General features: G+C 50.6%; 47 protein-coding genes, 10 pseudogenes and 1 riboswitch (2 of these 58 only partly in view). Of the genes and pseudogenes, 24 read left to right on the top strand and 33 right to left on the bottom strand.

Annotated features, from left to right (window positions below):
- From BJQ97_RS13400 to BJQ97_RS13415, 4 genes are all read left to right on the top strand, one after another.
- Positions 1-29, top strand: partial view of a YajQ family cyclic di-GMP-binding protein gene (locus BJQ97_RS13400; protein WP_013146140.1) — the final stretch only. It extends 463 nt beyond the left edge of the window; only the last 29 of its 492 coding nucleotides appear in the window; its start codon lies off the left edge, out of view; its stop codon occupies positions 27-29.
- A gap of 223 nt (positions 30-252) precedes the next feature.
- Complete coding sequence (locus BJQ97_RS13405; protein WP_160156964.1) at positions 253-411, top strand: GrpB family protein; 159 nt, start codon at positions 253-255, stop codon at positions 409-411.
- On the top strand, positions 408-602 hold the full coding sequence (locus BJQ97_RS13410) for a cupin domain-containing protein (protein WP_160156965.1): 195 nt from the start codon (positions 408-410) through the stop codon (positions 600-602). The genes BJQ97_RS13405 and BJQ97_RS13410 overlap by 4 nt, the downstream gene beginning before the upstream one ends.
- A 185-nt stretch (positions 603-787) precedes the next feature.
- Positions 788-1,291 (top strand): DUF1572 domain-containing protein, encoded by a 504-nt coding sequence (locus BJQ97_RS13415; RefSeq protein WP_160156966.1) that lies wholly within the window; start codon positions 788-790, stop codon positions 1,289-1,291.
- A 123-nt stretch (positions 1,292-1,414) separates the two neighbouring features.
- Here BJQ97_RS13415 and BJQ97_RS13420 read toward each other — a convergent pair whose 3' ends face one another.
- Complete coding sequence (locus BJQ97_RS13420) at positions 1,415-1,735, bottom strand: hypothetical protein (protein ID WP_160156967.1); 321 nt, start codon at positions 1,733-1,735, stop codon at positions 1,415-1,417.
- Between the two features lie 597 nt (positions 1,736-2,332).
- Between BJQ97_RS13420 and adhP the strand changes: the two genes are divergently transcribed.
- On the top strand, positions 2,333-3,343 hold the full coding sequence (gene adhP / locus BJQ97_RS13425) for an alcohol dehydrogenase AdhP (RefSeq protein WP_013146145.1): 1,011 nt from the start codon (positions 2,333-2,335) through the stop codon (positions 3,341-3,343).
- Between the two features lie 303 nt (positions 3,344-3,646).
- The gene (adh, locus tag BJQ97_RS13430; protein ID WP_160156968.1) at positions 3,647-5,164 is read left to right on the top strand and encodes an aldehyde dehydrogenase; all 1,518 of its coding nucleotides are present in this window, start codon (positions 3,647-3,649) and stop codon (positions 5,162-5,164) included.
- Positions 5,165-5,199: 35 nt separating this feature from the next.
- Here adh and BJQ97_RS13435 read toward each other — a convergent pair whose 3' ends face one another.
- The 3 genes from BJQ97_RS13435 to BJQ97_RS13445 are packed head-to-tail and all read right to left on the bottom strand — an operon-like array spanning position 5,200 to position 9,461.
- Positions 5,200-6,654, bottom strand: coding sequence for a sigma-54-dependent transcriptional regulator (locus BJQ97_RS13435; RefSeq protein WP_160156969.1), 1,455 nt, complete (start codon positions 6,652-6,654; stop codon positions 5,200-5,202).
- A gap of 12 nt (positions 6,655-6,666) precedes the next feature.
- Entirely contained in the window at positions 6,667-8,307 is a 1,641-nt protein-coding gene (locus BJQ97_RS13440) for a GAF domain-containing sensor histidine kinase (RefSeq protein ID WP_160156970.1), read from the bottom strand.
- A gap of 5 nt (positions 8,308-8,312) precedes the next feature.
- Entirely contained in the window at positions 8,313-9,461 is a 1,149-nt protein-coding gene (locus BJQ97_RS13445; RefSeq protein ID WP_160156971.1) for an iron-containing alcohol dehydrogenase, read from the bottom strand.
- Positions 9,462-9,818: 357 nt separating this feature from the next.
- Between BJQ97_RS13445 and BJQ97_RS18085 the strand changes: the two are divergent.
- Positions 9,819-9,962 (top strand): annotated as a pseudogene (locus BJQ97_RS18085) (DUF1572 family protein); the annotation flags it as partial.
- Between the two features lie 40 nt (positions 9,963-10,002).
- On the opposite strand, the gene BJQ97_RS13455 reads toward BJQ97_RS18085, so the two are convergent.
- The 4 genes from BJQ97_RS13455 to BJQ97_RS13470 are packed head-to-tail and all read right to left on the bottom strand — an operon-like array spanning position 10,003 to position 13,744.
- Positions 10,003-11,076 (bottom strand): ABC transporter substrate-binding protein, encoded by a 1,074-nt coding sequence (locus BJQ97_RS13455; protein ID WP_160156973.1) that lies wholly within the window; start codon positions 11,074-11,076, stop codon positions 10,003-10,005.
- Positions 11,077-11,880, bottom strand: coding sequence for an ABC transporter permease (locus BJQ97_RS13460; protein ID WP_160156974.1), 804 nt, complete (start codon positions 11,878-11,880; stop codon positions 11,077-11,079).
- Entirely contained in the window at positions 11,877-12,686 is an 810-nt protein-coding gene (locus BJQ97_RS13465) for an ABC transporter permease (RefSeq protein ID WP_201451698.1), read from the bottom strand. The genes BJQ97_RS13460 and BJQ97_RS13465 overlap by 4 nt, the downstream gene beginning before the upstream one ends.
- Positions 12,683-13,744 carry an ABC transporter ATP-binding protein gene (locus tag BJQ97_RS13470; protein WP_160156975.1) on the bottom strand — a complete coding sequence of 354 codons (1,062 nt, stop codon included), beginning with the start codon at positions 13,742-13,744 and terminating at the stop codon, positions 12,683-12,685. Before BJQ97_RS13470 ends, BJQ97_RS13465 begins: the two co-directional genes overlap by 4 nt.
- Positions 13,745-14,033: 289 nt before the next feature.
- On the opposite strand from BJQ97_RS13470, the gene BJQ97_RS13475 reads away from it, so the two are divergent.
- The 4 genes and pseudogenes from BJQ97_RS13475 to BJQ97_RS13490 all read left to right on the top strand — a co-directional run.
- Positions 14,034-14,417 carry a zinc ribbon domain-containing protein gene (locus BJQ97_RS13475; protein ID WP_160156976.1) on the top strand — a complete coding sequence of 128 codons (384 nt, stop codon included), beginning with the start codon at positions 14,034-14,036 and terminating at the stop codon, positions 14,415-14,417.
- A 116-nt stretch (positions 14,418-14,533) separates the two neighbouring features.
- Positions 14,534-14,636, top strand: a riboswitch (SAM riboswitch).
- 69 nt (positions 14,637-14,705) lie between these two features.
- Complete coding sequence (locus BJQ97_RS13480) at positions 14,706-16,556, top strand: bifunctional homocysteine S-methyltransferase/methylenetetrahydrofolate reductase (protein WP_160156977.1); 1,851 nt, start codon at positions 14,706-14,708, stop codon at positions 16,554-16,556.
- Positions 16,549-19,959 carry a methionine synthase gene (metH, locus tag BJQ97_RS13485; protein WP_160156978.1) on the top strand — a complete coding sequence of 1,137 codons (3,411 nt, stop codon included), beginning with the start codon at positions 16,549-16,551 and terminating at the stop codon, positions 19,957-19,959. The genes BJQ97_RS13480 and metH overlap by 8 nt, the downstream gene beginning before the upstream one ends.
- 276 nt (positions 19,960-20,235) lie before the next feature.
- Positions 20,236-20,340 (top strand): annotated as a pseudogene (locus BJQ97_RS13490) (AAA family ATPase); the annotation flags it as partial.
- Between the two features lie 97 nt (positions 20,341-20,437).
- Here the strand turns inward: BJQ97_RS13490 and BJQ97_RS13495 are convergent.
- Together BJQ97_RS13495 and BJQ97_RS13500 are read right to left on the bottom strand one after the other, a co-directional pair.
- A complete protein-coding gene (locus BJQ97_RS13495; protein WP_160156979.1) occupies positions 20,438-21,076 on the bottom strand; it encodes a LysE family translocator in 639 nt (212 codons plus the stop codon).
- 3 nt (positions 21,077-21,079) lie between these two features.
- Complete coding sequence (locus BJQ97_RS13500) at positions 21,080-21,832, bottom strand: YqcI/YcgG family protein (protein WP_160156980.1); 753 nt, start codon at positions 21,830-21,832, stop codon at positions 21,080-21,082.
- Positions 21,833-22,151: 319 nt separating this feature from the next.
- Between BJQ97_RS13500 and BJQ97_RS13510 the strand changes: the two genes are divergently transcribed.
- Complete coding sequence (locus BJQ97_RS13510; RefSeq protein WP_160156982.1) at positions 22,152-22,421, top strand: hypothetical protein; 270 nt, start codon at positions 22,152-22,154, stop codon at positions 22,419-22,421.
- Here BJQ97_RS13510 and BJQ97_RS13515 read toward each other — a convergent pair.
- Both BJQ97_RS13515 and BJQ97_RS13520 read right to left on the bottom strand, forming a co-directional pair.
- On the bottom strand, positions 22,379-22,870 hold the full coding sequence (locus BJQ97_RS13515) for a hypothetical protein (protein ID WP_160156983.1): 492 nt from the start codon (positions 22,868-22,870) through the stop codon (positions 22,379-22,381). The two genes, BJQ97_RS13510 and BJQ97_RS13515, sit on opposite strands and share 43 nt — an antisense overlap.
- 190 nt (positions 22,871-23,060) lie before the next feature.
- A pseudogene (locus BJQ97_RS13520) lies at positions 23,061-23,234 on the bottom strand (IS256 family transposase); the annotation flags it as partial.
- 215 nt (positions 23,235-23,449) lie between these two features.
- Here BJQ97_RS13520 and BJQ97_RS13525 point away from each other — a divergent pair.
- Positions 23,450-24,314: pseudogene (locus BJQ97_RS13525) on the top strand (SDR family oxidoreductase).
- A gap of 190 nt (positions 24,315-24,504) precedes the next feature.
- Here the strand turns inward: BJQ97_RS13525 and BJQ97_RS13530 are convergent.
- The 9 genes and pseudogenes from BJQ97_RS13530 to BJQ97_RS13565 form a co-directional block, all read right to left on the bottom strand.
- A pseudogene (locus tag BJQ97_RS13530) lies at positions 24,505-24,768 on the bottom strand (2-oxo acid dehydrogenase subunit E2); the annotation flags it as partial.
- Between the two features lie 23 nt (positions 24,769-24,791).
- Positions 24,792-24,914 (bottom strand): annotated as a pseudogene (locus BJQ97_RS18180) (sigma 54-interacting transcriptional regulator); the annotation flags it as partial.
- Positions 24,915-25,239: 325 nt separating this feature from the next.
- Positions 25,240-25,833 (bottom strand): annotated as a pseudogene (locus BJQ97_RS13535) (RNA-guided endonuclease TnpB family protein); the annotation flags it as partial.
- Positions 25,834-26,133: pseudogene (locus BJQ97_RS13540) on the bottom strand (sigma-54-dependent Fis family transcriptional regulator); the annotation flags it as partial.
- Between the two features lie 113 nt (positions 26,134-26,246).
- The gene (locus BJQ97_RS13545) at positions 26,247-27,287 is read right to left on the bottom strand and encodes a LacI family DNA-binding transcriptional regulator (protein ID WP_160156984.1); all 1,041 of its coding nucleotides are present in this window, start codon (positions 27,285-27,287) and stop codon (positions 26,247-26,249) included.
- Positions 27,288-28,823, bottom strand: a complete 1,536-nt coding sequence (locus tag BJQ97_RS13550) for an alpha-amylase family glycosyl hydrolase (RefSeq protein WP_160156985.1) — start codon at positions 28,821-28,823, stop codon at positions 27,288-27,290.
- Between the two features lie 72 nt (positions 28,824-28,895).
- Entirely contained in the window at positions 28,896-29,738 is an 843-nt protein-coding gene (locus BJQ97_RS13555; protein ID WP_160156986.1) for a sugar ABC transporter permease, read from the bottom strand.
- The gene (locus BJQ97_RS13560) at positions 29,738-31,018 is read right to left on the bottom strand and encodes a carbohydrate ABC transporter permease (RefSeq protein WP_160156987.1); all 1,281 of its coding nucleotides are present in this window, start codon (positions 31,016-31,018) and stop codon (positions 29,738-29,740) included. The genes BJQ97_RS13555 and BJQ97_RS13560 overlap by 1 nt, the downstream gene beginning before the upstream one ends.
- A 68-nt stretch (positions 31,019-31,086) precedes the next feature.
- Entirely contained in the window at positions 31,087-32,361 is a 1,275-nt protein-coding gene (locus BJQ97_RS13565; RefSeq protein ID WP_160156988.1) for a sugar ABC transporter substrate-binding protein, read from the bottom strand.
- A 245-nt stretch (positions 32,362-32,606) separates the two neighbouring features.
- On the opposite strand from BJQ97_RS13565, the gene BJQ97_RS13570 reads away from it, so the two are divergent.
- A complete protein-coding gene (locus BJQ97_RS13570) occupies positions 32,607-34,382 on the top strand; it encodes an alpha-glycosidase (RefSeq protein ID WP_160156989.1) in 1,776 nt (591 codons plus the stop codon).
- A 108-nt stretch (positions 34,383-34,490) separates the two neighbouring features.
- Here the strand turns inward: BJQ97_RS13570 and BJQ97_RS13575 are convergent.
- Positions 34,491-35,207: pseudogene (locus BJQ97_RS13575) on the bottom strand (helix-turn-helix transcriptional regulator); the annotation flags it as partial.
- On the opposite strand from BJQ97_RS13575, the pseudogene BJQ97_RS13580 reads away from it, so the two are divergent.
- Positions 35,200-35,406: pseudogene (locus tag BJQ97_RS13580) on the top strand (MATE family efflux transporter); the annotation flags it as partial. The pseudogenes BJQ97_RS13575 and BJQ97_RS13580 overlap by 8 nt on opposite strands.
- Positions 35,407-35,446: 40 nt before the next feature.
- On the opposite strand, the gene asnB reads toward BJQ97_RS13580, so the two are convergent.
- Entirely contained in the window at positions 35,447-37,294 is a 1,848-nt protein-coding gene (asnB, locus tag BJQ97_RS13585) for an asparagine synthase (glutamine-hydrolyzing) (RefSeq protein WP_160156990.1), read from the bottom strand.
- Between the two features lie 243 nt (positions 37,295-37,537).
- Here asnB and BJQ97_RS13590 point away from each other — a divergent pair, with 243 nt between their 5' ends.
- Positions 37,538-38,086, top strand: a complete 549-nt coding sequence (locus BJQ97_RS13590; protein ID WP_160156991.1) for a DUF2777 domain-containing protein — start codon at positions 37,538-37,540, stop codon at positions 38,084-38,086.
- Between the two features lie 126 nt (positions 38,087-38,212).
- On the opposite strand, the gene BJQ97_RS13595 is transcribed toward BJQ97_RS13590, so the two are convergent.
- The 3 genes from BJQ97_RS13595 to BJQ97_RS13605 form a co-directional block, all read right to left on the bottom strand.
- Complete coding sequence (locus tag BJQ97_RS13595; protein WP_160156992.1) at positions 38,213-41,053, bottom strand: EAL domain-containing protein; 2,841 nt, start codon at positions 41,051-41,053, stop codon at positions 38,213-38,215.
- A 124-nt stretch (positions 41,054-41,177) separates the two neighbouring features.
- Positions 41,178-41,531: a YisL family protein gene (locus tag BJQ97_RS13600; protein ID WP_160157622.1), complete on the bottom strand. Its 354-nt coding sequence runs from the start codon at positions 41,529-41,531 to the stop codon at positions 41,178-41,180.
- 143 nt (positions 41,532-41,674) lie between these two features.
- Positions 41,675-42,577 (bottom strand): fumarylacetoacetate hydrolase family protein, encoded by a 903-nt coding sequence (locus BJQ97_RS13605; RefSeq protein ID WP_160156993.1) that lies wholly within the window; start codon positions 42,575-42,577, stop codon positions 41,675-41,677.
- 314 nt (positions 42,578-42,891) lie between these two features.
- Between BJQ97_RS13605 and BJQ97_RS13610 the strand changes: the two genes are divergently transcribed.
- Entirely contained in the window at positions 42,892-43,062 is a 171-nt protein-coding gene (locus BJQ97_RS13610; protein WP_160156994.1) for a Spo0E family sporulation regulatory protein-aspartic acid phosphatase, read from the top strand.
- A gap of 10 nt (positions 43,063-43,072) precedes the next feature.
- Here the strand turns inward: BJQ97_RS13610 and BJQ97_RS13615 are convergent, their stop codons facing one another.
- The 3 genes from BJQ97_RS13615 to BJQ97_RS13625 form a co-directional block, all read right to left on the bottom strand.
- Positions 43,073-44,239 (bottom strand): DUF418 domain-containing protein, encoded by a 1,167-nt coding sequence (locus BJQ97_RS13615; protein WP_160156995.1) that lies wholly within the window; start codon positions 44,237-44,239, stop codon positions 43,073-43,075.
- Between the two features lie 137 nt (positions 44,240-44,376).
- On the bottom strand, positions 44,377-45,972 hold the full coding sequence (locus BJQ97_RS13620; protein ID WP_160156996.1) for a fatty acid--CoA ligase: 1,596 nt from the start codon (positions 45,970-45,972) through the stop codon (positions 44,377-44,379).
- A 216-nt stretch (positions 45,973-46,188) separates the two neighbouring features.
- Positions 46,189-46,413 (bottom strand): spore germination protein, encoded by a 225-nt coding sequence (locus BJQ97_RS13625; protein WP_013523085.1) that lies wholly within the window; start codon positions 46,411-46,413, stop codon positions 46,189-46,191.
- 150 nt (positions 46,414-46,563) lie between these two features.
- On the opposite strand from BJQ97_RS13625, the gene BJQ97_RS13630 reads away from it, so the two are divergent.
- The 7 genes from BJQ97_RS13630 to BJQ97_RS13660 all read left to right on the top strand — a co-directional run bounded on the left by BJQ97_RS13630 (position 46,564) and on the right by BJQ97_RS13660 (position 48,797).
- Positions 46,564-46,788 (top strand): spore germination protein, encoded by a 225-nt coding sequence (locus BJQ97_RS13630; RefSeq protein WP_044732168.1) that lies wholly within the window; start codon positions 46,564-46,566, stop codon positions 46,786-46,788.
- 69 nt (positions 46,789-46,857) lie between these two features.
- The gene (locus tag BJQ97_RS13635) at positions 46,858-47,079 is read left to right on the top strand and encodes a spore germination protein (protein ID WP_011230193.1); all 222 of its coding nucleotides are present in this window, start codon (positions 46,858-46,860) and stop codon (positions 47,077-47,079) included.
- 15 nt (positions 47,080-47,094) lie between these two features.
- On the top strand, positions 47,095-47,307 hold the full coding sequence (locus BJQ97_RS13640) for a spore germination protein GerPB (protein ID WP_160156997.1): 213 nt from the start codon (positions 47,095-47,097) through the stop codon (positions 47,305-47,307).
- An 83-nt stretch (positions 47,308-47,390) separates the two neighbouring features.
- Positions 47,391-47,993 (top strand): spore germination protein GerPC, encoded by a 603-nt coding sequence (gene gerPC / locus BJQ97_RS13645; RefSeq protein WP_160156998.1) that lies wholly within the window; start codon positions 47,391-47,393, stop codon positions 47,991-47,993.
- Positions 47,990-48,181, top strand: a complete 192-nt coding sequence (locus tag BJQ97_RS13650; protein ID WP_013146202.1) for a hypothetical protein — start codon at positions 47,990-47,992, stop codon at positions 48,179-48,181. The genes gerPC and BJQ97_RS13650 overlap by 4 nt, the downstream gene beginning before the upstream one ends.
- On the top strand, positions 48,178-48,576 hold the full coding sequence (locus BJQ97_RS13655; protein ID WP_160156999.1) for a spore germination protein GerPE: 399 nt from the start codon (positions 48,178-48,180) through the stop codon (positions 48,574-48,576). The genes BJQ97_RS13650 and BJQ97_RS13655 overlap by 4 nt, the downstream gene beginning before the upstream one ends.
- A complete protein-coding gene (locus BJQ97_RS13660; protein ID WP_160157000.1) occupies positions 48,576-48,797 on the top strand; it encodes a spore germination protein in 222 nt (73 codons plus the stop codon). Before BJQ97_RS13655 ends, BJQ97_RS13660 begins: the two co-directional genes overlap by 1 nt.
- A 227-nt stretch (positions 48,798-49,024) precedes the next feature.
- Here the strand turns inward: BJQ97_RS13660 and BJQ97_RS13665 are convergent, their stop codons facing one another.
- The 4 genes in view from BJQ97_RS13665 to addB are tightly spaced (at most 17 nt apart) and all read right to left on the bottom strand, a layout consistent with a single transcriptional unit that may run on beyond the window.
- On the bottom strand, positions 49,025-52,369 hold the full coding sequence (locus BJQ97_RS13665; RefSeq protein ID WP_160157001.1) for an AAA family ATPase: 3,345 nt from the start codon (positions 52,367-52,369) through the stop codon (positions 49,025-49,027).
- The gene (locus tag BJQ97_RS13670) at positions 52,366-53,544 is read right to left on the bottom strand and encodes an exonuclease SbcCD subunit D (RefSeq protein ID WP_160157002.1); all 1,179 of its coding nucleotides are present in this window, start codon (positions 53,542-53,544) and stop codon (positions 52,366-52,368) included. The genes BJQ97_RS13665 and BJQ97_RS13670 overlap by 4 nt, the downstream gene beginning before the upstream one ends.
- Before the next feature lie 17 nt (positions 53,545-53,561).
- Positions 53,562-57,290 (bottom strand): helicase-exonuclease AddAB subunit AddA, encoded by a 3,729-nt coding sequence (addA, locus tag BJQ97_RS13675; protein WP_160157623.1) that lies wholly within the window; start codon positions 57,288-57,290, stop codon positions 53,562-53,564.
- Positions 57,290-57,671, bottom strand: partial view of a helicase-exonuclease AddAB subunit AddB gene (gene addB, locus BJQ97_RS13680; RefSeq protein ID WP_328718655.1) — the final stretch only. It continues 3,122 nt past the right edge of the window; 382 of the gene's 3,504 nt are visible here — the last part of the coding sequence; its start codon lies off the right edge, out of view; its stop codon occupies positions 57,290-57,292. The genes addA and addB overlap by 1 nt, the downstream gene beginning before the upstream one ends.

The following is a 57,671-nucleotide window of genomic DNA, read 5'->3' on the forward strand; positions in this document are numbered from 1 at the left end:
TTGACGTGCAGTTTGTGAACTATCGCTAAGCGGATGGGGCAAATCCCATCCACTTTTCTTGTTGTTTAGTGATGAAACATTTACCTCACCGTTATTATACTGACAGGTTCATGGTTTGCTTCTTCAATATTTTACCGTTTCTAACCGAGAAACCCCGTTTCCACGCGATCAGTTTAGGTGAGGAAATTGGCGTCTTCCGTGAAGGATGTTCCCCTTGCCCTGCCCGACAAGAACAAATAAGGAGTGCTCTACATGAGAAAAGTGGAGGTGATACCATACCAATTGCAATGGGTAGCATTATTTGAACAAGAAGCGGAGCGATACGGAAATTTGAAAGAAAAACTAGCTTCTCAATTTCCTTACGACATCGATTCGTATATCAAAGGAAAAGAGCCACTCGTCTTGGAATGAGAGCGAAAAGCCATGGCATGGCGCCGATCACGGAACTGAACGAATCAAACAGCCGCTACATGCGCCGCCCTTCCGATCAGCACACCAAACTTACCGTCGCCAGCGGAACATTGCGCGTCGTGCTGGGGGAGCGTCACTATGATTTGCTTGAAGGAGACGCTCTCTATTACGATGCCGCCTGCGAACATTAATTTATCAACACGGGCAAAGAAGAGTGCCGCTATTATCTGATGATTCACTCGCCCGCTTCGAAAACATGACTCGGAATCATGTCCGCCCAAAGCGTTGCTTTTTTGGTTTGTGCCGTCACATGGCAAGAAATCACAGCATCGACGGCGAATAAAAGAGATGACATTTCTTTGACGGAGGTGTATGAATGAACATCGGCCAAGAATATTTGCGAGTAGTGCGCGCACGCTTTCTCGACATGAAAAAGACCGCCGAACGGGCTATGGATCAATGTTCGGAGGAACAACTGTTCCATTGCTTTAACGAAGAAACAAACAGCATTGCCATCATTGTCAAACATATGAGCGGAAATATGGTGTCGCGCTGGACGGACTTTTTTTCGTCGGACGGGGAAAAACCAGACCGAAACCGCGATGATGAGTTTATCAACGACTTCCATACGCGCGAAGAAGTCATGGCTTGCTGGGAAAAAGGGTGGTCTGCTTTCTTTCAGACGCTGAACGAACTGCAAGAAACAGATTTGTTGCGGACGGTCACGATCCGCAGCGAACCCCATTCCGTCATCGAAGCAATTGAACGGCAAATGTACCACTATTCGTATCATATCGGGCAAATCGTCTATATCGCCAAACAACTGAACGCAAACAAATGGAAAACACTAACCATACCACGAAATCGAAAAACAACATAGGCAGCTCCCTATTCAAATGATCATGCAAACGCCATCCGCCCCTCGGAACCGTCAACCGATCAAGGTGGATGGCTTTTTTTGTGGCTTGGCGTTTCTGTACAATCATATGGATCGGGATCGCCGTCATCGTGTGGAAAGCTTCACAATGCCGGCCAACAAACAAACCATCCCCACTCCCCACGCCAGCCCCGCCTTGCCGAGAAGAAGGGAGATTTCTTCGGATGCCTGTGTATGGGTAAGATCAAAGGAAATGGCTCTTAACGCAAAGTAGGCGGCAATAGAGAGCAGCAGAAAATGAGCAAAAATCCAATGGAATGCCAAACGACGCGTACGATTCTTCCGCCAAAGGGAAACGACCGTCATGGTGGCGATCAACATCACGACGGAAAAAACGCCAATGAGTAAATCCATCACTTCCTCTTCCATCGGCAAATGTTTATGCATGTTTACAGCCCCTTTCATCAAGGTAAGGTGATATTTCTTCTATACTTCTCTTTCCATTCCTCCTCTTCCTTCTTTAATATTGGCTCTTCACCACAAAATGCACTTGACAAAGAAAGATGTTCATAATAAAGAAAATCAAAATAACAATTTTCCTTTTTATACCATTTGCCTCATTTGAGCAATATTACTTTCTTTTTTCACATATAAAGCAACCGCCATGTTTCATATCCTAACGTACAATATTGTTCTGCAACAAAGAAGCAAGTCATCAAGACTTTGTGAAAACTTTCTCATCAAAATATGACAATTTTTTGAACAAACTTGCCGAACATTCGGAGAAAATGGACGAAATCTTGGCACATTTCCCCTATAAAATCTCTTTAGGCGCTGGCGAAACACATTTTATTTCTTCTCAACCGCTTATTCGCCAATCCTAAAGAAGACGGCGGCCGTATTGCTTTTCAAACTCAGACATTTGCTTGCTTGAAAAGTTCTTTCACTTTATCACCGGTTCCTTTTCCCTGTTACTATTGCTTGGCACGATTTTTGCGTTTCATAGCAGGCGAAACAAAAAATTTTATAAAGGAGATGGTGAGAATGAAAGCCGCCGTTGTTCACAAATTCAAACAAAAACTTCAAATTGAAGAAGTGGAGAAACCAAAACTAGGGTATGGCGAAGTACTTGTGAAAATTGAAGCTTGTGGCGTCTGCCATACCGATTTGCATGCGGCCCATGGAGATTGGCCGGTCAAACCGAAACTTCCGCTTATTCCTGGTCATGAAGGAGTAGGAATCGTTGTTGAGGTCGGCGAGGGAGTGAAATCAATCAAAATTGGCGACCGTGTTGGCATTCCATGGTTATACTCGGCATGCGGTGAATGTGAATATTGTTTAAGCGGTCAAGAAACACTTTGTCCACATCAATTAAATGGTGGATACTCTGTCGATGGCAGTTATGCAGAATATTGCAAAGCCCCGGCCGATTATGTCGCACGAATTCCTAAAAATCTCGATCCTGTACAAGTTGCTCCTATTCTTTGTGCTGGAGTCACAACGTATAAAGCATTAAAAGTTTCAAATGCCAAGCCTGGTGAATGGGTCGCTATTTATGGAATCGGGGGATTGGGCCATATTGCTCTTCAATATGCCAAAGCAATGGGATTAAATGTCGTTGCTGTTGATATCAGTGATGAAAAGGCAGAGCTTGCAGCAAAGTTAGGAGCTGATATTACAATCAATGGCCTGCGTGAAGACCCCGTAGCAACAATTCGTGAAAAAGTAGGCGGAGTGCATGCAGCTATTAGCGTTGCTGTAACGAAAAAAGCTTTCGAACAAGCCTATCAATCCGTTCGACGCGGTGGTTGCCTTGTCATCGTTGGACTGCCTCACGATGAACTACCGATCCCTATTTTTGACACTGTATTAAATGGCGTTACAATAAAAGGTTCGATCGTCGGTACACGAAAAGATATGCAAGAAGCTTTAGATTTCGCCGCACGCGGAAAAGTTCGCCCCATTGTGGAAGCGGTACCATTAGAAAAAATTAACGAAGTATTTGAACGGATGGAAAAAGGCCAAATCAATGGCCGCATTGTTTTAACAATGTAACACAAAGCGGCAGAAGAACAATCCTAAATTTTCTAGGGGAACGGGGAAAAATGGCGATTTTTTCAGCATTGCCTGTTTTTAGTTTAGGCACAGATCGATATCATAAAGTTTATCATTTTGAGAAATCGACCGGTTCAACCACCAGTGCCTAGTAAATCACCTGCTTTCTAGTATTACGAAAAGTGCTATCCGATTATGTCAAACTCTTAGGGGAAGATTCCCCTTCCCCTAAGAGCATATCTGAATGGAAAATAGCTTAATTTAAACATCTTTCTGAAACCTTATTACACAAGGAGGATGCAAATGATTTACAGCAAACCAGGCGAAAGAGACGCAAAAGTTCAATTCAAAGCAAGATACGATAACTATATTAACGGAGAATGGGTGCCGCCTATTTCAGGCCAATATTTCAAAAATATCACGCCCATAACAGGAGAAGTGTTTTGTGAAGCAGCACGCTCGCAGGCTGAGGATATTGAATTGGCATTAGATGCCGCGCACGCGGCAAAAGAAGCTTGGGGAAAAACATCCCCGGCTGACAGAGCGTTGATTTTAAATAAAATCGCTGATCGAATGGAAGAAAACTTGGAAATGTTAGCGGTTGCCGAAACATGGGATAACGGCAAACCGATCCGTGAAACGTTAAACGCCGACCTGCCCCTAGCCATCGATCATTTTCGTTATTTCGCTGGAGCCATACGCGCCCAAGAAGGAACAATCAGCCAAATTGATGACGATACGATCGCGTACCATTTTTATGAACCACTCGGCGTTGTCGGGCAAATTATCCCATGGAATTTTCCATTATTGATGGCAGCATGGAAAATTGCTCCTGCGCTTGCTGCCGGAAACTGCATTGTGCTAAAACCAGCTGAACAAACTCCGGCATCGATTATGGTGCTTATGGAGCTGATTGGCGATCTGTTGCCTCCTGGAGTGCTCAACGTTGTCAATGGGTTCGGATTAGAAGCTGGCAAACCATTAGCTTCTAGTTCACGTATCGCCAAAATCGCGTTTACCGGTGAAACAACGACAGGGCGGCTGATTATGCAATACGCTTCACAAAATATTATTCCTGTTACACTGGAATTGGGCGGCAAATCCCCAAACATCTTCTTTCCTGATGTAATGGAAAAAGACGATGACTTTTTAGATAAAGCGATTGAAGGATTTGTCATGTTCGCTTTAAACCAAGGCGAGGTTTGTACGTGCCCTTCTCGTGCTCTCATCCATGAGTCCATTTATGACGAATTTATGGAGCGCGCTCTTGAACGCGTGAAAAAGATTCGAACAGGAAATCCGCTTGATACAAGCACAATGATGGGAGCGCAAGCTTCAGCAGAACAAATGGAAAAAATTCTTGCATACATTGATATTGGAAAACAAGAGGGCGCCGAATGCCTAATCGGCGGCGAAAAAAACATAATTCCTGGATTCGAAAACGGGTATTATATCAAGCCAACCGTATTTAAAGGACATAATAAAATGCGCATTTTCCAAGAAGAAATTTTCGGTCCAGTAGTCTCAGTAACAACGTTTAAAGATGAACAGGAGGCTTTGGAGATCGCTAATGATACGTTGTACGGCCTTGGTGCCGGGGTATGGACGAGAAACATCAACTTGGCTTACCGTTTCGGAAGAGGCATTCAGGCAGGAAGAGTTTGGACAAATTGCTATCATGCTTATCCGGCCCATGCTGCTTTTGGAGGATATAAACAATCTGGGATCGGCCGTGAAACCCATCATATGATGTTAGCGCACTATCAACAAACGAAAAATTTACTCGTTAGCTACAATCCAAAACCATTAGGATTTTTCTGATCAATCAAGCAACAAAAAGCTGATCCGAAAGCCATTTACGCTTTTGGATCAGCTCCTTTTTCTTTTAATAAATATCTTAATGTTCGTACGGTGATATTTAACCGTTCTGCTGCTTCTTTACGATTTCCTAACGTTTCTTTTAACATTTTCAGTACAAAAGATCGGCCGATTTTCGTTTCTAGTTCTTTCACTGAAGATAATACATGTTCAAGATCTAACCGATCACTGTTTCTCCATAGTGCTAGCACACCATTCATCCATTCTTGCAAATAGGCTTCTAAGTCTTCTACTCCATCTTTTGGACTTCGCACGCTATTCGATACTTGCCCTAAATGCAACAGAATCTTAAGCTTCTCCGGCAAATAGTCAAGGGTGATCACCTCTGTTTCTCCTTCCGCTAAAGTTACCGCCCTTTTAACAACATTAAACAATTCTCTCACATTCCCCGGCCAATGATACTGTTTCATCTGGGAAATACAGTCCTCTGAAAACGATAGAGGTGTATTAAGTTTTTTTAAAAAATAATCAATCAAAATTGGAAGATCTTCGAGCCGCTCTCGAAGCGGAGGAATGGTAAGTTTCACAACATCTAATCTGTATAATAAATCCTCTCTAAACGTCTTCTCCTCGACTGCTTTTGCCAGATTGACATGCGAAGCAGCAATAATGCGTGTATTCGTTTTGCGGATCGTTTCACCCCCGACGCGAATATACTCCCCTGTTTCCAGCACTCTTAACAGTTTTACTTGCGTTGCAAGAGACGCTTCTCCAATTTCATCTAAAAATAACGTGCCACGGTTAGCAATTTCAAAAATCCCCTTTTTTTCTTTTACCGCTCCTGTGAACGCCCCTTTTTCATGTCCGAACAATTCGCTTTCTAACAGTGTTTCCGAAACAGCGCCACAATTCACCCCAATAAAAGGCTGATCATAGCGCATGCTCGCGTTGTGGATAAAATGAGCGAGCACTTCTTTTCCAGTCCCAGTCTCTCCTTCAATCAACACATTCACATTTTTTTTCGCAATTTTATAAGCTAATTTAAGCAAATCATTCATCTCTTTATTTGTTCCAACGATGAAACCGAGCGTCTCAGCCAACTTATACATATCATCTTGGGATGAAAGAGGACCATCACTTAATAATTCATCGATTAATCGCTCTAACTGTTCAATATCGTCAAACGGTTTTTCAATATAGTCGTTTGCTCCATGTTTAATCGCTTCAACTGCTGTCTTTATTGTGCTATAGCCTGTCATTACAACCGCTTTACAAGAAGGATATGAGCGTTTTAACTGTTTTAATAAATTTAAACCGTTTGCATCTGGAAGTTTCACATCGATGAAAGCAAGATCAAACTTGTATTGTTGAATCAACTGAAAAAAATCTTTCCCGCTAAATCCAAGCTTGACCTTGTTCCCTTTCCCTTCTAATAAATGTTGAAAAAACGTTCCAACTTCCCTTTCGTCATCAATAACTAAAATATTCCCCACTCATCTCCCCCCTTATTTCTTTTTTGGAAGTTTTAATATAAACTCACTTCCTTTACCAAGTTCGCTGACCACCTGAATCGTTCCACCGTGCGCCTCAGCAATCCCTAAACTAACAGACAGCCCAAGCCCGGTTCCCTTACCTGGCCTCTTCGTTGTAAAAAATGGATTAAAAATTTCCTGCAAATGTTGTTCTTCTATTCCTTTTCCGTTGTCACGGACCGATAGAACAACCCAATGTTCTCCGGCTTCAACGATCGACTTTGTTTCTATAACAATGATTTTCTCTGGAATATCCATCTCTTCAAGTGCATCTTTAGCGTTTATTAATAAATTTAAAATAACCTGGCTTATCTGTTGAAGGTTTCCTTCAATCAATTCAATGGAAGCGTCTAATCTTTTTTGAATACTAATATTTTGTTTGCAAATTTGATCACCAATTAACCCTAATACTTGTTCAACGGCATCATTTATAGAACAATCTTCAAACCTATATTCATCTTGTCTTGAAAATGTCAATAAATTTTGAATAATGGTTTTGCAGCGTTTCCCGCATGAATAAATATCAAATAGCAGTTTATATATACGATCATCTTTTGAAAAAGACCTCAACAACAGCTGGGCATTGCCAAGAATGGCGGTGAGAGGGTTATTCAATTCGTGCGCAATTCCAGCAGCCATTTCCCCAATTGCAACTAACTTTCCTGATTGAACAAGTTGGGCTTCAATCTGCAATTTTTCAGTAATGTCATTGAGATACATAATCACAGCGTACATATTTTGTTTTTCATTCAAGACGGGATAAGAACGCAATTCACATATCCTCTGCTGGATATGAATACGCCGATGAACGGATTTTTTTGTTTCTAAAATTTCCACGATCGGGCTTTCCTTTGGATTAATTGATAACAATTTACATATATCTTTTTTATACAAGTCAACTTGAAAAAACTCGTTAGCTGCATCATTATACCGTAAAATATTCCCTTCTAGGTCGACGAGGAATATCATTTCTGAAACAGCTCGGAATGTCTCTTCCCATTCTTTTTTACTGGTAAGTACCTCATTATAAAGACGGACATTTTCAATACAAACCGCCAGTTGGTCGCAAAATTGCTGAAAAAAGGACAGATCATCTTCATCATACACCACTTTTTCCTTGCTTCCTATACTCAGTACCCCGATCACCTTTCCTTTGCTAATAAGTGGGATCAATAATACACTGCGAACTCCTAAGGCGTTATATACAGCTGCTTCAACATACAAATCTTCGTCTTCTTCTATTTGATAAAAAATTTTTTCGAGCGATTGTACGACTTTCCAATAGAGCGACCTCTCTTTTGGCAAAACAAAACCAATAGGAAAATACAAAGAGTGAGCGGGATATACATTTGTTAACACTAATTTATGATTTTCACATAACGATAAGCTGATTCGTTCCACTGGAAAAATTGTTTTCAATTTGTCCATACTATTTTTTATCATTTCATCCATTGATATATCAATATTGAAGCTTTTTGTAATATCATTAATAATCTCCAACTGCATATTTTTCTTTTTTAACTCTGTGACCATCTTTTTTAATTCTGTGTAATAACTTTTTTTCGAAGATTGAACTCCTGTTAAAAGGCTAATGAGTTGTTGCCGGTCATTCATTTTGTTTACCACGCCTTTCTGAATATTCCCTCAATTTCTTCTACAGTGATATCACGAGGGTTGGTGATCATACATGCGTCATGAAAGGCGACCAAACTCATTTTCCGTATTTCTTCTTGTTTCACTCCTATATCAGATAATCGCTGCGGCACCCCAATATCCTCTGCCAATTGTTTTACATACTCAATCGCCTTTCTTCCCGCTTCCATATAGGACATGCCGCGAGTATCAATTCCGAGAAAATAAGCAATATCAGCAAATTTTTTCGGATTCGCCAACAGATTGAACTCCATCACATGCGGAAGCAATATAGAGTTTATATCCCCATGAAGAAGAGGATACCTTCCCCCAACAGCATGGGACATTGCATGAACAGCGCCTAAAATCGCGTTGGAAAAAGCCAATCCTGCCTGTAAACTCCCCATTGCCATATTTGTTTTTGCCTCTTGGTTGATTTTAGAGGCGACAGAAGGGCGTAAATATTTTCCTACTAAAGAAATAGCGTTTTGAGCTTGAACGTCTGTAAGCGGTGTAGCTGCTAAGCTTACATACGCCTCAATGCCATGCGTTAAAACATCTAATCCTGTTGAGGCTGTCAAATGAGCGCTTTTTGTCGATAATGTTTCTGGATCAATGATTGCAATATCAGGAATAAGAGATCGGGAAATGATCGTCATCTTTTTTTTCTCTTTTGTATCAACAATAACAGAAAATTGAGACACTTCTGATCCCGATCCTGCTGTTGTTGGAACCATCACTTGAGGAGGAAGGGGAAATTGAATTTTATCCACTCCCTCATATTCATGAATTTGTCCACCGTTTGTAGCAAGAATGGCGACAGCCTTTGCGGCATCAATAGAACTGCCTCCACCGATTCCAATGATAGCATCGCATTCATTTTCAAGATATGCTTCACAGCCTTTTGTCACTTCTTCATCCTTTGGATTTATTGTTACATCACAAAATATCGTGTATTTTAATCCTACCTGCCTGCAACTCTTAATGACAACATCGAGCCAACCGGCTTCCGCAACACCTGGATCGCTGACAATCAACACATTTGTCGCACCAAGCCTTAGACAACTTTCCCCTACTTGATGAATGGAACCGTTGCCAAAAATCACTTCGGGCATCACGAACTTATGAATGTTCATCCTCGTGCCCCCTTATTGGCCATCTTCTTTTTATTGCTCAACAACCTTATGTTTTAAGCACTCATTCGACATCTGGATGAAAAATCCTCCTGATTTTCTGCACGAGAAGGAGAAATGAGAGATCAAGACGAAAATCCCTCTATGCTATACAAATAATGACACACTTGGCAAACATGGTGAGCACTTCCTGCAAACAAAAATCCTGACACTGTCCGACCTTATAGGACGCAGCGCCCCCGGATATGTTCGTTCTTCTCAATGTCGTTCCAATACAATCTCGTCTACATTCACCGCCACATCATTTTAGTACATCGCAACGGCTTTCTCACTTTTACCGTCACCGCACCACCTGTAGCACACCATTATTCATATCATATCAGACAAATCGTCTATATTACCAAACATCTGAACGCCGATCGCTGGAAAACACTGACCATCCCGAAAAAAAAAGAAACCGCTCAGCCCTTCCGCCAAAAAGCGAGCGCCAGTCCTCATGGATGAAGACGGCGCTCGCTTCGTCGGTAAAGGGGACATCGCTTGTTCACTTTTGCTGCATCTTGAACTCTAAAAACAGCTCGTTGTAGTAGGCGAGCATTCGCTTTCCTAAGTTTTCGTACACTTCCAAATGCCCTGCCGAATCCAAATCAGGGTAAAAGCGCCGATCACCGGCGATGTCTTTTGGCAAATAGGCAAGCGCCTTTTTGTTCGGCGTCGAATAGCCGACATACTCGGCGTTTTGCGCCGCGTGTTTCGGGTCGAGCATAAAATTGATAAACGCATGCGCCCCTTCGATGTTTTTCGCTGTTTTCGGAATGACCATGTTGTCAAACCATAAGTTGGAGCCTTCTTTCGGCACGACATAGTCGAGCTTGTCATTTTCCGCGATGATTTCCGCCGCATCGCCCGACCAGACGACACCAACGGCCGCTTCCTCATTGGCGAGAAGCATCTTGATTTCATCGCCGACAATCGCCTTCACATTGGGCATGAGCCGATCGAGCTTTCGCTTTGCTTCTTGCAGATGGGCTTTGTTCGTCTCATTGAGCGAATAGCCGAGGCTGTTTAACGCCATGCCCATTACTTCGCGCGCTCCGTCGACAAGCAAAATTTGATTGCGCAAGTCCGGGTCCCATAAGTCGTTCCAGCTGGTGATTGTCTTGCCGCCAAGCATTTTCTTGTTGTAGACGATGCCGACCGTCCCCCAAAAATACGGCACCGAATACCGGTTGTGCGGATCAAACGACAAGTTGAGAAACCGCGGTTCAATATATTTTAGATTCGGCAGCTTGTCGTGATCGAGCGGCAGGAGCAGTTTTTCCTCGATCATTTTGCTGATGGCGTAGTCCGACGGAACGGCGACATCAAACGTCGTCCCGCCTTGGGCGATTTTCGCCATCATCGCTTCATTGGAATCAAACGTCTGGTAAATGACTTTCCAACCCGTTTCTTTCTCAAATTGACGAATGAGCGCGGGGTCAATATAATCGCCCCAGTTGTAAACGGTCACTGTTTTGCCACTGCCGTACCCTTCCGCTTCGTTCAACCGCTCGGTGATAAACATGAGAGCGAACGCCGCGATGAACACGGCCGCAAACCCTTCAACAAGCCGTTTCACCTACTTTCGCCCCCCTATTCCGTACACTCGGCCGCCTTTTTGACTGAGCACATAATAGCCGACGACAAGCAGCATCGTAAAGAAAAATAACAGCGTCGACAGGGCGTTAATGGACAGCGAAATGCCTTGGCGCGCCCGCGAATAAATTTCCACCGACAGCGTTGAAAAGCCGTTGCCGGTGACGAAAAACGTCACGGCAAAATCATCGAGCGAATACGTGAGCGCCATGAAAAAGCCCGCCCATATGCTCGGCGCCAAAAACGGCAGCACCACGCCCGACAGCACTTGCCAAGGCCCCGCCCCTAAATCGCGCGCCGCATCGATCAACGTCGGGCTCATTTCCTCCAGTTTAGGGAGCACCATCAATACAACAATCGGCACGCTAAAAGCGATATGGGACAACAGCACAGATGTAAACCCTAGTTGAATGCCAGCGATCGTAAACAACAGCAAAAACGAAGCGCCGATGATGACGTCCGGGCTGACGATCAGCACGTTGTTGAGGGCGAGAAGGGCGTTTTTCGCCCGCTGCCGCTTGACATAGTAAATCGCCAATGCCCCCATGACTCCTAAAATCGTGGCGATCGCCGCGGACAATAAGGCGATGACAATCGTATTCAGCACGATCATCAACAATCGATCGTCCGACAATACATCCCGATACCATTTCAAGGTGAACGATTGAAAATCGTGCATCGCCCCGCCGCTGTTGAACGAATAATACATCAAATAGACAATCGGCGTATACATCACGGCAAACACGACCAAAAGATACACGCGCCCCCACCAATGTGTCCGTTTCATCGGCTTCCCTCTTTCCTTCCAGTTCCTGTCAAGACGACAATGACGGCCATCGCCGCCATTAAGACAACGGCGATCGTCGCCCCCATCCCCCAATCTTGTGTGACAAGGAAGTGCTGCTCGATGGCGGTGCCGAGCGTAATGACGCGGTTGCCCGCGACAAGACGCGTAATCATAAACAACGACAGCGCTGGGATGAATACCGCTTGGCAGCCGGCCTTCACCCCGCCAAGCGTGAGCGGGAAGACGACGCGGCGAAACGTCGTCCACGCCGAAGCGCCTAAATCTCGGGCTGCATCAATGAGCGACGGCGGCAATTCTTCCAGAGCATTAAAAATCGGCAGCACCATAAACGGAATAAAAATGTACACCGATACAAACACAAAGCTGAAATCGGTAAACAACAGCTGCCGTGCGCCGATGCCAAGCGTCTGCAACAGGGCGTTGGCCAAACCGTACGTGCCGAACAGCCCTAAAAACGCATACACCTTCAGCAGCAAATTCACCCACATCGGCAAGATGAGCAGCAACAGCCATAACTGCTTGTGCTTCGTTTTTGTCAGCCAATAGGCAGTCGGATAGCCAATCAACAGCGACACAAGGGTAATCAAAAACGCGTACCAAAACGAATACGCCATCATTTTTACATAAATGGGCGTCATCACTTTTTCATAATTGGCCAATGTCCAATGTCCATCTATATCCAAAAACGATTCGTATAATAAAAAGACGATTGGAGCGATGACAAACAATACCAACCAAATGCCATAAGGAACTAAATACCAGTTCCGCCACGTCCGCTCCATCATTCGCTCCCGTCCTCCCTTTCGGCCCGCATGACGTGAATCGCTTCCGGTTCAAAACGAAGGCCGACCGTTTCCCCGACTTCCGCCTTTTTCGTCGAATGGACAAGCCATTCATTCCCGTTTTCATCGTAGCCGCAAATTTCATAATGGACGCCGCGGAATAAGAGCGAATCGACACGAATAACGATCTGGCCGGCTTCCGGCGCTGCGAGTTCCAAATCTTCCGGGCGGATGACGACGTCGACCGGTTCATTCGGGGCAAAGCCGCGGTCGACGCAAACGAAGCGCTGGCCGGCAAACTCGACAAGAAAATCTTCGATCATGCGCCCTGGTAGAATGTTCGATTCCCCGATAAAATCGGCGACAAACCGGTTCACTGGCTCATCGTAAATTTCTTTTGGGGTTCCAAACTGCTGAATTTTCCCTTTATTTAGAACAAAAATGTAATCAGACATCGCCAGCGCTTCTTCTTGATCATGCGTGACGAAAATAAACGTGATCCCCAACCGGCGCTGCAGTTCACGAAGTTCGTACTGCATTTCCGTCCGCAGCTTCAAATCCAACGCCGACAGCGGCTCATCCAGAAGCAGCACTTCCGGCTCATTCACAATCGCCCGGGCAATCGCGACGCGCTGCCGCTGGCCGCCGGACATCTCTTGAATGCGGCGGCGCTCATATCCTTCCAAGTTGACAAACTGGAGCGCTTCGCTCACTTTGCGGTGAATGTCTGCTTCTTTCATTTTTTTCACGCGCAAGCCAAAGGCGACGTTTTCAAATACGTCAAGATGCGGAAACAAGGCGTAATCTTGAAAAACAGTATTGACTTGCCGCTTGTTCGGCGGGACGTTCTGAATCGGCTTCCCATGGAAATAAATCGTTCCTTGCGTTGGCTCGATAAACCCCGCAATCAGCCGCAAAATCGTCGTCTTCCCGCACCCCGACGGCCCAAGCAGCGTATAAAACTTTCCGCGCTCAATCGCAAAGCTGACATCATCCAATACAGTCATGCCGTCATATTCCTTCGTCACTCGCTCGAAGCGGATGATTTCTTCTCCGTTCACTTCCAGCCCCCCGTCTTCTTCATTTCTATCATTCCTAATTAGAACATAGGGGCAGCGAAAGTGCAACGACAAAACGATCGTTGAACCATCTTCCCGCCCATGCCAATGCTAAAAAATAAAAAAACGGCTGACCATTCGGATTGGATCAGGAAGCCGCAACATTTTCTTCGCTCAAGTCAATAGATCGAAAACACCCTTTTCTCCCGAGCTGGACTAACAGTTGAGGATAGTAAAAACCAGTTTTTTCTATTATAATGGAGTTACGATATATTGGTTAGGAGGAATAAACTTGAAAAGCATCAAACCCGGCCGCGGCCCGTCGATGCAAGGATTGATTGGAAGCATCGCCGCTGTGTTGTTCGGCATCTTTTGGATGGTGATGGCATTCTCCATCACCGCTGATTCGCCGTTTCCCGCCGCCCGCTTTTTTCCGTTTTTCGGCCTTGTCGTCATCGCCATCGGCGTGTTTCAAGGGATTTATCATTACAAAAACGCGACGGGAAAACAGCGCATGTCCTTGTTGGACATTGTCGACAGCGAGGAAGAGCCCGACCCGCTGAACGTCCGATTCGGAAGCCATAAACAGCCAAACAAGCATTGTCCTCATTGCGGCGGGCATGTGCGGCACGATTTCCAATTTTGCCCCCGATGTGGGAAAGCGCTTCTCCCTTGATTCGGGAAATTCTTTTTTTTGAAATTTCCTTGCTTCACCGTATTGAATAATTTCGAAAAATACATTAAATTATATAGTAATCATCAAAACGTCACCGCACAAATTTCATACCGGCATTCTTATCAAGAGAGGGGGAGGGACTGGCCCGGTGAACCCTCAGCAACCTGGCCCGCGGCCAAGGTGCTAAATCCAGACAGGCGGAAGCCTGGAAGATAAGAAGAAGCGAATGAAAAGTCTTCTTCTTAGAAGGCTTTTTTCTTTTACTACGGAGAAACGGGGGAATGGAACGTGGGATTGCTGGATGAGTTGAAAAAACGCATTCTCATCGCTGACGGAGCGATGGGGACGCTTCTATATTCGCACGGCATCGACCGTTGTTTTGAAGAATTGAATCTATCCAATCCAGATGAAATCGTTCATATTCACGAGGCGTATATCGCCGCGGGCGCCGATGTCATTCAGACGAATACATACGGCGCCAACTATGTGAAACTCGCCCGCTACGGCTTGCAAGACGATGTGCCGGCGATCAATCGCGCCGCTGTTAGGCTGGCGAAACAAGCAACCAACGGGAGAGCATACGTGCTCGGGACGATCGGAGGGCTGCGAACGTTAAACAAAAGCGTCGTCACGCTCGAAGAAGTGAAGCGGACATTTCGCGAGCAGCTGTTTGTGTTGCTAGCGGAAGGGGTTGATGGCGTACTGCTCGAGACGTATTACGATTTGGAAGAGTTGGAGACAGTGCTTGCCATCGCCCGCAAAGAGACTGACTTGCCGCTTATCGCTCACGTCTCGCTTCATGAAGTCGGCGTCTTGCAAGATGGCACGCCGCTCGCGGACGCCCTTGCCCGCCTAGAGGCGCTCGGGGCCGATGTCGTCGGGCTCAACTGCCGGCTGGGGCCGTACTATATGCTTCAGTCGCTCGAGGAAGTGCCGCTGCCAAAGCAGGCGTTTTTGTCGGCCTACCCGAACGCCAGCCTTCCAGATTACCGCGACGGCCGGCTTGTCTATGAGACGAACGCTGAATATTTCGAGGAAACGGCCAAAGCGTTCCGCGACCAAGGGGTGCGCTTGATCGGCGGGTGCTGCGGCACGACGCCGAAACATATTGAAGCGATGGCAAAAGCGCTCTCCGACCGAACGCCGGTGACGGAAAAAACGGTGAAACGGCGCGCCATCTCTGTATCTGTTTCCGCTGACATCCCGTCAGCGGCCACGCCTCTTCCCGAGCTCGCCCGCACGCGCCGCTCGGTCATTGTGGAGCTGGATCCGCCGAAAAAATTGGGGATTGACAAGTTTCTTGCCGGGGCGAAGGCGCTCCATGACGCCGGCATCGACGCGCTGACGTTGGCTGACAACTCGCTCGCCACGCCGCGCATCAGCAACGCCGCTGTCGCCACGATCATCAAGGAGCGGCTCGGCGTCCGCCCGCTTGTGCATATTACATGCCGCGATCGCAATTTGATCGGCTTGCAGTCGCATTTGATGGGCTTGCATACGCTCGGCATCACCGACGTGCTCGCCATTACCGGCGATCCGTCGAAAATCGGCGACTTCCCGGGAGCGACGTCGGTGTATGATGTCTCCTCGTTCGATTTGATCCGCTTGATCCGCCAGTTTAACGAAGGGATGGCATACTCGGGCAAACCGCTTGGGCAAAAAACGAATTTCTCGATCGGCGCGGCGTTCAATCCGAACGTTCGCCATTTGGATAAAGCGGTCGAGCGGATGGAGAAAAAAATTCAGTGCGGCGCTCACTATTTCTTGACCCAACCCGTTTACTCGGAAGAAAAAATCGTACAAATATACGAGGCGACGAAACACCTTGACACGCCGATTTACATCGGCATTATGCCGCTTGTGAGCGCGCGCAACGCCGAGTTTTTGCATCATGAAGTGCCGGGGATCACCCTTTCCGATGAAATTCGCGCCCGCATGGCCGCCTGCGGCGGCGACCCGGTGCAAGCAGCGCGCGAAGGGATCGCCATCGCAAAATCGCTCATTGACGCTACGTTCGATTTGTTTAACGGCATTTATTTGATCACGCCGTTTTTGCGCTATGACATGACGGTCGAGCTTGTCCGCTACATTCACGAAAAAGAAGCGGCCGCGAAAGAAAGGAAGGTTGTTCATGGCTAAGGTCACCTTAGAACAGCAGCTGAAGAAAAAAATTCTTGTCATCGACGGCGCCATGGGCACGATGATCCAAAACGCGAATTTATCGGCCGCCGACTTTGGCGGCGAGGCGTATGAAGGATGCAATGAATATTTGACATTGACCGCCCCGCATGTCATCCGCGGCATCCATGAAGCGTACTTGGACGCCGGCGCTGATATCATTGAAACGAACACGTTCGGGGCGACACGCATCGTGCTGGATGAATACGGCCTAGGTCATTTAGCGCTTGAGCTGAACATCGAAGCGGCCAAGCTCGCCAAGCAAGCAGCGGAATCGTTTTCGACGCTGGACTGGCCGCGCTTTGTCGCTGGTTCGATGGGCCCGACGACGAAAACGTTGTCGGTCACAGGCGGGGCGACGTTTGATGAGCTTGTCGCCGCCTACGAAGAACAGGCGCGTGGGCTGTTGTTGGGCGGCGTCGACCTTCTTCTGCTCGAGACGTGCCAAGATACACTCAATGTCAAAGCCGGTTTTCTCGGCATTTCCAAAGCGTTTGAGACAGTCGGCCGCCGCGTGCCGCTCATGATTTCCGGCACGATCGAACCGATGGGCACGACGCTTGCCGGGCAGGCGATCGATGCATTTTTCATCTCGGTGCGCCATATGAAGCCGATCGCCGTCGGCTTAAACTGCGCGACCGGCCCGGAGTTTATGACCGACCATTTGCGCACGCTCGCCTCGCTTGCAGATACGGCGGTCAGCTGTTACCCGAACGCCGGTCTGCCGGATGAGGAAGGCCGCTACCATGAAACGCCGGACATGCTGGCGGAGAAAATCCGCCGCTTTGCCGAAAAGGGATGGATCAACATCGTCGGCGGGTGCTGCGGCACGACGCCCGACCATATTCGCGCCATTGCCGAAGCGGTGCGTGATCTTCCACCGCGGGCAATCCCGTCTTCGTTTGATGTGCACGCCGTCTCGGGCATCGATGCGCTCATTTATGATGAAACGATGCGCCCGCTCTTCGTCGGCGAGCGGACAAACGTCATCGGCTCACGGAAATTCAAGCGCCTCATCGCCGAAGGCAAGTACGAAGAAGCGGCGGAAATCGCCCGCGCCCAAGTGAAAAACGGCGCCCATGTCATCGACATTTGCTTGGCCGACCCGGACCGCGACGAACTCTATGACATGGAACAGTTCGTCCGCGAAGTCGTGAAAAAAGTGAAAGTGCCGCTCGTCATCGACTCGACCGACGAGCGCGTCATTGAACGCGCCCTCACCTACTCGCAAGGGAAAGCGATCATCAATTCGATCAACTTGGAAGATGGTGAGGAGCGGTTTGCGAAAGTCGTTCCTCTCTTGCACCAATACGGCGCCGCCGTCGTCGTCGGCACGATCGATGAACAAGGGATGGCCGTCACCGCGGAGCGGAAACTTGAGATCGCCTTGCGTTCGTATGACTTGCTGGTGAACCGCTACGGCGTCCCAGCTCGCGACATCATTTTCGACCCGCTCGTCTTCCCGGTCGGCACTGGCGATGAGCAATACATCGGCGCGGCGAAAGAAACGATCGAAGGCATCCGCCTCATTAAAGAGCAGCTGCCCGAGTGCTTGACGATGCTCGGCATCAGCAACGTCTCGTTCGGCTTGCCGCCGGCCGGACGCGAGGTGCTCAACTCCGTCTTTTTATACTATTGCACGCAAGCCGGGCTCGATTACGCCATCGTCAACACCGAGAAACTGGAGCGTTTTGCCTCGATTCCGGAAGAGGAAGTGCGAATGGCTGAGGCGCTTCTTTTTGACACAAACGACGAAACATTAAACGCCTTTATCGAATTTTACCGAAGCAAAATCACCACCGCCAAACCGTCGCAGACGAACTTGAGCTTGGAAGAGCGGCTCGCCCGCTACGTCATTGAAGGGTCGAAAGACGGGCTCATTCCTGATTTGGAGAAGGCGCTTGAGACCTACTCCGATCCGCTGTCGATCATCAACGGCCCGCTTATGGCCGGCATGGATGAAGTCGGGCGGCTGTTCAACAACAACCAGCTCATCGTCGCCGAAGTGCTGCAAAGCGCGGAAGTGATGAAAGCGGCCGTCGCCTTTTTAGAGCCGTATATGGAAAAGAAAGAAGGAAGCACAAAAGGAAAAGTCATTCTCGCCACCGTCAAAGGCGATGTCCATGACATCGGCAAAAACTTGGTCGACATTATTTTAAGCAACAACGGCTACGAGGTGATCGACCTCGGCATTAAAGTCGCCCCGCAACAACTCATTGAAGCGGTGCGCGAACATCAACCGGACATCATCGGGCTGTCGGGCTTGCTCGTCAAATCGGCCCAGCAGATGGTCGTCACCGCCCAAGATTTGCGCCAAGCGGGCATCTCAACCCCGATTTTAGTCGGCGGCGCCGCCTTGACGCGCAAGTTTACGGAAAACAAAATTGCGCCCGAGTACGACGGCGTCGTCCTGTACGCGAAAGACGCCATGGACGGGCTTGCGCTCGCCAACCAAATCCAGCAAGGAGAGATTGACTACAAGAAAAAAGAAGCGGCAGAAACCGACCCGACGGGAACCACTGCTGTCACCATAGCGGCCAAATCGAACGTCTCGACCGATGTGCCGGTCTACGTCCCGGCAGACCTCGACCGCCACGTGCTGCGAAATGTGCCGCTTGACCACATTCTGCCGTACGTCAACTGGCAAATGGTGCTCGGACACCACCTCGGCTTGAAAGGAAAGGTGAAACGGCTGCTTGAGGAGAAAGACGAAAAAGCGGTGGCGTTAAAAGCGGTCGTCGACGAACTCCTCGCCGAAGCGAAAGAACATCACTGGATTCAGCCTGCTGGCGTCTACCGCTTTTTCCCGGCGCAAAGCGACGGCAACCGCGTATACATTTACGATCCGTCCGACCGGCAAACAACGCTTGAAACGTTTGACTTCCCGCGTCAGCCAAGGCCGCCGTACCTTTGCCTTGCCGATTACTTAAAATCAAAAGAAAGCGGCGAAATGGATTACGTTGGCTTGTTCGCCGTCACCGCCGGGCATGGCGTCCGCGAACTCGCCCAGCGGTGGAAAGACGAAGGGGAATTTTTGAAAAGCCACGCCATCCAAGCATTGGCGCTTGAAATCGCCGAAGGGTTCGCCGAACGAATCCATCAAATTATGCGCGACCGCTGGGGCTTTCCGGACGATCCGCACTTCACGATGGAGGCGCGCTTCGCCGCCAAATACCAAGGCCAGCGCTACTCGTTCGGCTACCCAGCCTGTCCGAACTTGGAAGATCAAGAGAAACTGTTCCGCCTGCTTCATCCAGAAGACATCGGCATCCACCTCACCGATGGCTATATGATGGAGCCGGAAGCATCCGTCTCCGCTATTGTCTTTGCTCACCCGGAAGCGCGGTATTTCAATGTATTATAAACAGGAAACGAGCTGGCCGAATAGGCCGGCTCATTTGTCGTTTTTCGTTGAATGCTCCACCCGAACGATATACCTCACATTTCGCACCCTCTCGACAAAAATCGGGAGGATTTTTCATGTTCCTGTCGAATGAATCCTTGAAATACACGGAAAGCAAGGGAGTTGCCACATGATGAGCGTTCAAATCCGTGCCATTTATGAAAGTTCCTATTTGAACTCATATTTCGCGACCTTTGCATAATTTCTCACATTTGGATGCCCAAGAAATCTTAAAGCTTAGATCGATTACTACATCATTCCATCATTTTCAACCTAAAAGGGGGGGAAAGCTATCGATTACGGGAAAAGAGGCTCCAAGAAGAAGAACAGAAGGATCCATGAGGTCCTTCTGGGGAATTTTAAACCGGCGATTTTTGAAAAAAAATAATCGGCCTTGACAGTTAGAAAATGATATAGCTAACACCTCTTTTCATTTACATCAAACCATATGTAAAAATGTTTTAAATGCTTTATACGCAAAGTTTATGCCAAATCCAATTAATGTGATTCCTGCTGCAACTGATAGCCATTTTAACCACTTTTCACTTATCATTTTTCTTCCGAAATGTACAGATAGTGCTACTGTAAAATCCCATAATGCGATACCCAAAAATATTGCACTACTTTCAGCAAGTGCCTGATACCTTTCGACAGAATTCAATTCCATAGCTAATACCGATCCATAGATGCTAACCCAAAAGACAATATTGAGTGGATTCGATATAGCAATGAAGAAACCCGAAAGATATGATTTAAATAAACCTTCTTTGTTAACCTCCCCGCTTATTTCAACTTTTTTAAATGCTTCCTTTATGCTATCATAACCCAAATAACACAAAATCAAGAAACCAGAGAGCCACATGATGAGCTGTACAACGGATTTTGTTAAAAAAGCGGATAAACCAAAAAAGATTGCAAACATTAGTACAATATCCGCTGACATTCCTCCCAATCCGACAACCCATGAATGAAAAAATCCATATTTTATTCCCCGCTTCACCATTTCTACGTTAATAGGACCAATCGGAATTGATAAAGATAAGCCAAGAAGAATCGAAGCAAAAAAACCATTTAGCATCTATTAATCTCTCCTTTTTAATGGACACCTCATCACACTTTCTTCATTTATATCAGGTAATATGTATTGTTTCCATTCTCTTTTGTCAGGGTCTCCATAATCGCCTATATCTGGATGAGGGGGAATTGCATCGTATTGTTTTAATCTGGATCTAATAATTTCTCTTACTTGTTGACCTTTTGGAGTATCTCCTGTAATATCATCAAGTGTACCTCTCGGTTGGAAAGTAATTTCAAGCCCATTAGCTGTGTATCTGCTTTTTCTTGCATGATAAATAGGAGCTCTGCAGACAACAAAAATAGGTTCTCCCCCAAAACAATACTCCCACTTAGGATGGTTCGGATCTTCAGGGATATCTTTACACCAAGGTTCAGGATCATGATCCATTAAAAACTGTAGCACTTTCCAAAATTGTTTTTTGTAGTATTCTGCATACACTCTTTCTATCGGTGGTTTAAAAAATGCGACTAAAGTTGTTCGTTTTCCAATATTTCTATATGTCTTAATGTATTCATACAAACCATCTCTTAATCTTAAGAGTTCATTTTCATCCGATGTTGATTGTACAAAAATATATCTGGATAGCCCCTTTTTCTCAGCTTCTACTGCAAAATAACATGGGTAAGGATGTTCCCCATCTAGGATATTATTTCTAAAGTTTTGGTAGCATTCTAACTCCCAATCTTTTAATCTCCCTTCCTCCATTCTCTTTTTTATTTCATGTTGACCTAAAACTATTTCAGTTTTGGCCAACATAATATATCTTCCCCCAATTACATAATATAGGCTTTTCACCACAAAGTGTACTTGACAAATAAAGACGATCATAATAGAGAAAATCAAAACAAAACAGCATTTTTCCTTTTAATACTATGCGTCTCTTTGAGCAACATTGCTATCATGTTTGTCTTTAAAAAGTCAAGTACATCTTTTGGTGATGAATCACAACAAACCACCTCATGTGGGATGGTGGAAATAATGAAGCTAACCTTTCGTAAATAATCTTCTTCCGACATCATATCCAACTACTCCAACGTAAATCGGTACGATAAAAGCAACAGACGGATAAAACGGAATGGATACAAGCGTTGCCGCAATAAAAACGAATGCTGAATGGAATTTCTTATCGAAGAACAAAAGAACAGCTTCTGTCACCGCACAAACAAGAAAAATGAGCAACAACGAAAACGGAAAAACAGCCTACGCAAAAGACCATGAACTGAATAGTGAAAGCGGCAAGAAAAACAACACAATCGACAGGAAAACTTTTTTCAAAAATACTTTCATAACTCACTTCCTTTATCATCTGGATAAAAGAAAAAGAAGAATGAAAATGCATGTGTAAAATATATATAGGTTGTCATAAAGAATTTCCGATCTCCATGTCCCGTCTTTACCACCTGACAAACTGGCACGGTGACAAGAAGAGCGAACAATGCCATGTAAAACAAAATTGCAACTTATATATCTTATTCTTCTTAAATATGTTTGCGTGCTATATTCTTCGCGAACCTCTCCTGATTGGAAATCTTCTGTAATTATCTTTGTTGAAACAATTACTTCTTCAGTATCATTAGTCTTGTTTTCAATTTTAACACTAGTTTCAAAAGATTTTTGTCCAACCTTTTTTCTATTTTCCATACTATATACAGGCATGACACTTGTATAAAACGACTCTCTATTTGAATACTTTTCTTTTGCTAAAACTTTTGGAGATATTGAAGCAAAACATAAAACAAAGCAAAAAAACAAAATCATTTTCTTATCACAACCATGTACACCCTGCCATTTCAAAAATAATTCACAAAATAATCATAAAAAAAAAAAAAACTTATCCGTCAATCCCTTTTTTAGAACAAATTGTATATAAAGAAATAAAAAACCACCCCATACGGCATGGCGGAAATTTTGGCGCTAAATGGCGGGGAGAATGGCCTTCAACATTCGACATGAGGGAAGTCTATGCCCCATTAATTCACCGGCCTTCTAGATTTCGTTGATAGCAGCCGTTTCTCATATTGGATGTGTCCGCCTGTTCGATTTCGAGAAAATGTTTGATTTCTTCCCGCATAATCAGCTCTAATTTTTCCTTCACAAACTGACGAATGGCATTTTCCAGTTGATTTGCCCAGTCTACATTCGGTATACTTTTAGACATAGGTAGGGTTCTCCTTTCTCTGGAATGTTTTTCGTTCAATCAGAGAATACCCTACCTTTTTCTTTTTGGGTAGAATAAATATTTTTTGTGTTCCCTATTTGGATTATGATTCCTGATCCTCATCACTCATTTTTATCATGAATCCCGATCCGACACATAATTTCCCTCCCTCGTCCCATACTAACAATGACAATGACAGCCAAGGAGGAGAAATGATGGTTACAAAACAACAAGCAACGCTGCCCCCGCAACACCAGACGCGCCAGCCCGGCCTGCAAACGGAAATGAACCCGCAGCCGGTCACGATCAAAGACACCTATAAAGGAAGCGGCAAGCTCGAAAACAGAGCCGCCATCATCAGCGGCGGCGACAGCGGCATCGGCCGGGCGGTCGCGGTCCATTTCGCCAAAGAAGGCGCCGATGTCGCGATTGTCTATCTCAACGAACACGAAGATGCCGAGGAAACGAAACGGCTCGTCGAACAGGAAGGAAGACGATGTTTGACCATTGCGGGAGACATTGGGGACGAAGCGTTTTGTAAAGAGGCGGTGAAGCAGACGATGGAAGTGTTTGGCAAGCTCGACATCGTCGTCAACAACGCCGCCGAGCAGCACCCACAGCCGAATTTTCTCAACATTACCGCCGCGCAGCTGGAAAAAACGTTCCGCACGAACGTGTTCGGCTGCTTTTTCCTAACGAAAGCGGCGCTCCCGCACCTTAAAAAACGGAAGCTCCATCATTAACACCGCCTCAATCACCGCTTATGAGGGAAATGAACAGTTGATCGACTACTCGGCGACAAAAGGCGCGATCGTGGCGTTCACCCGTTCGCTCGCCAAAGCGCTCGTCGGCCAAGGCATCCGCGTCAACGGCGTCGCCCCAGGCCCGATTTGGACGCCGCTCATCCCGTCGACGTTCCCAAGCGAGCAAGTCGCCGCATTTGGCGCCAACACGCCGATGAAACGGCCCGGCCAGCCGAGCGAAGTCGCTCCGTGCTACGTCTTTTTGGCGAGCGACGAATCGTCCTACATGACCGGGCAAATGCTTCATGTAAATGGCGGCAAGTTCATCAGCGTTTGACCACAGCGGCTGCCCGTTTCGATGCGGCCGCCGTTGCCAAGCCTTTTTGACAAAATCGCGTTACCTTTTCTTACAAAAATGTAGAATGATTGTTAAAAAATCGATATGATAAACCTACGATGTTCCTCTACTTCTTTGCAAGGTGCCCCTCTTCTCTCACCCCACCCCGGAATGGGGGCGGGGTTTTTTGTCACATCACAAGCAGCCAATCCGGTTCAGACAAGTACGTTTGACATTCATTTAAGGCGTGTTGAGCCATCACGCCATCGATCAGACGGTGATCATAAGTAAGGGACAGCGGCATCACAAAAGCAATCTCAATCGAATCATCGACAACCACCGGTTTTTTCTCAACTTTCCCGATTCCTAAAAGGCAAGACTGCGGATAATGAATAATCGACGTGAACCATGAACCATTGGCCGAGCCGATATTCGAAATTGTGCATGTCCCCCCCCCCCCCCGCTCATCTCCGCTGGCGGTATGCCCCCACAGTTAATGGCAATAAACGGCTTGTTTTTCCGCTTGCTCTCATTATGAATCGCCTGAGCCACCATCTCTTTTCCTGTTCCGCTTTCCCCTAATATTAACACGTTGGAATCTGCGGTTCCATGGATCAGCCGATTCAGCCATGCCTCTTGATAGGGGCGCGTGATGAGAGTGCACTTTTTCATAGGGTCCTGACATATTCAATACACCAATGATTCGACCGTCGGGATCATGGATGGAGGCAGCGGAACACGTCCACGACTGGCATATTTTCGTTTGACACTCCACACGCCTAAAGGGCGTGGGATTCTTGGGTCGTTCGCGTCCTCATCCATTTCTGGTTCAGACAACGCCCAAGTTCAGGGGTGTGTCATCACCCCGTCCCATCGGGTTAAGATGTACCCCAATGGGCGGCGCACCTGTGACCAGTGCGCGAGGTTAGGCGGCGAAGCCCGAAATCGCTTTGGCGATGTTGATCGCGCCATTCAAGTCGGCGTGGATGGTGTATCCGCACTTTTGGCATCGGAAGTGGATGCCGTTTCGGTTCGCTTTCTCCCGATGCCCGCATCGGCATGTTTGGCTGGTGTAGGTCGCATTCACCCACTCGACCCGAATGCCCGCCATTTCCGCCTTATAGGCAATCATCGTTTGCAGTTGATGAAACGCCCATGAATGAAGATTTCGTCCCGCTTCTTTGGCCGAAGCGGCTCGTTTCCGAATCCCCGTCAAAATTTCCATCCGAATCACGCCAACACCGTTGGCAAGGGCAAAACGGACGATTTGACGGCTGATTTTATGGTTCATATCCTTCATCCAGCGGGACTCTTTATCGCCGATTTTGCGAATCATATGAAGCTTCTTCGCTTGGCCCAACGTTCGCCGCAAAGCCGCATATCGTCGGCGCACAAAGGTGCATTGGTTCCCTTTGAAAAACCACGATTTCGTTCCCACGCTGGCAACGGCGATATAGCGAAGCCCAACGTCAACCCCCATCACCTTTGTTTCGTGCCACGGCTTGACTTCAAATGTGAGATCGCGATCGCCAATCGACAAAAGCAACTGTCCGTTTTCATTGCACAGGATCACCAAAAATCCAGATCCTTTGACAATCGAATACAACCCTTCCATTAACGGCAATGACCAATCGATCAAGGAGCGGTACTTTTCATTGTCGATTTCTTTAATCCACCCGTACGGCCGAAACGGATCAACCATCGCTTTTTTCGACCGAAGCCAAGAGTCTCGAATCATGGGCGGCAGATCGGGATCGAGCTCGTTATGAAATACGAACTTTTCCCACATGGATTTCACCTGTTCGCGGGTCACGGTCATTTGATGTTCACCTCCGTGTTTGCTTTTGTTTTCTTTTTTCTCCCCGACTTGTTGATTTCCTTTTTCAAATCAAAAAAAGCAGCCGCGATGGCTGCTTTTTGTGAATGGCCCGTTTATCGTTTAGTGCACGACCCACGCTCAACGAGTCGGTGCGGGATGATGATGCGTTTGATCGGTTCGTTTGGGTTTGTGATTTTTTCAATTAAACTTTTCGCCGCTTCATAGCCAAGCTGGAAAATGCCGATGTCGATCGACGTGAGCGGCGGACGCGACATCTCCGCAAGCAGCGTGTTGTTGAAGCTGACGATCGACACGTCTTCCGGGACGCGAAGGCCGATTTCATCGAGCGTTTTGAGCATCCCGAGCGCCATGAGATCATCGGCGACAACGAGCCCAGTCGGCGGCTCAGGCAAAGAAAGAAGCTCCTTCATCGCCTCTTGGCCGCCTTCTTGCAGAAATTCTTCATAGACGACATATTCCGAGCGGTACGGCAGCCCGGCTTCATGCAACGAAGCAGCGTAACCGTTTTGGCGGTCCACCGTCACTAAATATTGCGGATTGCCGCCGACAAAAGCGATCCGTTCATGGCCGCGGGCGATCAAGTAGTTCGTCGCATCTTTTCCCGCCTGCACGTTGTCGTTGTCGACATGGGTCACTTGTTCTGCCTTTTGGTGCGGCTTGCCGATGACGACAAACGGAAAGTCGTGCTTTTGCAAGTATTTCATGAGCTTATCGTTTTGCCGTGAATAAAGCAAAATGACCCCGTCGACGCGCCGTCCTTGCAGCATCTCCACGACCCGTTCGTAAATGTCACTTTCTTTTTCTCCTGTCGACATTTGCAAGGCGTACCGCTTTTCATGGGCCGCTTTGCTGATGCCGCGGATGACTTCAGGGAAAAACGGGTTTTGCAGCGCTTGGTCGGCCGAGCTCGGCATGACGATGCCGATGACTTGCGTCGTCTGGCTCGCGAGGCTGCGGGCGATAAAGTTCGGATGATAGCCAAGCTCTTTCATCGCCTCGCGCACCCGCTGCTTCGTCTTCTCACTGATGCGCGGGCTGTCGGCGATCACCCGCGAGACGGTCGACGGCGCGACATTGGCCCTTTTCGCCACATCTTTAATCGTAACGGTCATAAGCTCCCTCCTTTCCTTCATTTATTCATGAATCCGTTTCGCCCGTTTTTTCACTAAGTACAAAAATAGGAGAAAGAGAGCGTAGACGGCGACAATCGCCGCGATAAAGGGGATGTTGATCCCGGTTTTTTCCCGCAGCTTGTACACTTCCGCCGTTTCGCGGTCGAGCACAAGGTCGTAGCCGTCGTCATCGCCGCGCACTAAATCGTCCAATAAAAAGCCGCGCAGCTCTTTGTTTTTCGGCAGCTGATCGTTCGTCAAATGAACGTGCTGCGTTTGCCCCGTGTTGTTGATGGCGATGACGGTTGTTTCATTTTGGTAGCGCCGCTTGAACACCGCCATGCCGTCTTTTTCATATAGCAACGTAAAATCGCCGCGCCGCAATGACGGCAGCTGTTGGCGAAGCGGGCCGATTTTCTTCAAATAATCGATGATTTCCGGGTCGGCGCGGAAATCCATCAGACGGCGGTTGTCCGGATCTTGGCCGCCGTTCATGGCGATTTCTGTCCCGTAATACATGATCGGGATGCCAGGGGCGGTAAACAAATACGTCATCGCCAGTTTAATGCGTGAAATCGGGTTGTTGCGGTTGTCAATCGCTAGCTTCGTAAAGCGGACGGTGTCATGGTTGTCCAAAAACGTCCCGAGCAAATACGGTCGGTCGTAAAACGTTTTGTTGTATTCCCAGACATCATACAGCGGGCGCAACGACGCATCACGCCTAGCAAGCGACTGCTTCACCGCGCCATACAGCGGGTAATCGACAAAGCCGTCGATGCCGTACTTTCCATATTCAGCGATATAACGCGGATCATCGCTCCATACCTCACCGAGAAGGAAAAAGTCTTTTTTCACCGATTTGACTTCTCTCGCAAACTCTTGCCAAAACGATTTCGGCACGTGGCGCACCGTATCGAGCCGGTAGCCGTCAATGTCGGTCTCTTTGATCCACCATTTGGCAGCATCAATTAAATACTTTTTGACTTCTGGATTTTCTTGCGCCAAATCCGGGAGTCCGTACACCCAGCCGTTTTCAAGCTGTGTTTGGTCGTTCCAGTCGAAAATCTCTTTTTTCGGGTGGAACCAGTCTTTTTTCGCCGGGTCATGCAGCCACGGATGGTTGTAGCCGACATGGTTGGCGACAAAGTCCAAAATGACTTTCATGTCGCGCTTATGCGCTTCTTTGACAAGTGTTTTCAAATCACCCAGCGTGCCAAAGTGCGGATCGACTTGATAAAAATCTTCGATCCAATAACCATGGTAGCCGCCCGGCATGTTTTTAAAAATCGGCGTCAGCCAAATGGCGGTAAATCCCATCTCCTTGATGTAATCGAGTTTCGCCGTCACCCCTTTCAAGTCGCCGCCGAAATACCCTTTCGGATCGTTCACATTCACGTCCTGGTCGTTGGTCGGATCCATATTGTTAAACCGGTCGACCATAATGAAATAAATGGCTTCATCTTGCCACGTCCGTTCTTCTTTCTCCGCCGCCGCAGCCGGCATGGCATAAAAAAGAAGGAACGGAAGGACGAACAACATAAAGAGCCGGTTCCCCATTTCCATTCCTCCCTTCCCGATTCATTTGCTCGTTCGGAAACGGGTAAGCCCCCTATTCTATGATAGCGGTTCTTACCCTTTTGTGCCACCAGCCGTTAAGCCAGAAATCAAATACCGTTGCAAGAACAAAAAGACGATGGCAATCGGGGCGGCGATCAAAATCGAGCCGGCGGCAAAGCGGGTGAAGTTGTTCGCGAACCGGTCGCTGATGAAGTTGAACAGCCCAACCGCCAGCGTAAATTTGTCCGGATCGCGCAAGACGATCGACGGCAGCAAAAAGTCGGTAAACGGCGCCATAAAGTTAAACAGCGCGACAACGGCCAAAATCGGTTTGGCTAAGGGCAGCATAATCCGGAAAAAGACGCCGAAGTGGCCGGCCCCATCGATGCGCGCCGCCTCGTCCAGCTCGCGCGGAATCGTGTCAAAGTAGCCTTTGACAAGCCACGCGTTAAATGGTATTTGCCCGCCGACGTAAATAAGAATGAGCCCCCAAAGCGAATCAAGCAGATGAAGCATGTTTAACAAAATATAGATCGCCACCATCGCCATGAGCGACGGAAACATTTGCAGGACTAAAAATAAATACAACCCTGTTTTTCTCCCGACAAACTTGTAGCGCGAAAACGCATAGGCGATGAGTGCCGTGAACAAGACCGACAGCACCGCGTTGGCTGCAGCGACAAACAAGCTGTTTTTATACCAAAGCAAATAATCGCTCTGCGGGCTGGTAAATAACCATTTATAATGCTCGAACGTCCACTTCTCAGGGATGAGCGATGCTGAATACAGGCTTGTTCCTGGATTGAGCGACATGCTGATTGTCCAAAGGAGCGGATAGGCGATGACGACAAACATGAAGGCGATAAACAAATAAATAAGCGCGACTTCCACGTGCGATTTCCATTTGCGGTCCATCAAATGTTCCCCTCCTCTTTAAAGGAACGGGTGCGCCGGAACTGGTAAATGGCAAACCCGCTGACGATCAAGCCGATGATGAGCGAGATCGCCGCCGCCATATTGTAGTTGTTTGTCGTAAACGTCAAATCGTACACCCAAGAAATCAAAATGTCGGTGCCACCGGCGTTTTGTCCGCGCACCGCTGGGCCGCCGTCGTTGAACAAATAGATGATGTTAAAGTTGTTGAAATTGCCGGCATATTGCATAATCAACAGCGGCGCCGTCGCATACAGCACGTGTGGCAAGGTGATCGAGCGAAACTTTTGCCAGCGCGTCGCTCCGTCGATGTCGGCCGCTTCGTACCAATCGCGGGAAATGCTTTGCAAAACGCCCGTAAACAAGGCAAATACAAATGGGAAGCCAAGCCACGTCTGAATCAAAATGAGCGCCACTTTCGTCCAAAACGGGTCGGTCATCCACGGAATCGACAGTCCAAACAAACTCAACACTTCGCGGTTGATGGCGCCGAATTTGTCGTTAAACATCGCCGCAAACACCAAAATCGTGACAAACGCGGGCACAGCCCACGGCAAAATCAACACCGTACGGATGAACCGCTTAAACTTGATGCGCGGGTCGTTGACAAGCAACGCCAAAAACAGTCCAAGGGCAATTTGCGCCGTCGTCGCCACCACAGTCCAGACAATCGTCCAAGCGAGAACGCTGAAAAACGTGCTTTTCCAAATCGGAATCGACACTAAGTTCTTGAAATTTTCAAACCCCACCCAATTCAACAAATGGCGCGGCGGCGAGTGGTACAAGTTGTAGTCGGTAAACGCGAGCGACACCATAAACAACAGCGGCAGCACAACGATAAACAACAGCATCACGAGCCCGGGCGTCACAAAGACGTACGGAAATCCCCGATCCCACGCATGACGGCACGATTCGATCAGCGATGGAAACGGTTCACCGCGCTGCCGGCGGCGGGCATCGTTGCGCGCATCGATGATGTTGGCGATATGCAAAGCGACCGCAAAAGCGATGATGATGACAGAAACCAATCCTTGAATCAAGAGAAAAATCGAATGGTCGAGCATCGGGATTTCTCCCAGCGTCACAAGCCCCCAGAGCCCGATGTTCAAAAAATTGTAAAAGGTGATCAAAAAAGACGCTTCAATGACGATAAACAAAAGCCCTTTGATGTACCGGCGGTTGTACAATTGTCCAAGGCCGGCAAACAACAGCGACAGCGCCATCGCCACCGCCGGCCGATGGCGGACGTTTGCTTCCGGCATGTTAACTCCCCCTCTCGGTAGATGACAATGGTGGATAGGGCGAGCCCTATCCACCGCGATCTCAATCATTATTTCCCGGCGCCGCTGGCGGCAATTTTATCCTGAATCGTTTTGACCGCCTCACTCAGCACTGCTTTCGGATTGTCGCCTTTGGCGATAAATTGCAAGGCGTTGCCCATCGGCTCCCACACTTGCGACATTTCCGGCACGTTCGGCATCGGCTCGCCGTATTGGATTTGCTCCGCAAAACCGGCGATCAACGGATCATTCGTAATTTTCCCATTCGTCAACGCTTTTTCATTCGCCGGCATTTCCCCCGCCACTTCATAGTAATGGAGCGAGTTTTCTTCGTTCGTGACAAACTTCATGAAATCAACCGCCCATTCTTTGTTTTGCGAATAGGCTGAGAGCATCCATGTTTTCACGCCGACAAACGATTTCGGATGCTCGCCGTTGTCTAACACCGGCAGCGGCGCGGTCGCCAATTTGTCGCCCAACGCTTCTTTATACGACGCAATGTTCCACGGACCAGTGATGACGACGGCCACATTTCCTTTTGTAAACAGCCCGTTCATAATATCGCCCGTGATCTCTTTCGGAATATAGCCGTTTTTAAACCACGACTGGACAAGCTCGGCACCTTTGACCGCCCCGTCGTTCGCAAGCCCGATGTCGCTCGTATCGTATTTGCCGTTTTCATTTTTAAACACATAGCCGCCGTAGCCGGCAAAGAACGGATAAACGAAATAGAAGTTCGCCGCTTCCATTAGAAAGCCGTATTGATCTTTCGACGCATTCGTTTTTTCCTTGGCGATGTTCATTAAATCATCCATCGTTTTCGGCGCTTCCGGCACTAAATTTTTATTGTAGAACACGCCGTACGTTTCGACGACCATCGGGACGCCGTACGTTTTCCCGTCATACGTCACCGCATTGACGGCGGTCTCGCTGTATTCGCCTTTCACATCACCAAGGTCGACCGGGTCGGCCAATCCTTGCAGCACGATGTCGCCGATGCGGTCATGCGGCTGATAGAACACGTCCGGCCCTTTGCCCGCCGGGCCGTCAAGCGCCAGTTTCTTCGTCTGGTCGAGCATGCTGACGGCCACCATTTCGATTTTGATTCCGGTTTTTTCGGTGTACTTTTGAAAAATATCCTTCAGCGCTTGTTTTTGTTTTTCATCATCGTTCACCCACACGACTAGTTTCTCTGGTTTTTTGGCCTGTTCCGCCGTCTTTTGGTCGTTTCCTTTCGGCTGCTGGACATCGCGCTTCGGACCGCAGGCAGCCAGCACGCCAATCAACAACACGGCCATGAGAAATAAAGATAACGCTTTTCTCATAATCCCCCTCCTGTCACCATGACGGAATCTTAGCGGTACAATCATAAGGCAAACGTTTGCACAAATAAATTTTAATCCTTTCCATGAAAACGATTGCACCGTTCATCTCCATTATAACGCCTATTTTTCATTTTACAAGCCTTTTTTTCTATAAAATTTGACTTTTCTTTTCTCTTAACGTACTTTTTATTATAGCGAAGCATTAATGCAAACGATTGCTTCGGATAACAAAGGAGGAAAAGCGAATGAGGAAAGAAGCCATTCACCACCGCTCAACCGACCATTTCGCTTATGCTTATGACAGCGAGACGCTCCATCTCCGGCTTCAAACAAAGAAAAATGATGTCGACCACGTCGAGCTGCTTTTTGGCGACCCGTACGAATGGCACGATGGCTCCTGGCAGTTTCAAACGATGCCGATGCGGAAAACAGGAAGCGACGGGCTGTTTGACTATTGGCTCGCCGAAGTCAAGCCGCCATATCGACGGCTGCGCTATGGGTTTGTGCTTCGAGCTGGCGGCGAGAAACTGGTCTATACGGAAAAAGGATTTTACCATGAAGCTCCGAGCGACGACACCGCTTACTACTTTTGCTTCCCCTTTCTTCATCGGGTCGACCTATTCCAAGCCCCGGACTGGGTAAAAGACACAGTATGGTATCAAATTTTCCCCGAGCGGTTCGCCAACGGCAACCCGGCCATCAGTCCGAAAGGAGCGCGGCCGTGGGGAAACGAGGACCCGACGCCGACAAGCTTTTTTGGCGGCGACTTGCAAGGAATCATCGATCACCTTGACTATTTGGCTGATCTCGGCATCACCGGCATTTACTTGACGCCGATTTTCCGCGCGCCGTCGAATCATAAATACGACACCGCTGATTATTTTGAAATCGACCCTCACTTTGGGGACAAAGAGACATTGAAAACGCTTGTCAAACGTTGCCATGAAAAAGGGATCCGCGTCATGCTCGATGCTGTCTTCAATCATTGCGGCTATGAGTTTGCCCCGTTTCAAGATGTGTTAAAAAACGGTGCAGCGTCTAGGTATAAAGATTGGTTCCATATTCGCGAGTTTCCGCTCCAAACGGAGCCGCGCCCGAATTACGACACGTTTGCGTTCGTGCCGCAAATGCCCAAACTCAACACCGCCCATCCGGAAGTGAAGCGCTACTTGCTTGATGTCGCGACGTACTGGATTCGCGAGTTTGATATTGACGGCTGGCGGCTCGATGTGGCGAACGAAATCGACCATCAGTTTTGGCGTGAGTTCCGGCAGGCGGTGAAGGCGCTAAAGCCCGATGTGTACATTCTCGGCGAGATTTGGCATGATGCGATGCCGTGGCTGCGCGGCGACCAGTTTGACGCCGTCATGAACTATCCGTTGGCGGACGCGGCGCTCCGCTTTTTCGCCAAAGAAGACATGAGCGCCAGCGAGTTTGCCGACCGATTGATGCATGTGCTTCATTCCTATCCAAAACAGGTCAACGAGGCGGCGTTTAACTTGCTTGGCAGCCACGATACACCAAGGCTCCTCACTGTTTGCGGCGGCGACGTCCGCAAAGTGAAGTTGTTGTTTTTGTTCCAGCTCACTTTCACTGGTTCACCGTGCATTTACTACGGCGATGAGATCGGCATGACGGGTGGAAACGATCCGGAATGCCGAAAATGCATGGTGTGGGATCCAGAGAAGCAAAACAAAGAACTGTATGAACATGTCAAGCAACTCATCGCGCTTCGCAAGCAATATCGGGCGCTTCGGCGCGGCGATGTCGCTTTTCTCGCCGCCGATGATGAAGGTAACCATCTTGTTTATGAAAAAACGGATGGCAATGAAACAGTCATGATCATCATCAACCGGAGCAACGAAGCAGCAGAAATCCCCATGCCGATCGATGCGCGGAGAAAATGGCTGGTCAACCTCCTGACAGGGGAGCGGTTTGCCGCAGAGGCGGAAACACTTTGCGTCTCCTTGCCACCGTACGGGTTTGTGCTTTACGCGGTCGAAAACTGGCAAGGCGACTGAGCGGGGGGTTACGGACCTACATATCGGCTGCCGGTGCAGCGGACAAGCTGCACCGGTTTGATTTTTTGCCGACCGTCCCCATCCTAATACCAACGTCATAGAAAGAGGTCAATTACGCCGCGCCATGCGCCGATATTCAGTCGGCGTGATTCCTTCCATCTTTTTAAACAGGCGCGAAAAGTAGGCGCCATCGTCAATGCCGACCCGCTTGGCGACCGCCTCGATCGTCTCGTTTGTCTCCGCCAACCATTGCTTTGCCCTTGACAGCCGATAATGCGCCAAGTAGCGGCTAAATCCCATGCCGATCGTTTTTTGCATGCAGCGGGTGATGTAGTCCGGGTGAAACCGGAGCTCCCGTGCGAGCATGTCCAGTGTAATGGGCTCGCTAAAATGTTTTTCAATATACACAACGGCGGCGGCGCTAACCTGTTCCGATGCGCTTGGGACGGAAAGTTCCTGTTTTTGCAAGTGCCAAAGGAAGTCGATGAACAACAGCAGCTGCCGGAGCGGCTGATCGATATCCCGCCGAATGTTTTGTTCCACGATTTGACTTAGCAGCTGTTCTACCCGCTCGCGCTGCTTTACTTCACCATATTGACGGATGGAGAGCCGGTATTGGATCGGCTCGGTGTATGTCGCTTCCTTTTCTATCACTGTCTGCCGGCTGACACCGCAATCGGAAACGACCGCAAAGTCTGGCAGCAAAAAATGAAGCCAAACCAGTTCCGTATGTTCTTCGCATGGGCGGTGCCCGTAATGTTCCTTCCCCGGGATCAACAACAAATAGTGTCCACTGCCAACCGCAAATTCACGCCGTTTTCTGGTCTATATGGGCATTTTGTCGATGTGGGGCGTCGGTGTGACCATTGCTTACGTATTCGGCATCGCCCTCGGGTTTGGCCTCGTCGGCATTTGGCTGTCATTTATCGCCGACGAATGGCTGCGCGGGCTGTTGATGCTTTGGCGCTGGCGGTCGCGCGTCTGGATGAAAAAAACGATGGTGCCGCAAGCAAAAATGGCGTAGCGCCGCCAAATCGAATAAGAGCTGCGCACAGGCGCAGCTCTTATTCTTTAATGCGAATGCCGTAATGATCGAACCAAACGTGCACTTGACCAAGGTAAGCGAGCAGCTGTGGACCGGTCATGAGCTGACCAAACCACGGCACTTGGAACGATTTCCCTTCTGTTTCAATGAGCGCCGTCAATTTTTCCCGGTCGAAAAACTCGTGCAAAACCGAAGAGCGGTCATGGAGCAGCTGCTCAATCCATTGTTTGACAATTTTCGTATATAGAGGATGGTGCGTTTTCGGATAGGGGCTTTTTTTCCGGTAGAGCACCTCTTCGGGAAGCAATCCCTCTAGCGCTTTTCGCAAAAGGCCTTTTTCTCGGCCGCCGTACATTTTCATATCCCACGGAATGTTCCAAACGTATTCGACAATGCGATGGTCAGCGAACGGCACGCGCACTTCCAAACTTGCTCCCATGCTCATCCGGTCTTTCCGGTCAAGCAGTGTCGTCATAAACCAAATCATATTTAAATAAAACAGCTCACGCCGCTTCGCCTCCTCGGCGCTTTCCCCTTCGAGGCGCGGCACTTCAGCAAGCGTTTGTTCATAACGCATTTGCACATAGTCGTCAAGGCGAAGCTTTTGCCGCCACTCATCCTTTAATAGGCCCATGCGCGCGTCGACCGAACGCATCCACGGAAATCCTTTCCGCGACAAATCGTCCGGCCGATGGAACCATGGATAGCCGCCGAAAATTTCATCGGCGCACTCCCCTGATAAGCTGACAACAAACCGTTCGCGAATTTGTTTACAAAACCAAAGAAGCGAAGAATCGACATCGGCCATGCCCGGAACGTCGCGGACGATGACGGCTTCATGCAAATGGCGGAACAGTTCTTCTTGCGTGATCACGCAGCGATGATGAACCGTTTGAAATTTGTTTGACACCTGTTCGATAAATGGCGCATCCGTGTTTGGTTGAAAATCGTTGGCTTTGAAATACTGGTCGTTCCCTTCATAATCGATCGAGTAGGTGTGCAACGGCCCTTTTCCAGCTGCCGCGAAGGCATTGGCGGCAATGGCCGTAATAGCGCTCGAATCGACTCCGCCGGATAGAAATGTGCAAACCGGCACATCGGAAACGAGTTGGCGTGTGACCGCATCCGTCAATAGAAAGCGCAACTTTTCGACCGTTTCCTCGAACGAATCACGATGGACGTCGCTTTCGACATTCCAATACCGCCAAATGCGAAGCCCGCTGCGAGAGAACGTGAGCGCATGTGCCGGGCGCAGCTCTCGAATGCCGTCAAACACACCGTGCCCCGGCGTGCGCGACGGTCCGAGGCCGAACACTTCCGCGATTCCTTCATAATTGACTTCTGCCTTTACATCGGGATGAGCCAAAATGGCTTTCACTTCCGAGCCGAACAGCAGCCCCCCGCCATCTTCTCGATAAAACAAAGGTTTTACTCCGAGCCGGTCGCGTGCCATAAATAACAGCTCGCGCTCCTCATCCCAAACAGCAAAAGCAAAAATGCCGTTCAGCCAATCCAGGCATTGTTCCTTCCACTCCATGTACGCGGCAAGCAACACTTCTGTATCCGAGTGACCCTCAAATCGGTAACCTTTACGCAGCAGCTCCTTGCGAATATCTTCTGTATTATACAGTTCGCCGTTGTAAACGATCGTATAACGGCGCCCATTTTTTTGCCGAACCATCGGTTGTTTGCCGCCAGCCGGATCCACGACGACAAGCCGTTTATGGCCGAAGGCGACATGAGTGTCCAGCCACGTATTGGTATCATCCGGTCCACGTTTGGCGAGCGTCTCTGTCATGCTGTCAATGACCGTCCGCTCCCGGCGCAAATTGCGCCCGAAATGAACCCAGCCAGTAATGCCACACATACAAACCAATCCTTTCTTTTTATCAAAGATGGCAAGTTCTCACCCGTTTTCATCATCTCGTTCGTTCTTTTTTCACGATCGTTTCCAGCGATCGCTCCTTTGATTCACGATGGTTCTCCACGTCGGCATGATTCCATTTTATGCACCCCCCGTCATTTCGATGAATTGTCCGATGTCGGTCTCCACACGAATAAATGAGCAAAAAAATGGAAAAACAGAGGAGTACAAGGAGGATGAGACACTTTGAACATCGAAGAACGATTGCAATGCATTGTGGAACAACCGCGGGCGTATGTGTATGGGACAGTGGAATTCGTCAACGATGAATGGATCTTTTTCGACGACGAAGAAGAGGAAGCCTCTTTAATAGAAGAAATAGCGGAACAAGGCATTGAATGGTTTCACGGTGGACATTGGTTGTCCGGCCAATGGCAAGAACAAGGCGCCATCGCCACCGATCTTGGCATCTTTCCTCTTCAGAACGGCGATCGCATTCGTTTTCGCAAGCGGCTGACGTATGCTTATCAGCAATGGCTCGCCGCGCTTCCTGATTCAACCTTTTTCCAGTTTGTTCAATGGCTGAACAGCCTCGGGTTCTCGCTGTATGACTGCTTGTATTGCTACAACGGCTTATTGTTTGCCAAATCATCCGGCGTGAATTTCATGATTTATGACAACACGAAACAAATCGCCAGCGTCCATCACTATTACGAACGCGGACAGACGCCGAGCGATCGTTTTGAAATTACGCTAAACAGCGGGGAACGGGCGATTTGCGCCCAAATTGGCTGAACTGAACTACTGATGAAATCAACGGCGAGACGCCAACGTTTTCCCTTGCCGGCCATTCCACCTAAAGCCATTTTGTTCCCAAAAGAACACCGGCTCCCCCGCCGCCAATCGGCGCCGGGCGGGGGATCATGTTTGCTTCTCCGTCACATACGACGTTACTTCTTCAGCCAAAAGCGGGGGACAAATCACATACCCTTGGGCATACGTGCATTGCAAATCGCGAAGCCGGTCGAGCTGTTCTGGTGTTTCCACTCCTTCGGCGATCGTCTCAAGCCCCAATCCACGTCCCATCGTGATCATCGCCCTAACAATCGCCTCATCGGAAGCGTTCGCATGCAATTGCTCAATAAACGCCCGGTCAATTTTCAAGATCGTCGCCGGCAGCCGCTTTAAATAATGAAACGAAGAATATCCGCTGCCAAAATCGTCAACAGCGATGCCGACGCCAAGCTTCCTGAGTTCATCCATGGTCCGCAGCGTGTTGGACAGATGACGGAGCATCGAATGTTCGGTCAGTTCGAGATGCAGACACGACGGCGATAGACGCGTCTGCCGAAGCGCTTGTTTGACATCATCCACAAATCGCTCATGCTGAAACTGAACAGCGGATACATTGACAAAAATCGCAAGTTGGTCGTTTCCTGTCATCTCCTGCCATCGCTTCACCTGCTTGCAGGCCGTTTTCAGCACCCATCGCCCAATCTCATGAATCAAGCCGGTCTCTTCCGCCAAAGGAATGAATTCATCCGGCCGCACAAGGCCAAGCGTCGGGTGGCGCCAACGGATTAACGCTTCCATTGCTTTTACTGCACGAGTATGTACATCCACAATCGGCTGATAGCAAAGAAACAATTCATTCTCCTCAATTGCTCGGCGCAGATGGCCACCCATTTCCATCCGATGCATCGCTTCTTCGTTCATTTGCGCACAGTAGCGCTCCACCCGGTTTCCGCCGCCTTTTTTCGCCATATTGACCGCCATATCGGCGTGCCGAAGCAGCGCATGTTCGTCCTCTCCATCGTCGGGGAACACGGCTAGGCCGATGCTCGCTGTAATAAAAAACTCCTTTTCCCCGTACATGAGCGGCTTCGCCACCTCACGCACGATGGAACGCGATGTTTCCGCCGCCTCGTCCTCTGCTTTTAATGGAAAAAACAGGCAAAACTTGTCCCCGTGGAACCGGCCGAGCTCCGCGCTAACCGGCAAGACGCGGCGAATGCGCTCGACAAGCTGGCGCAAAATGTCATCACCCGCATAATGGCCGACGCTGTCGTTAATCCATTTAAACCGATCCAAATCGATCAAGGCAACCGCTGCCTTCCGCCGCTTCCGCTTCGCTTTTTCCAGCTGGCGGGAAAACAGCTCCATCCATTTTGTCCGGTTCGGCAAATTCGTATCGGGATCGTAGTAAGCTAAATACGCAATTTTTTCTTCGGCTTTCTTCTGCTCGGTAATGTTATGGCCAATGCCGTAAATGCCAACTTTTTTCCCATCGACAATGATCGGAATGTTTTTCATTTGGAAAAGAAGTCGTTCACCCGATTTCGTCGGCAGTTCCAAATGATAGGTCTGCACATTTCCGCGCAACGCTCGGTAAAAATAGCGGGTGGCGCGGGAAACATCGTTTGAATGAATGTATTTGAGCGAATTCGTATACAAAATCTCCTCCTTTTTGTAACCGAGCACTTGTTCAAAGGCAGGATTGACGCTTGTCAGACGACCATGCAAATCTGTGGAATAGACAATGTCCGTGTTATGCTCAAACAATGATTTGTAGCGTTGCTCCGACATTTGCAGGCGAACATGCAGGCGCTCCATATCGCGTGAGGACGTGGACATGAGCTGCGCCAGCGTCATGATTCCTTCCGGCGGCGCCGGCAATGGCAACGACAAACGGTTCTCCGCTGATGCCGCTGTCTCCGTCAGCGAAACAGCGGCAAACGCAGCCGGCCGCATCGCTGTATGTGCATCTTTCACCAATACTTCGACAGCCGGAAAGAATGTAGCCTGTCCAAAAGCAGACACAACACTGTCAAACAGCGGGCGCGTATACCCACTGAGCGCCGCGCTGTAGTAAAAGAACATCCCCTCAGCCGGCTGCTTGGCCGCATGCATGGCGGCGTCGCGCGCGCTCCAGTAAAGGGACGGGGCATGAACATAGGAAAAGCGAACCTTTTCCCCGTTATGGACGTGACCTCTTACGGCAACGGAACCGTCTGAATGGAGGGCGACGATCGGCAGGCAGGCATTACGCCCATTTCGTTCGACAAGAAACGGGAACTCCACTCCAGAAAGCGGCAGACGGTCCATAAATTCTTTGCCTAAATACCGTTCCAAATAAAGCGACGCCTTTTGTCCATTAAGCTCGTCAATTTGCTGATCGCGGCTTTTCGTGATCGAAAATGACAAGCCGACCGGCTCCCATAAAAACGGTGCGACACAGTGGCCGCGAAGCGCTGTTCCGCTGAAAGAGACAGCGATTCCCCCGCGCTCAAGCCGACCGTCGGACGAAACTAACACGCTGCCCTCAGGAAGAGCGCAGCCTATGATGGCCATTCGTTCGTTGGCAAGCGGCAAGCGGCGAAGCAAGGACGGCAAAACGAAACGGCGGTCAGAAAACACAAGAAGCAACGCCGTATCCCGGTGAATGGCTGCCCCTGCAATGAGCTCCGCCAATCCGTCCGGACGATCAAACTCCTCAGCCGGCAGCGCCAGCGATGAAAGGGTCGATGACATCATCGACGCGATGCCAATGGCAATATTCCCCCCACCAGCCATTGGCAACGGCCCCGCCATTCCGATCACATGGGCGCGCGGCCAACGGCGGACCAGATCAGCAACTATTTTATCGACTTCGCCCGCATCGTGGCCGGCGATTTGGATAAACTGCGGCTCCTCCAAGGAAGAACGATGCTCACTGAACAGACGATCCAACTCCTCGGCACGGCGGCAACAGAACCAACGCATAAACGATCATGCCCCCCTCCGTTGACCAATATAACCAGAAAATTCAAAAAAATACATTTATTCTACCATACCATATTTTCGTCTTCAACAAAAGCGGCAACCAAGAGAAGGCTGCCGCTTCACTTTAGAATAAGTCAAAACCAAGCGGCAGCAGCAAACCAAGAAACAGCGTCACCGCAAGCGCAATGATCCACTGCGTCCAACCCACCGCCGCACTTTTCCCCTTTTTTTCAGCTGCTAAAACCATTTCCATCGCTCCGATCACCCACAGCCCAGCAAGCGCCTTTACCCAATATAGCGCGGATATCGAGGCAATGCTATGCAGCAAAAGCAGACCTGTCACGATCGTGAGAATGTAAAACAGCCGCAACACCATTTGCACGATCTTGGCTTTGCCCGTCCCTTGCCGCTCCATCGACACTGCAAGGAAAAACAAAACAATCGTGATAAGCCAGCTCGTAATATGGGCATGCGTCAACGTCCATCCCTCCAACCATTCTTGTTCCTCCCCATCATAGCACGGCGAGCGGACGGTTGACAAACTTCACGAAAACGAAAGACGCCCTTTCTTTCAAGAGGACGCCTTTCAAACATCAATGGGAGCTTGCTCGCTTTCACCGTTTACTCTCCCACTTTGTTGCGCAGCGTGCCGATGCCTTCCACCGTCACCTCAATGACATCACCCGTCTGCAAAAAGCGCGGCGGATTCATCCCTTTGCCGACCCCAGCCGGTGTTCCTGTAGCAATGATGTCGCCCGGCTCAAGCGTAATGCCTTTGGAGATCGTCTCGATGATCGATTCGATGGAAAAAATCAACTGTTTCGTGCTCGCTTGTTGGCGCACTTCTCCATTGACCCGGGTCTCGATGCGCAAGTCATTGGGGTTTGGGACAAAACGGCGCGGCACAATCCATGGCCCCATTGGGCAAAACGTATCGAAGCTTTTGCCGAGAAAGTATTGTTGGTGCCGCTCCTGCCAATCCCGCGCCGTCACGTCATTGACAATGGTGTATCCAAATACGTAATCCAACGCATTTTCACAGCGAATCCCCCGTCCTTGTTTGCCGATGACCACCGCCAACTCCCCTTCATAGTCCATCTCATCAGTGACATCAGCATGGCGCAAAATCGTCTCCTCATGGCCGATGACCGTTGTCGGCGCTTTCGTGAAGACGATCAAATGCTCCGGCACATCGGCGCCCCCGAGCTCCAGCGCGTGATCGACATAGTTTTTGCCGACACAAAAAATGTTTTTCGCCGGCCGTGGGATCGGTGCCAAAAGACGGACATCACTGAGGCGATAAACGTACTCCGGCGCCGGGTGGCGCAGCGCCCAGTCAACTACTTTTTGTGCTCGGGTGAAAAACGCCTCCCCTTGGGCAATCGCCTCAAGCATCGTCGCCGGTATCGTCTCCGTCCCATCCATCGTTCGTTCGGCGCGGCGCAAATGAACCGCCCAGTCGTCTTCTTGCAGCACGGCTCCCACAAACGTTTCTCCACCGAAAAGTGCGGTGATCAGTTTCATCACGTCTCTCTCCCTTTCTTTGTTATGCAGCGGACGCTTCGTGGACTCTTCTCTTCCGCCCGCCTTCGCCATTTTGATGCGTTGAGGATGATATTCGTCATCGAGGCGAAAAAGCCCTGTTTTTGTAGAATTTTGTCTAAATTAGGAAATTTATCACTTATTTTCTCGAATCGCTTCCTTCTTTTCGTCGTGATATGTATAATAATGTTTAGTTTCCACTAGGGCGTCGATTGGGACTTTCGTCATGCAACACACGTCTTGCATCGACGCGGCATGCCTCAACCAACATTTCAAACGAATTGATGGTGAAGGAAATGGTTCTGTTGCAAATTGAAGAAAAACGGCAACAAATGATCGAATTGGCGCTCACTTATGGGTTCACGGCGAAAGAGACGATCGAATGCAGCCAAGAGCTGGACCAATTGATCAATCAATATTTGCAGCAAACGAGGGTTTTTGAATCGCCTTCCCCGTCCGTCCAGTAAGCGAGGGTTTTTATTGCCCCGCCCGGCGGCGAAACGGCGGCCGCGCTCCGTATGTCCCCCACCTCCACAGCCACTCAACCGGCCCATAACGAAAACGCGCGAACCAAAAGCGGCTCATCCATACTTCAGCTGCATACAAAGCAAACGCGAGCAGCGTCTCCTGCCATGCGCTTGTGCGTCCATACCACCCAAGCCCATAACCGTAAAACAGCGACGTGCAAACGAGCGATTGGGCGAGATAATGGGAAAGCGACATTTTGCCGGCATCCTGCCACCACCGCCAAGCGCGCTGCCAGCTTTGTTTCCCGCAGACGAACACGGCAGCCGCCGCGTAGAACACCGCCAATGCGGCGCCTCCGAAGCTGTCTTGGATGTACACGGTCAAGTCGTTGGCCTCAATCCAATACGGGATGGTTTTGAGCGCTAAACCAAAACAGAGCGCCCACCCCATCAGGCGGCGCAGCTTCGCAGGCGAGTGACGGTCGGCTTCAAGCCAACGTTCGTAAGCGGCATAGCCGCCGAGGAAACAAAAGGGCAATACGGTCAACACTGTAAACAACAGCCCGCCATCGCTGTTGACATAGGCCCAGTCATGCCAACGTTGCCAAAACACATCGCCAAACGTTCCGCTTTGATAATGACGAACCGCTGCGGCCGCCTCAGCCTCGTGGCCGCCAACTGTTTCCATTCCTCCTGCCCACATGCTGAGGGCCATTAGCAGCGCCATGAGGCCGCGAAAAAGAAAAAAGACAGCAACAGCCGCCGCCCCCCACCAACGGGGCGGGGCGGCGAAAAAGAAAAGCATGATGAATCCCGCAATCGCATAAGGAATTAAAATATCGCCAAACCAAAGGCCAAACGCGTGAACAACGCCGATCCCCAACAAAAGAAGGAAACGGCGCAAAAGAATCGGAATCGGCCGCTCCCCGCGGCTGCTGAGCCGGCGGAACATCATCACGGCGCCAAAGCCGAATAAAAAGGCAAACAGCGGATACGCGCTCGCTTCAAACAACACGTCAACGACCGCGGCCACAGTCCGATCGAAGCCCCTGTCCTTGATGGTGTCACCATATAACGCCGGCGAGGAAAAATAACGCATGTTGACAAGCAAAATGCCGAGCAAGGCGAATCCACGCAGCACATCCGCCGCCGCGATTCGCTCGGGCGATCTGATCATCGCTTTCCCCCTTCTTTCTACCGCCTAGCCGTCTGCGCAATCGGCGACGCCTTACAGCCTTGCCAGCACGCCCGCCGCTTGATCCATTTCATTCGACGCGCTCTCTTCTGTTCGTCCGAAGGCGCATACCTGTATCATCAGTTGACATAGCGGCCCGATTTCCCCATTGCCTCCCAATATTGGCGGCGCAAATGCACTTTCTGAATTTTTCCGGAGGCTGTTTTCGGCAGCTCATCAACAAACGTGACTCCCGTAATGGCTTTGAAATGAGCCAGTTTTTCCCGTGAAAAAGTGATCAGCTCTTCCTCTGTCACGTTGTGCCCCGGACGAACGACGACGAACGCATGCGGCGTTTCGCCCCATTTTTCGTGGGGCGCGGCAATGACGGCTGCCTCGAGCACAGCAGGGTGTTCATAAAGCGCACCTTCGACTTCAATCGACGAAATATTTTCTCCTCCGCTAATAATAATATCCTTTTTCCGGTCGACGATATCAATATGCCCGTATTCATCGACGGTCGCCATATCACCGGTGTACAACCAGCCGTCGCGGATCGTTGCGGCGGTCGCTTCTTCGTTTTTCCAATATCCTTTCATGACACCATGGCTGCGAACGATCACTTCGCCGATCGCCCGGCCATTGTGGGGCACTTCGTCGCCGTTTTCATCGACCACTTTCACTTCGCAGCCGATCATTGGATAGCCGGCTTTGGCTTTGATCCGCTGCTTTTGTTCCAGCGTCAGCCCGTCAAGCTGCGGGCGAATGAGCGAAATCGTGCTGAGCGGAGACGATTCGGTCATGCCGTACACTTGAATAAACTCCCAGCCGAGCTTCTCCTCGACGCGCGCGACGAACGCCGGCGGCGGCGCAGAACCGGCGATGACAACCCGCACGCCTTCCGGGACGTCCGGTTGATATTGCTCATAATATTGCAGCAACATATTGAGCACAGTCGGAGCCATATGCATGACCGTCACTTGGTGAGTTTGGACAAGGTCAAAAATGGCTTTCGGGTCCACTTTACGCAGACCGATTTGTGTTGCCCCGTTGGCGGTGTAATAAAACGGAGCCCCCCAGCCGTTGACGTGGAACATCGGCAACACATGCAAATACGTATCGCGGTCGGACACACGCAAATGGTGCATCGTCACAAGCGCATGCAAATAGTTGTTCCGATGCGTCAGCATGACTCCTTTTGGGTTGCCTGTCGTCCCACTCGTATATAGCAAGCTGCATACATCGTTCTCATCGATCATCGGGCGCGGAACGGGCGTCAAAGACTGGCCGTCCAGCCATTCGTCGTAAGCGATTTCATCAATCGCCGCCTCTGTTTTATGGTGGACAATGATCTCCTCGACCGTTTCAAGCTTGTTTTTGACCGGTGCAATCAGCCCGTACAGCTCCTGATCCACAAACAATACTTTCGTTTCGCTGTGATTCAAAATGAAAACGTAATCATCCGGTTTCAGCCGCGTATTCAGCGGCACCATCACCCCTCCCACTTCAAATACACCGTAAAATCCTTCGAGCATCTCGAGCGTGTTGGGCGCCAAGTACGCCACGCGGTCGCCTTTATGAACGCCAAGCCCTCGCAGCCCGTTGGCAAGCCTCGACACCCGTTCGCCAAGCTCACGATACGTCACCGTCCGCCCCGAACAAATCATGGCTGTCTTGTCCCCATAGAGAGCTACGGCGCGATCTAAAAAGTGATTGAGCACGAGCGGCGCATTCATTCTTTCATCCCCTTGTTTTATATTTTTGAAAATTTATAATTGTATTATATAACAAAGATGGCATAAAGAAAAAGAGGGCCCGTCCCAAAAGGTCGTAAAACGACTTTTGAAGCCGGCCCTCTTTCTTGGCTAATCCGCTCCATTGCGCCAAAAAAGAACTCGGTTTCTTCTTTATTTCCAAAAAAACGAATGCTAGGCGGGTTGTCTCAACATCCGCTAGTTATTTCCTTTCACCCCGGCGTCAGAGACGTCCGGATCGACCGTATTCGTGACGCTGCAAAACGTATTCGTTTGCAAGAAATCGCCAGTATTGCCACCGCCGGCGCCTGAATTGGACTTCGTGGTGCTTTTCGGAGCGATTTGCAGCACATCTCCCATGTTGACGGTGCCATTGCCGCTTACGTTCGTCACTTTGATCCCACCAATGACGATTGCTGGCATCCCCTTTCCCCTTCCTTTCTGCCCGTTCCCTTTCTTTATTATACGCGGGAGCTGCTTCCCCCAATTGGACTCTCGCCCCGGATTGAACCGTTTTTTCTCCGTTTTCATACAATAACGATAACGACAGGACGAAAAAGGAGGGGGCTCTTCATGCCTTCATTTATCAGCGGTCCGATTAAGATCACCCATGTCAGCGGCGACGGCACGGTGAATTTCGGCGACGTCTTGCAAATCACACCAAAGAGCACGTTGAAATCCAACACCGGCTCAGGCGGAGGCAACAACGGGGACTTTCTGCAGACGAATACGTTCGTCAGCTTTACGAACGCAAGCGATCCGGACTTGGTAGACTCCAATAATACCGCCAACAATTAAAGCGAACGTTTCGCAGCTTGCGCCCATACACTAGTATCAACGAAAAAACATGGAAGGGAGCATGCCCACATGCCGGCTTTTGTCGGAGTCGTCAAACTGAACAGCATCGGAAGCAGCGGCGTGTTCCATATTGGCGATGTGTTTGCCATTTCCCCGCAAAGCGTAACGAAAACGTTCGCTGGCGCCGGTTCGTTTAACACCGGCGACGGACTTCATATCTATAACTATTACAGTAATACCAATACGAATGACGCCGATGTCGCCGATGAAAATGTCGTCGGAAACGTTTGAAGGAGGAGAAGAAGGGTGCGCGTTTACATCAGCCAAAGCATTTGCATCCATCAGTTGCGGATCGGCTCGGTCACCAATTCGTCCATTTTGCAAATTGGAAGCGCCGGCAGCATTCAAGCGCTCTCGACGCTTGCCAACACCGGCGGATTCACCGGCCCAGCCCCGCAAGCAACCGTGCCGCCCGGTGCATCCGCTCCCCTCGTTCCTCTCCATTCAGCCACCCGCTAAATCGAGCGGAAAAAAGTGATGAGAGCGAAAGGCCGTCCATATATTGAAGTAAGAGGGCTCTTTGGAGAGGATGATGGTGCACAATGAGCATTTACGAGTATTTCGTCAAGCTGCACCGCTATTTATTATGGCAAACAAAAAAAATACGGGCGCTGGAACGCCGTCTCCACGCACTCGAAGCCCGTCTTCGGGAAATGGAGGCTCAGCCGCGCACATCGATCGAACGAATTGAGTATAAATTTGACCAGCTCAAAGTGGAAACGCTCGAAGGAACGCTAAACATCGGGATCACTCCGCCCGGAGCCGGCGGTACAATTGAAGACTTTGCCGTCGAACCGGTCAAAACCGTGATTCCAAAGCCGGAACCGGTGCTGATGCGCCCGATTCAAGAAAAAGTAGCCGCCTATCTCAATGGGGAAGCGTCGGAAACGTTAAAACGCCTTGAGCAGCAATACGGTCGCCGCCTTGACGATACGTACCGCCAGTTCATTTTGCAAGACATCGCCCGGCAAACAGATGAACGCATCCGCTTCTATTTGCAAGAGAAAGCCAACCATGGCTACGTTCCGTCCGGCGACCGCGATGAGGCGGTCGAAAATGAAATTTTTCAAAAAGTGAAAGCCGATATCGAACAATCGCTCGATGCGTTTTTAAAACATTTTCCTTCAGGGGAGGGATCGACGTGAATTATACAGTGATCAATCGTCATTTGCATGTTGGCGACATCCGTCTCGTGGCCGTCGCCAGCGCCTCGTTGTTTTTAATCGGCGACGCTGATGCGATTCACTTGTCATCAGCGTTTGACACACCGCCTGAATCGCTCATCATCGGCCCGTTCGTCCCGCTTGTGCCGGCCCGAGGGGATACGCCGTGAAACGAACGTCAGTTGTGCAAACGTTCCATGCTGAAACGCTTATCATTAGCTCTGTGCTGCAAATCGGCGACTCAGAGCGAATTTCCGCCCGCACGCGCGCCTTTGCCGTTCAACGGCAATATGAATTATTTTTTGGTCGAGAAGGAGAACAAATATTCCCGGTTTTTGCGAAGCCGATCCCGCGCTGGACTTCTCCACCGCCGGCAGCCGTACGCCAAACGCTCCATGAGTCCCCGGTCATTTCTGTTCAGTCTGTGCGCGTGCTCGCGATTTCTTCGTCCGCCATCGTCCATATCGGCTCGACCTCAACAGCAGAGGCCGAGGCAAGAATTAAACATATTCGCCAGCTAGCCGGCTCTGAGTCGAGCGCGCCAACAAGAGGGAGGGATTCATAATGCCTTCGTTTGTCGGCCCGATTAAAATCAACAACGTCAGCAGCGGGGCTGTCGTCCAAATGGGGGACTGTCTGTACATCGCGCCGAAAGTCGCCACGAAAACGCAAGCCGGATCGGGCGGGTTCAACACCGGGGACTTTGTGATGACGAACAACGCCATCAGCTTTACAAACGCGTTTGATCCGGATGTATCCGACCAAAACGTGACCGCCAACAACTGAACGTTGCAGAAAACGAATCCCCTCGCCTTTCATTTGCCGACATCAACCTTATCAGCCGAACGCTGCGGAAACCAAAAAGAGAAGGTGTCCCAAAAGGATCTGGACACCTTTGCTGATTTACCTCTATATCTAAAAAACCATACATTATGCTTGATCGAAAGGAAACCAACCTTTTGCGACCGCCTCATTCTTTTCCTAGAGCCCGTTCAGTTCGACGGACGAGCCATTTACATCATTTCCAGCCAGACGCGCGTGCCGCGTCCGGACGGTTCAGCCGGTTCGACGATGAGCCGTCGCGGCAGACGGTGGCGAATTTCTTGAACATGACTGATGACGCCGACCGCCAGTCGCTCGGTATGCAGCTTTTCCAAGGCAGAAATGACCGTCTCCAGCAGCTCAGCATCGAGGGTGCCAAACCCTTCGTCCAAGAAGAAAAAGCGGAGCGGATACTCGCCGCGCAGCTGAATTTGCGCCGATAGCGCCAACGCCAACGACAGTGACGTCAAAAATGTCTCCCCACCCGAGAGCGTCGATACCGGCCGTCTGACGCCGCCATTGGCATCATCACGGATCAGAAACCCGCCTTGCGAATCCAATTCGAGCGAATACCGATGCCGTGTCAGCCGCTGCAGCCGTTCCGAAGCCATGGCGGTTACTTGCTCAAGCTGCTCTTCAGCCATAAATTCGACAAAACTGTTACCGCGAAGAAGCGCCTGCAACTGTTTATACCGCTCGATGCCCCGGCTGAGCTCCGCCTGTTTCTCCTCTAGTTCAACAAAGCGGCTATGTTTTTTTCTCAACTCTTCTACCTTCGCTTGAGCCGCCCCAAGCTGCTTCGTCATCGCCTCCACTTGCCCCTTCAACTCGGCGTATACACGCTGCATCGTTTTCCATTGTTCAGCGCTCACCGCCGCCCCTCCGATGGCGGCGGCCAGCTGGGCGAGGCGATGTTCGGCTTGCTCGATTTGGCGCCAATAGAGGCGGATTGCCTCATTCCATTCATCCCGCTCGGCTTTTTCCGCCTTCGCTTGCTTGACTTGTTCGACATCGACAAACATGGTGTCCGAAAGCGCGCCGCGCCAACGAGCGAGCGCCTCTTCTTCGCGGCGGACGCTTTCTTCCCACGCCTGCTTGGCTGCTTTTGTTTCGCTTTCAAGCATTTGATATGCCCGCTGGGCTCGCTGCCAGGCCTCATACGCCTGTTGCTCGCCGTTTTGCAACTGGCGCCATTCGGCCTCCGCCTGCTGAAGCTGCACAGCCGCTGGGCTTGAGCCCGTCTTCTCGCCCCGTTGCCGCTCATATTCGTTCCATTGCTGCTGTTTAACACTAATCAGCGAGTCAAGACGCACCCGCTCCGTCTCAAGCCGGCGCCGCTCTTCAGCCGCTTCCTCTTTCGCCTGCTGTTTTTCCTCTAAAAACAGCACGCTGTCCTCCAGCCGTTTTTGCACGTCGCGCCACACTTTTTCCCGTTCACGCAGCTGTTCATACACCGCATCGATCGTCTCAAGCGAATGGAAAGGATACATCTGCCGCCATTGCTGTTCAAGTTGCCGCCGCTCTTCCTCCAGCCGCTGCTTTTCAACTTGCAGCGCTTCGATGTCCGCCGCTATCCATTGGTACGCTTTCTCCACTTCGCGCCGCGCTGGCTCGGCTTCATTCCATTGGGCAAGCGCACGGTAGACCGCTTCTTTCAATTCCATCACATCTTGCGCAAGCGCCCGCACTTCCACAGTGAGGTCGACCGCCTCCTCCACCGAGCGACTTTCGGCCAACACGGGCGGCGCTTCATGGCCTGCCGCCAGCTCGGCAAGCTGCTCGAGCTGCGCCTTGAACGAAATGATCATTTGCCAATCTTGTTCATACCGCTGCCGCTCTACTTCAAGCTCCGACAGCCGGCTTGGCTGGACATCGTGCATTGCAACGGCCGGGTGCGGATGCTCGCGCGATCCGCACACTGGACACGGCTCGCCGGGACGGAGCCGCTCAGCCAAGGCAGAGGCGAGTTGCGCCGTCCGCGCTTCCTCGGCTCGCTGCCGCTCCGCCTCTATCGTTTTCTGCAAAGTATACAATTGTTTTTCAGCGTCCTGCTGACGCCTGCAGACGAAACGATACGTCTGTTCCACACGCCGGAACAGCTCGTGAAGCCGGGAACTGACAGCAGCTGCTCGGCGTTCCCTCTCCAACTTTTCCTCTTCCGCCCGGCGCCAAACAGTCTCCTTTTGCCGAAGCTGGGCATCGATGCGAGCGATGGCTGACGCCGCTTGCTCAATATGCTGCTTCTGCCTGTACGCCCGCTCTGCATCATCTTTTCCAGCCAGCGCCTCTTCATGCCGTTTCAGCTCTTCTTTTAGCTCCTGCTGCCGCTTCGCGCCGCGCTCATACCAGGCCGACGCCTCTTCAAACCGGCGCGCGGCTGCCTTCTCCTTGGCGATGAGGCGCTCCCGTTCTTCATTGAGGGCCGCGAGCTCCTGCCTGAGCGCTTCCATTTGCCGCTCGAGCTGCTCCGCCTGCCGCAGCCGTTCCATCTGGGCAAGCAATTCCGGTTCGCGCCGCGCCTTTTCTTGGCGAGCCCGTTCATAACGCCGCACTGCTTCTTCATAACTCGATTGGGCTTCCTCTAACCGACGCGCCAGTTCTTCATGCCGACGAAACGCCTCTGCCCGCAAGCGGCATGCCTGCTCGTACTGCTCCCAATACGGCCAAATGCGCTCCGCTTGCTCAGCGCGCTCCTTTTTCTCCTCAAGCTCGCGGATAGCAGGCTCATGCCGACGCAACGCGGCGAGCTCTTGTTCGACCGCTTCTTTTTCTTGTTGCCACGCCCATCGTTGTTTTGTTCGTTCCACATCCGCTTCGACTTCCTCAAGCTCTTTTTTTCGCTTGGCAAACAGCCCCGCGAGCTCCCGCACATCCGCCTCTGCCTGCTCAAGCGCCGCTTTTGAAGCGTCTCCGAGCCCTGCTTTTTCCGCTTCGATTTTTTCCCATTCTTGCTCCGCGGCGGCAAGCCGGTCTTTCAGCTTTTTGTTCAACTGATCGCCATACCGCTCAAGATGGAAGAGGCGCTGCAGCATTTGCCGCCGCTCCGACCCTTTGAGCGATAAAAATTCGGCAAATTTTCCTTGCGGCAAGACGACCGCCCGAGTGAAATCTTCCATCGTCAAGCCGAGCAATTGCTCGATCGCCTTGTCCACATCTGACAGTTTATCAGCGAGCACGATCGGCTCGGACCGGTGCTCAATCAAACGGCAAACGGCGCTGCGCGTCCGCCATTCGTCCACTTTTTTTAAGCTTCGTTCGACTGTATACTGTTTCGCTCCTGCCGCATTTTCCAGCTCAAACGTAAACGAGACGAACAGCTCTTGCTCCGCGTGGTTGATGATCGCCTGCGTGCGGTTGGCCGCCCGCTCGACGCTGCCGAACAAGGCGAGCGTCATGGCGTCTAAAATCGTTGATTTGCCGCTTCCGGTCGGTCCGAAAATGCCGAACACGCCGCCGTCGCACAGCGCGGTGAAATCGATCGTCTGCTTTTCACGAAAGCTATGAAGCCCGGCGATCGTCAGCGAAATCGGTTTCATTCTCCCTCCCCTTCCTTCTCTTCTTCCGCCGCCAGCTCCAAAAAGAGGCGGACGAGCTCTTCATCTGGCGTTTGTCCCCCAGTCTGCCGTTCGTAAAAGCGATGAAACATTTCTTCAAGTGAAAGCGGCTCGCGGCTCATTTCCATCATCTCTTCCGCCCGATTGGGAAGCACTGGGCGAATGTGGACAAATCCGGGATGAAGCTTGCGCAGCCGATCAATTTCTTCCATTGTCAACGACTCAGTCACATAGATCTCCAAATCGATCCAGCTTGATCGGTCTCTTCCTTCCTCACACCAGCGGTATACTTGAGCGAGCCCCTCTGTCGCCTTCCAACGGATGAGCGGTTTGCCGGCAGCGAGCGGTATCTCCGCCACCTTGGCCGCGCCGCCTGGATGCACGTCAACGACCGTGACCGATTTGGCTTGACCGGCTTCGGAAAAGCTGTACGCCAAAGGCGAACCGGAATAGCGCGCCGCCGTCTTGGCCCGCTTGACATCCTGCGGCCGGTGCAGATGGCCAAGCGCCACATATTGCGCGGCTTTCGGCAAGCTCTCAGCCGCCACCGTATAAGCGCCTCCGACTTCAATCGGCCGCTCGGAATCGGACGTGCGTCCGCCGGCGACGTAAAGATGGCTCATCGCAACATTGACGGTCTCCACCGTGAACGAGGCTGCCATCGCCGCTAACAAATCGCGGATGCGGTCATCGTACCGATTGCGCATCGTCGTCTCCTTACAGTCGGATGACAACAGCTCAGCAAGGCGCGATTCGGACGGATAGGCCAATGGAGCAAGCATCATCGTTTCCCCGCATGACGGGACGTCAATCTGGCAAACAGCCGCTTGCGGGCGACCGAAAAGAAAAATGTTGTGCGCACACATCAACGTCCGGGCGGCGCTGATCCGGTCGGGGTGATCGTGGTTGCCGCTGATGACTGCCACCGGGCGACGTCCTTTGTCGGACAAGCGGGCGAGGCTTTCATAAAACAGTTGTTCCGCAGCCGCCGGCGGATTGACGGAGTCGAATACATCGCCAGCCACAAGGATGATGTCGATTTGTTCTTTCTTGACAATCTCCACAAGCTCATCAACAAACGCCTCTTGCTCAGCCATCCGACTCCGCCCCTCGAGCGTTCTCCCAAAATGCCAATCCGCGGTATGCAAAATGCGCATTCTCTCTCCCCCTTGCATCACTCAACCGCCACAACAAATCCGCCGTCAAACGAATACAAATAGCATTCCGCCACCGGCGCGCGCCAAATTTGCTCGATGGCCCGCCGATACAAGCGCATTTGCGTCCCATAGCGGCCAAGCAGAAAACGCGCCGCTTCTTCCTTTTGTCCGGCAAAACGGCGGGTTACTTCATCGGTTTTATAGTCGATCATCACATAGCCGCATTCGTCGGCAAACACGCAATCGATCACCCCTTGCACAAGGACGCGCCGTCCCTTCTCCATCCCTTCACCGCCGTAGAGTTCATCTGCCGGAAGCCCCAAGCCGAACGGCACTTCACGGTGCACTTCGCGTGCGGCGCAAAGTCGGCGGCCAAGGTCGGCAGCGAAAAAGGCGGCGATCGCCGCTATGTCGACCGCTTCGGCTTGTTCTGACGACAGCAGCTCTTTTTCAACAAGGCGGGCGATTTGACTGCGGATCGACGATTCATCAAGCGGCGCTTGCAAATCAAGATGGCGCATGACGATATGGAGCGCCGTCCCTTTTTCAGCCGGCGTCAACGTCTTTTCCTGCATGAAGCGCGGCCGAGAAAACACCGGAGCCGTCCCTTGGCGCGGCCGCCATTCGTCCACTTGCTCACCAAAGAGCGCGCGATGTTCTTTGAGTTCTGACACCGATTGCTTGGCGCGCACGGCCGTTTCTTTCTCATACGAATACCGCCACAACAAGCGGCGTTTGACCTCCTTCTGCCACCCTCCTTCTACGGGAACGGGTCGCCCTTGTTCGAGGGCAAGAAGCACGCCGCCATCCATCTCCTCCCTCGCAGCCTCTTCGCCGCGCAAATCGGCGGCCGTCACGATGGCGATGCGCCATACAGACGGGTGGGAGGCGACCTCTTCAGGCGCCTTCGTTCCCGCAAGCGCCCCCCCATCACGATGACGGATGAGCGCCCGGCCGATCCAATCCAAGTAGGAGCGGGCCGAAGCCCGCACATCGTCGGGGAGAAGCCACCCGCGTTCCGAAGCAGCGCTTTTCCATTTTTCAATCTCCTTGGCCGCATCGTTGACCGACGCCAACAAATACAGCTTCTCTTTTGCCCTTGTGAGCGCGACATACAAAATGCGCATCTCCTCAGCGAGCAGTTCAAGCCGCTTTTTCGTTTGGATGGCCAACAGCGGCAGCGTCGGATAACTGATGCGCAGCCGCGGGTGGACAAAGCGGGCGGCAAAGCCCAGCTCTTTATCAAGCAAATATGGGTGATGCAAATCGCGCGTATGAAACGAACGCGCAAGCCCGGCGAGAAATACGATCGGAAATTCCAATCCTTTGCTGCTGTGAATCGTCATGATGCGCACGACGTCTTCCTGCTCGCCGAGCGGCCGAGCCGCCCCTAAATCGTCGCCGCGCTCTTGCAGCCGCTCGATAAAGCGGAGAAAACGGAACAATCCGCGAAACGACGTCGACTCGTACTGCCGTGCGCGGTCGTACAAAGCGCGCAAATTCGCCTGCCGCTGCCTGCCGCCTGGCAGTGCGCCGACAAAATCGTAAAATTGCGTATCGCGGTACAGCTGCCAAATAAGGTCAGCTAATGAGCGGCGGCGCGCCATCGTACGCCAGCCCTCGAGCCGCTCTAAGAAAACCGCCGCTTTCCTTTGGGTGTTGGCCTCTTCTTCCGTTTCCGCCGGCTTTTGCCGAAATGAACAGAGCGCTTCATAAAACGTGCCTTTTGGATCGGCAAGGCGAATCATGGCGAGTTCGTTCTCGTCAAAGCGAAAGAGCGGCGACCGGAGCACCGCGGCGAGCGGAATGTCTTGGTGCGGGTTGTCGATTACTTTTAACAGCGAGAGCATGACGGAAATTTCCGTCGCCTGAAAGTAGCCGGACGATAAATCCGCGGCCGCCGGGATGCCTTGCGCCTGCAACTGCTCGATCATCTGCGGCGCATTCGTCATCGAGCGGACAAGGATGACGATGTCACGGTACATGGCGCGCCGCGGCTGCCCGCTCGAACGATCGTATACATAAAACGGAGCGGAAACGATCTCTTTGATTTTTTTCGCCATCAGCCGCGCCTCGAGCTCCGCCGCTTCCCATTCAGCCGCTTCCTCTTCGTCCTCTTCTGCCGCACGCTGCCGGTTGATGATCATGACTTCCGGCGCCGCATCCTCCCTTTCCGGGTAATCGGCGCCGTATTTCAACTGCGCCGCTTCGTCGTAAACCATTTCGCCGACGGTTTCCCCCATGAGTTGCGCAAACAGAAAATTCGTCCCGTCAAGCACTTCGCGGCGGCTGCGGAAGTTGCTCGCGAGATCGATTTTCATCCCCCCTTCTTCTCCGTCGGTGGTGAATCGTTTGTATTTATCCAAAAACAGCATCGGCTCGGCAAGGCGGAATCGGTAAATCGACTGTTTCACGTCACCGACCATAAACAAATTGCCTGTTCGTTCGCTCCCTTTTTTCACCATCTGCAAAATCGCTTCTTGAACGAGGTTCGTATCTTGATACTCGTCAACAAGCACTTCATCAAACTGCGCCTGGTATTCCAAGGCGGCGGAGGAAGGCTGCCATTCGCCCGTTTCTGGATCGCGCCGCCGCAAAATATGCAAACAATAATGTTCCAAGTCAGAAAAATCAACGATGCCTTTTTCCCGTTTCGCCGCTTGGAACATGACGGCAAAACGGCGGACGAGGGCAGCGATCGTTTCAACGATCGGCTTCATTTCCCGCATATGGCGGAGCCAAACGGATGGATCGAGCGAAAACACATTGTCGCGCAGCGCTTCCATTTTCTTTTTCGCCTGATCGCGCAGCGACTTTGTTTCATCGATCAGCCGCCCGTCATAATCCTTGCCGCGGCAAGCCGGCAGCCGCCCAAACGACAGCGTCTTGAGCGCGCGATGCAGCTCAGCCCACGGCCCGGAAAGTTGCGCCTCTAACTTGGCGATCATCTCCAGATCTTCGCGCAGCCGCTCCACGTACGGACGCGGTCCACCCGGTTCTTCCGCAAGCTCAAGCGCCCTTCGGATCAGCCGTTTGGCCGCCGCCAGCTCCATCGCGGCATGTTGCGCGATATAGCGGGCTGCTGGCAGCGTCTTTATATCTGTTCGTTCGTCAACATCATACTTCGAGGTCAAACCCGCCAACCATTCATCTGGTTCCGGATGGGAGCGGGAAAATTCATAAAGGGACACAATCATCTCCTGCAGCTCCGCATCGCTCCGGTCGCCCGTATAGGCATCCACGACAGCAAAAAACCGCTCGTTGTCCGGCTTTCCGTATTCCTCCTCGAGCAGCTCTTCAAGGACATCCTCTTTCAACAGCTCGATTTCCGTTTCATCCGCGATGCGAAACGATGGATCCAAATCAAGCAAATAGTAATATTTGCGAATGACATCCAAGCAAAAGGAATGGAGCGTCGAGATCGCGGCACGAGGAAGCAGGCTGAGTTGACGCCGCAGATGGAGCGAATGCGGACGTTTGGCCAATTCCCGCTCAAGCGCCTCGCCGATTCTCGCTTTCATCTCTGCCGCAGCCGCGTTGGTAAAGGTGACGACAAGCAGCCGGTCGATATCGACCGCTCCTTCTTCCGCCGTCACTTTTTGGATGATCCGTTCGACGAGAACGGCCGTTTTTCCCGATCCAGCCGCGGCGGCGACGAGAATGTCCCGGCCGCCGGCGGCGATCGCCTTCCATTGTTCATCCGTCCATCGGCTCCCAACCGGCTTCGGACGAATCGTGGCGTTCATCATTCTTCCTTCCCTTCCGCTAGTTTTTCCATGACCGCTTCCTTCGTCTGCGGAGCAAGCTTCCGGTATTCGTTGCCGGAGAGTGCCTCATCAAATTGGCAGACCGGTTTGAAGGCGCAAAACTCGCACGCCGTTTTGTCTTTCAACTTGTACGGGGCGATCGACACGACGCCGTCGGCGATTTGCCCGCCGATGTCGATGAACAAGCGGCGGACATGCTCGCGGAGCGCGGCAAAGTCGGATGGACTCGCCACCGATGAACGCGAATGGATCGACCCGCTTTTCGTGAGCTGAGCAGGCACAATGAGTGACCATTGTCCGTCTTCCGTTCGTCTGTCCATCAGCCGGATCGCCTCGACATCAGCTAGCAACAGCCCGCGC

The sequence above is a fragment of the Geobacillus sp. TFV-3 genome, assembly GCF_009901865.1.
Lineage (GTDB): Bacteria > Bacillota > Bacilli > Bacillales > Anoxybacillaceae > Geobacillus > Geobacillus thermoleovorans_A.

What these genes read in the sequence shown, in the direction of transcription:
- BJQ97_RS13635 (WP_011230193.1), top strand. Translation starts at nt 46,858, where the DNA reads ATGCCGGCTTTTGTCGGAGTCGTCAAACTGAACAGCATCGGAAGCAGC.
- adh (WP_160156968.1), top strand. Translation starts at nt 3,647, where the DNA reads ATGATTTACAGCAAACCAGGCGAAAGAGACGCAAAAGTTCAATTCAAA.
- BJQ97_RS13510 (WP_160156982.1), top strand. Translation starts at nt 22,152, where the DNA reads ATGGATACAAGCGTTGCCGCAATAAAAACGAATGCTGAATGGAATTTC.
- metH (WP_160156978.1), top strand. Translation starts at nt 16,549, where the DNA reads ATGGCTAAGGTCACCTTAGAACAGCAGCTGAAGAAAAAAATTCTTGTC.
- BJQ97_RS13670 (WP_160157002.1), bottom strand. Translation starts at nt 53,544, where the DNA reads ATGCGCATTTTGCATACCGCGGATTGGCATTTTGGGAGAACGCTCGAG.
- BJQ97_RS13560 (WP_160156987.1), bottom strand. Translation starts at nt 31,018, where the DNA reads ATGCCGGAAGCAAACGTCCGCCATCGGCCGGCGGTGGCGATGGCGCTG.
- BJQ97_RS13495 (WP_160156979.1), bottom strand. Translation starts at nt 21,076, where the DNA reads ATGCTAAATGGTTTTTTTGCTTCGATTCTTCTTGGCTTATCTTTATCA.
- BJQ97_RS13610 (WP_160156994.1), top strand. Translation starts at nt 42,892, where the DNA reads ATGGTTCTGTTGCAAATTGAAGAAAAACGGCAACAAATGATCGAATTG.
- BJQ97_RS13440 (WP_160156970.1), bottom strand. Translation starts at nt 8,307, where the DNA reads ATGAATGACCGGCAACAACTCATTAGCCTTTTAACAGGAGTTCAATCT.
- adhP (WP_013146145.1), top strand. Translation starts at nt 2,333, where the DNA reads ATGAAAGCCGCCGTTGTTCACAAATTCAAACAAAAACTTCAAATTGAA.
- BJQ97_RS13420 (WP_160156967.1), bottom strand. Translation starts at nt 1,735, where the DNA reads ATGCATAAACATTTGCCGATGGAAGAGGAAGTGATGGATTTACTCATT.
- BJQ97_RS13550 (WP_160156985.1), bottom strand. Translation starts at nt 28,823, where the DNA reads ATGGGGAACCGGCTCTTTATGTTGTTCGTCCTTCCGTTCCTTCTTTTT.
- BJQ97_RS13460 (WP_160156974.1), bottom strand. Translation starts at nt 11,880, where the DNA reads ATGAAACGGACACATTGGTGGGGGCGCGTGTATCTTTTGGTCGTGTTT.
- BJQ97_RS13625 (WP_013523085.1), bottom strand. Translation starts at nt 46,413, where the DNA reads ATGCCAGCAATCGTCATTGGTGGGATCAAAGTGACGAACGTAAGCGGC.
- BJQ97_RS13665 (WP_160157001.1), bottom strand. Translation starts at nt 52,369, where the DNA reads ATGAAACCGATTTCGCTGACGATCGCCGGGCTTCATAGCTTTCGTGAA.
- BJQ97_RS13465 (WP_201451698.1), bottom strand. Translation starts at nt 12,686, where the DNA reads ATGATGGAGCGGACGTGGCGGAACTGGTATTTAGTTCCTTATGGCATT.
- BJQ97_RS13405 (WP_160156964.1), top strand. Translation starts at nt 253, where the DNA reads ATGAGAAAAGTGGAGGTGATACCATACCAATTGCAATGGGTAGCATTA.
- BJQ97_RS13555 (WP_160156986.1), bottom strand. Translation starts at nt 29,738, where the DNA reads ATGGACCGCAAATGGAAATCGCACGTGGAAGTCGCGCTTATTTATTTG.
- BJQ97_RS13660 (WP_160157000.1), top strand. Translation starts at nt 48,576, where the DNA reads ATGCCTTCGTTTGTCGGCCCGATTAAAATCAACAACGTCAGCAGCGGG.
- BJQ97_RS13620 (WP_160156996.1), bottom strand. Translation starts at nt 45,972, where the DNA reads ATGAATGCGCCGCTCGTGCTCAATCACTTTTTAGATCGCGCCGTAGCT.
- BJQ97_RS13615 (WP_160156995.1), bottom strand. Translation starts at nt 44,239, where the DNA reads ATGATCAGATCGCCCGAGCGAATCGCGGCGGCGGATGTGCTGCGTGGA.
- BJQ97_RS13570 (WP_160156989.1), top strand. Translation starts at nt 32,607, where the DNA reads ATGAGGAAAGAAGCCATTCACCACCGCTCAACCGACCATTTCGCTTAT.
- addA (WP_160157623.1), bottom strand. Translation starts at nt 57,290, where the DNA reads ATGAACGCCACGATTCGTCCGAAGCCGGTTGGGAGCCGATGGACGGAT.
- asnB (WP_160156990.1), bottom strand. Translation starts at nt 37,294, where the DNA reads ATGTGTGGCATTACTGGCTGGGTTCATTTCGGGCGCAATTTGCGCCGG.
- BJQ97_RS13605 (WP_160156993.1), bottom strand. Translation starts at nt 42,577, where the DNA reads ATGAAACTGATCACCGCACTTTTCGGTGGAGAAACGTTTGTGGGAGCC.
- gerPC (WP_160156998.1), top strand. Translation starts at nt 47,391, where the DNA reads ATGAGCATTTACGAGTATTTCGTCAAGCTGCACCGCTATTTATTATGG.
- BJQ97_RS13565 (WP_160156988.1), bottom strand. Translation starts at nt 32,361, where the DNA reads ATGAGAAAAGCGTTATCTTTATTTCTCATGGCCGTGTTGTTGATTGGC.
- BJQ97_RS13415 (WP_160156966.1), top strand. Translation starts at nt 788, where the DNA reads ATGAACATCGGCCAAGAATATTTGCGAGTAGTGCGCGCACGCTTTCTC.
- BJQ97_RS13500 (WP_160156980.1), bottom strand. Translation starts at nt 21,832, where the DNA reads ATGTTGGCCAAAACTGAAATAGTTTTAGGTCAACATGAAATAAAAAAG.
- BJQ97_RS13630 (WP_044732168.1), top strand. Translation starts at nt 46,564, where the DNA reads ATGCCTTCATTTATCAGCGGTCCGATTAAGATCACCCATGTCAGCGGC.
- BJQ97_RS13545 (WP_160156984.1), bottom strand. Translation starts at nt 27,287, where the DNA reads ATGAAGGAAAGGAGGGAGCTTATGACCGTTACGATTAAAGATGTGGCG.
- BJQ97_RS13445 (WP_160156971.1), bottom strand. Translation starts at nt 9,461, where the DNA reads ATGAACATTCATAAGTTCGTGATGCCCGAAGTGATTTTTGGCAACGGT.
- BJQ97_RS13410 (WP_160156965.1), top strand. Translation starts at nt 408, where the DNA reads ATGAGAGCGAAAAGCCATGGCATGGCGCCGATCACGGAACTGAACGAA.
- BJQ97_RS13595 (WP_160156992.1), bottom strand. Translation starts at nt 41,053, where the DNA reads ATGCGTTGGTTCTGTTGCCGCCGTGCCGAGGAGTTGGATCGTCTGTTC.